The sequence below is a fragment of the Paludibacter sp. 221 genome (assembly GCF_010501035.1).
GTDB lineage: Bacteria > Bacteroidota > Bacteroidia > Bacteroidales > Paludibacteraceae > QVMH01.
This window is the reverse complement of the sequence record NZ_QVMH01000011.1, coordinates 1-57,671: the sequence shown is the minus strand read 5'-3', so window position 1 is coordinate 57,671 and position 57,671 is coordinate 1. Positions and strand designations below refer to the sequence as shown.

Annotated in this window: 52 protein-coding genes, 2 tRNA genes and 1 pseudogene (1 of these 55 running past the window's edge); 28 read left to right on the top strand and 27 right to left on the bottom strand. The window is 38.0% G+C overall.

Translation table 11 applies throughout. The annotated features are described in order from the left end of the window. The 6 genes from D0T49_RS04195 to D0T49_RS04170 all read right to left on the bottom strand — a co-directional run. Nucleotides 1-341 carry the 5' portion of an HK97 family phage prohead protease gene (locus D0T49_RS04195; protein ID WP_163629337.1) on the bottom strand. Its footprint begins 352 nt before the window's first position, so the window shows 341 of its 693 coding nt (coding positions 1-341); the start codon lies at nucleotides 339-341; its stop codon lies off the left edge, out of view. Nucleotides 342-344: 3 nt separating this feature from the next. Then, nucleotides 345-1,559, bottom strand: a complete 1,215-nt coding sequence (locus tag D0T49_RS04190) for a phage portal protein (protein ID WP_163629336.1) — start codon at nucleotides 1,557-1,559, stop codon at nucleotides 345-347. Nucleotides 1,560-1,664: 105 nt separating this feature from the next. After that, nucleotides 1,665-3,122, bottom strand: a complete 1,458-nt coding sequence (locus D0T49_RS04185) for a hypothetical protein (protein WP_163629335.1) — start codon at nucleotides 3,120-3,122, stop codon at nucleotides 1,665-1,667. Nucleotides 3,123-3,152: 30 nt separating this feature from the next. Beyond that, entirely contained in the window at nucleotides 3,153-3,506 is a 354-nt protein-coding gene (locus D0T49_RS04180; protein ID WP_163629334.1) for a RusA family crossover junction endodeoxyribonuclease, read from the bottom strand. After that, nucleotides 3,484-3,930: a hypothetical protein gene (locus D0T49_RS04175; RefSeq protein ID WP_163629333.1), complete on the bottom strand. Its 447-nt coding sequence runs from the start codon at nucleotides 3,928-3,930 to the stop codon at nucleotides 3,484-3,486. The genes D0T49_RS04180 and D0T49_RS04175 overlap by 23 nt, the downstream gene beginning before the upstream one ends. A gap of 831 nt (nucleotides 3,931-4,761) precedes the next feature. Further along, entirely contained in the window at nucleotides 4,762-5,238 is a 477-nt protein-coding gene (locus tag D0T49_RS04170) for a terminase small subunit (RefSeq protein WP_163629332.1), read from the bottom strand. A 368-nt stretch (nucleotides 5,239-5,606) separates the two neighbouring features. Here D0T49_RS04170 and D0T49_RS04165 point away from each other — a divergent pair, with 368 nt between their 5' ends. The 4 genes from D0T49_RS04165 to D0T49_RS04150 all read left to right on the top strand — a co-directional run bounded on the left by D0T49_RS04165 (nucleotide 5,607) and on the right by D0T49_RS04150 (nucleotide 7,491). Then, the gene (locus D0T49_RS04165; protein WP_163629331.1) at nucleotides 5,607-6,146 is read left to right on the top strand and encodes an antirestriction protein ArdA; all 540 of its coding nucleotides are present in this window, start codon (nucleotides 5,607-5,609) and stop codon (nucleotides 6,144-6,146) included. A gap of 310 nt (nucleotides 6,147-6,456) precedes the next feature. Continuing rightward, a complete protein-coding gene (locus D0T49_RS04160; RefSeq protein ID WP_163629330.1) occupies nucleotides 6,457-6,894 on the top strand; it encodes a hypothetical protein in 438 nt (145 codons plus the stop codon). Further along, nucleotides 6,891-7,106, top strand: a complete 216-nt coding sequence (locus D0T49_RS04155) for a hypothetical protein (RefSeq protein ID WP_163629329.1) — start codon at nucleotides 6,891-6,893, stop codon at nucleotides 7,104-7,106. Before D0T49_RS04160 ends, D0T49_RS04155 begins: the two co-directional genes overlap by 4 nt. Nucleotides 7,107-7,311: 205 nt before the next feature. Beyond that, nucleotides 7,312-7,491: a hypothetical protein gene (locus tag D0T49_RS04150; RefSeq protein WP_163629328.1), complete on the top strand. Its 180-nt coding sequence runs from the start codon at nucleotides 7,312-7,314 to the stop codon at nucleotides 7,489-7,491. On the opposite strand, the gene D0T49_RS04145 is transcribed toward D0T49_RS04150, so the two are convergent. The 3 genes from D0T49_RS04145 to D0T49_RS04135 form a co-directional block, all read right to left on the bottom strand. After that, on the bottom strand, nucleotides 7,492-8,106 hold the full coding sequence (locus tag D0T49_RS04145) for a LexA family transcriptional regulator (protein WP_163629327.1): 615 nt from the start codon (nucleotides 8,104-8,106) through the stop codon (nucleotides 7,492-7,494). Beyond that, nucleotides 8,103-9,311, bottom strand: a complete 1,209-nt coding sequence (locus tag D0T49_RS04140) for a phage integrase SAM-like domain-containing protein (protein ID WP_163629326.1) — start codon at nucleotides 9,309-9,311, stop codon at nucleotides 8,103-8,105. The genes D0T49_RS04145 and D0T49_RS04140 overlap by 4 nt, the downstream gene beginning before the upstream one ends. A 151-nt stretch (nucleotides 9,312-9,462) precedes the next feature. Beyond that, nucleotides 9,463-9,536: transfer RNA gene (locus D0T49_RS04135), tRNA-Arg, on the bottom strand. 184 nt (nucleotides 9,537-9,720) lie between these two features. Between D0T49_RS04135 and D0T49_RS04130 the strand changes: the two genes are divergently transcribed. Then, entirely contained in the window at nucleotides 9,721-10,164 is a 444-nt protein-coding gene (locus D0T49_RS04130) for a GNAT family N-acetyltransferase (protein WP_163629325.1), read from the top strand. A 4-nt stretch (nucleotides 10,165-10,168) separates the two neighbouring features. On the opposite strand, the gene D0T49_RS04125 is transcribed toward D0T49_RS04130, so the two are convergent. The 4 genes from D0T49_RS04125 to D0T49_RS04110 form a co-directional block, all read right to left on the bottom strand. Continuing rightward, complete coding sequence (locus tag D0T49_RS04125; protein ID WP_163629324.1) at nucleotides 10,169-10,852, bottom strand: zinc metallopeptidase; 684 nt, start codon at nucleotides 10,850-10,852, stop codon at nucleotides 10,169-10,171. Nucleotides 10,853-11,033: 181 nt separating this feature from the next. Then, nucleotides 11,034-12,296 carry an adenylosuccinate synthase gene (locus D0T49_RS04120; protein WP_163629323.1) on the bottom strand — a complete coding sequence of 421 codons (1,263 nt, stop codon included), beginning with the start codon at nucleotides 12,294-12,296 and terminating at the stop codon, nucleotides 11,034-11,036. A gap of 229 nt (nucleotides 12,297-12,525) precedes the next feature. Then, nucleotides 12,526-12,996 carry a Fur family transcriptional regulator gene (locus tag D0T49_RS04115; protein ID WP_163629322.1) on the bottom strand — a complete coding sequence of 157 codons (471 nt, stop codon included), beginning with the start codon at nucleotides 12,994-12,996 and terminating at the stop codon, nucleotides 12,526-12,528. Nucleotides 12,997-13,119: 123 nt separating this feature from the next. Continuing rightward, a complete protein-coding gene (locus D0T49_RS04110; RefSeq protein ID WP_163629321.1) occupies nucleotides 13,120-13,809 on the bottom strand; it encodes a DNA alkylation repair protein in 690 nt (229 codons plus the stop codon). A gap of 325 nt (nucleotides 13,810-14,134) precedes the next feature. Here D0T49_RS04110 and D0T49_RS04105 point away from each other — a divergent pair, with 325 nt between their 5' ends. The 3 genes from D0T49_RS04105 (at nucleotide 14,135) to D0T49_RS04095 (ending at nucleotide 15,835) form a co-directional block, all read left to right on the top strand. Then, a complete protein-coding gene (locus tag D0T49_RS04105) occupies nucleotides 14,135-14,821 on the top strand; it encodes a hypothetical protein (protein WP_163629320.1) in 687 nt (228 codons plus the stop codon). A 9-nt stretch (nucleotides 14,822-14,830) separates the two neighbouring features. Further along, the gene (locus tag D0T49_RS04100; protein WP_163629319.1) at nucleotides 14,831-15,688 is read left to right on the top strand and encodes a metallophosphoesterase; all 858 of its coding nucleotides are present in this window, start codon (nucleotides 14,831-14,833) and stop codon (nucleotides 15,686-15,688) included. 70 nt (nucleotides 15,689-15,758) lie between these two features. Further along, a tRNA-His gene (locus D0T49_RS04095) sits at nucleotides 15,759-15,835 on the top strand. 46 nt (nucleotides 15,836-15,881) lie between these two features. Here D0T49_RS04095 and priA read toward each other — a convergent pair. The 7 genes from priA to hpt all read right to left on the bottom strand — a co-directional run bounded on the left by priA (nucleotide 15,882) and on the right by hpt (nucleotide 25,359). Continuing rightward, entirely contained in the window at nucleotides 15,882-18,383 is a 2,502-nt protein-coding gene (gene priA / locus D0T49_RS04090) for a primosomal protein N' (protein WP_163629318.1), read from the bottom strand. A 173-nt stretch (nucleotides 18,384-18,556) separates the two neighbouring features. Then, nucleotides 18,557-19,864: a Na+/H+ antiporter NhaA gene (gene nhaA, locus D0T49_RS04085; RefSeq protein WP_239057002.1), complete on the bottom strand. Its 1,308-nt coding sequence runs from the start codon at nucleotides 19,862-19,864 to the stop codon at nucleotides 18,557-18,559. A 261-nt stretch (nucleotides 19,865-20,125) separates the two neighbouring features. Then, a complete protein-coding gene (gene lepA / locus D0T49_RS04080; protein WP_163629316.1) occupies nucleotides 20,126-21,913 on the bottom strand; it encodes a translation elongation factor 4 in 1,788 nt (595 codons plus the stop codon). 91 nt (nucleotides 21,914-22,004) lie between these two features. After that, on the bottom strand, nucleotides 22,005-22,784 hold the full coding sequence (pgeF, locus tag D0T49_RS04075; protein ID WP_163629315.1) for a peptidoglycan editing factor PgeF: 780 nt from the start codon (nucleotides 22,782-22,784) through the stop codon (nucleotides 22,005-22,007). 32 nt (nucleotides 22,785-22,816) lie between these two features. Further along, on the bottom strand, nucleotides 22,817-23,989 hold the full coding sequence (obgE, locus tag D0T49_RS04070) for a GTPase ObgE (RefSeq protein WP_163629314.1): 1,173 nt from the start codon (nucleotides 23,987-23,989) through the stop codon (nucleotides 22,817-22,819). A gap of 152 nt (nucleotides 23,990-24,141) precedes the next feature. Next, entirely contained in the window at nucleotides 24,142-24,744 is a 603-nt protein-coding gene (locus tag D0T49_RS04065) for an adenylate kinase (protein ID WP_163629313.1), read from the bottom strand. 75 nt (nucleotides 24,745-24,819) lie between these two features. Next, nucleotides 24,820-25,359, bottom strand: a complete 540-nt coding sequence (hpt, locus tag D0T49_RS04060) for a hypoxanthine phosphoribosyltransferase (RefSeq protein ID WP_163629312.1) — start codon at nucleotides 25,357-25,359, stop codon at nucleotides 24,820-24,822. A gap of 272 nt (nucleotides 25,360-25,631) precedes the next feature. Here hpt and D0T49_RS04055 point away from each other — a divergent pair, with 272 nt between their 5' ends. Together D0T49_RS04055 and D0T49_RS04050 are read left to right on the top strand one after the other, a co-directional pair. Beyond that, nucleotides 25,632-26,045 carry a PaaI family thioesterase gene (locus D0T49_RS04055; RefSeq protein WP_163629311.1) on the top strand — a complete coding sequence of 138 codons (414 nt, stop codon included), beginning with the start codon at nucleotides 25,632-25,634 and terminating at the stop codon, nucleotides 26,043-26,045. 273 nt (nucleotides 26,046-26,318) lie between these two features. Further along, entirely contained in the window at nucleotides 26,319-27,518 is a 1,200-nt protein-coding gene (locus tag D0T49_RS04050; RefSeq protein WP_163629310.1) for an aminopeptidase C, read from the top strand. Between the two features lie 106 nt (nucleotides 27,519-27,624). Here D0T49_RS04050 and tdh read toward each other — a convergent pair whose 3' ends face one another. Continuing rightward, on the bottom strand, nucleotides 27,625-28,650 hold the full coding sequence (gene tdh / locus D0T49_RS04045) for an L-threonine 3-dehydrogenase (RefSeq protein WP_163629309.1): 1,026 nt from the start codon (nucleotides 28,648-28,650) through the stop codon (nucleotides 27,625-27,627). A 400-nt stretch (nucleotides 28,651-29,050) separates the two neighbouring features. Then, nucleotides 29,051-30,628, bottom strand: a complete 1,578-nt coding sequence (locus D0T49_RS04040) for a peptide chain release factor 3 (RefSeq protein ID WP_163629308.1) — start codon at nucleotides 30,626-30,628, stop codon at nucleotides 29,051-29,053. A gap of 522 nt (nucleotides 30,629-31,150) precedes the next feature. Between D0T49_RS04040 and mce the strand changes: the two genes are divergently transcribed. The 5 genes from mce (at nucleotide 31,151) to D0T49_RS04015 (ending at nucleotide 35,379) form a co-directional block, all read left to right on the top strand. Further along, on the top strand, nucleotides 31,151-31,561 hold the full coding sequence (gene mce / locus D0T49_RS04035) for a methylmalonyl-CoA epimerase (RefSeq protein WP_163629307.1): 411 nt from the start codon (nucleotides 31,151-31,153) through the stop codon (nucleotides 31,559-31,561). A 55-nt stretch (nucleotides 31,562-31,616) separates the two neighbouring features. After that, nucleotides 31,617-33,176, top strand: a complete 1,560-nt coding sequence (locus D0T49_RS04030; RefSeq protein ID WP_163629306.1) for an acyl-CoA carboxylase subunit beta — start codon at nucleotides 31,617-31,619, stop codon at nucleotides 33,174-33,176. A 10-nt stretch (nucleotides 33,177-33,186) separates the two neighbouring features. Further along, complete coding sequence (locus D0T49_RS04025; RefSeq protein WP_163629305.1) at nucleotides 33,187-33,540, top strand: OadG family protein; 354 nt, start codon at nucleotides 33,187-33,189, stop codon at nucleotides 33,538-33,540. Nucleotides 33,541-33,635: 95 nt separating this feature from the next. Continuing rightward, nucleotides 33,636-34,082, top strand: coding sequence for a biotin/lipoyl-containing protein (locus D0T49_RS04020; RefSeq protein WP_163629304.1), 447 nt, complete (start codon nucleotides 33,636-33,638; stop codon nucleotides 34,080-34,082). 124 nt (nucleotides 34,083-34,206) lie between these two features. Continuing rightward, nucleotides 34,207-35,379 (top strand): sodium ion-translocating decarboxylase subunit beta, encoded by a 1,173-nt coding sequence (locus D0T49_RS04015; RefSeq protein ID WP_370519596.1) that lies wholly within the window; start codon nucleotides 34,207-34,209, stop codon nucleotides 35,377-35,379. Nucleotides 35,380-35,477: 98 nt separating this feature from the next. On the opposite strand, the gene D0T49_RS04010 is transcribed toward D0T49_RS04015, so the two are convergent. The 5 genes from D0T49_RS04010 to D0T49_RS03990 form a co-directional block, all read right to left on the bottom strand. After that, a complete protein-coding gene (locus tag D0T49_RS04010; protein ID WP_163629303.1) occupies nucleotides 35,478-36,944 on the bottom strand; it encodes an aminoacyl-histidine dipeptidase in 1,467 nt (488 codons plus the stop codon). Between the two features lie 251 nt (nucleotides 36,945-37,195). Then, nucleotides 37,196-38,485 carry a pseudouridine synthase gene (locus D0T49_RS04005; protein WP_163629302.1) on the bottom strand — a complete coding sequence of 430 codons (1,290 nt, stop codon included), beginning with the start codon at nucleotides 38,483-38,485 and terminating at the stop codon, nucleotides 37,196-37,198. A 164-nt stretch (nucleotides 38,486-38,649) separates the two neighbouring features. Further along, on the bottom strand, nucleotides 38,650-39,291 hold the full coding sequence (locus tag D0T49_RS04000; protein ID WP_370519589.1) for a hypothetical protein: 642 nt from the start codon (nucleotides 39,289-39,291) through the stop codon (nucleotides 38,650-38,652). Between the two features lie 109 nt (nucleotides 39,292-39,400). Further along, a complete protein-coding gene (locus tag D0T49_RS03995; protein WP_163629300.1) occupies nucleotides 39,401-40,372 on the bottom strand; it encodes a polyprenyl synthetase family protein in 972 nt (323 codons plus the stop codon). A 39-nt stretch (nucleotides 40,373-40,411) separates the two neighbouring features. Continuing rightward, nucleotides 40,412-41,389 (bottom strand): D-alanine--D-alanine ligase, encoded by a 978-nt coding sequence (locus D0T49_RS03990; protein ID WP_163629299.1) that lies wholly within the window; start codon nucleotides 41,387-41,389, stop codon nucleotides 40,412-40,414. 680 nt (nucleotides 41,390-42,069) lie between these two features. Here D0T49_RS03990 and D0T49_RS03985 point away from each other — a divergent pair. From D0T49_RS03985 to D0T49_RS03925, 13 genes and pseudogenes are all read left to right on the top strand, one after another. Beyond that, complete coding sequence (locus D0T49_RS03985; RefSeq protein WP_163629298.1) at nucleotides 42,070-43,401, top strand: rRNA cytosine-C5-methyltransferase; 1,332 nt, start codon at nucleotides 42,070-42,072, stop codon at nucleotides 43,399-43,401. Between the two features lie 149 nt (nucleotides 43,402-43,550). Beyond that, nucleotides 43,551-44,300, top strand: a complete 750-nt coding sequence (locus tag D0T49_RS03980; protein WP_163629297.1) for an MBL fold metallo-hydrolase — start codon at nucleotides 43,551-43,553, stop codon at nucleotides 44,298-44,300. An 11-nt stretch (nucleotides 44,301-44,311) separates the two neighbouring features. Continuing rightward, nucleotides 44,312-45,364 carry a DUF6340 family protein gene (locus D0T49_RS03975; protein ID WP_163629296.1) on the top strand — a complete coding sequence of 351 codons (1,053 nt, stop codon included), beginning with the start codon at nucleotides 44,312-44,314 and terminating at the stop codon, nucleotides 45,362-45,364. 144 nt (nucleotides 45,365-45,508) lie between these two features. Then, complete coding sequence (locus D0T49_RS03970; protein ID WP_163629295.1) at nucleotides 45,509-46,309, top strand: polysaccharide biosynthesis/export family protein; 801 nt, start codon at nucleotides 45,509-45,511, stop codon at nucleotides 46,307-46,309. A 110-nt stretch (nucleotides 46,310-46,419) separates the two neighbouring features. Then, nucleotides 46,420-47,094 (top strand): polysaccharide biosynthesis/export family protein, encoded by a 675-nt coding sequence (locus D0T49_RS03965; protein ID WP_163629294.1) that lies wholly within the window; start codon nucleotides 46,420-46,422, stop codon nucleotides 47,092-47,094. A gap of 20 nt (nucleotides 47,095-47,114) precedes the next feature. Next, the gene (locus tag D0T49_RS03960; RefSeq protein WP_163629293.1) at nucleotides 47,115-49,526 is read left to right on the top strand and encodes a polysaccharide biosynthesis tyrosine autokinase; all 2,412 of its coding nucleotides are present in this window, start codon (nucleotides 47,115-47,117) and stop codon (nucleotides 49,524-49,526) included. A gap of 53 nt (nucleotides 49,527-49,579) precedes the next feature. After that, the gene (locus D0T49_RS03955; RefSeq protein WP_163629292.1) at nucleotides 49,580-50,914 is read left to right on the top strand and encodes a UDP-glucose/GDP-mannose dehydrogenase family protein; all 1,335 of its coding nucleotides are present in this window, start codon (nucleotides 49,580-49,582) and stop codon (nucleotides 50,912-50,914) included. A 340-nt stretch (nucleotides 50,915-51,254) separates the two neighbouring features. Further along, a complete protein-coding gene (gmd, locus tag D0T49_RS03950; RefSeq protein WP_163629291.1) occupies nucleotides 51,255-52,409 on the top strand; it encodes a GDP-mannose 4,6-dehydratase in 1,155 nt (384 codons plus the stop codon). A gap of 64 nt (nucleotides 52,410-52,473) precedes the next feature. Then, complete coding sequence (locus D0T49_RS03945; RefSeq protein WP_163629290.1) at nucleotides 52,474-53,529, top strand: GDP-L-fucose synthase; 1,056 nt, start codon at nucleotides 52,474-52,476, stop codon at nucleotides 53,527-53,529. Between the two features lie 199 nt (nucleotides 53,530-53,728). Beyond that, entirely contained in the window at nucleotides 53,729-54,574 is an 846-nt protein-coding gene (locus D0T49_RS03940; protein WP_163629289.1) for an ABC transporter permease, read from the top strand. A gap of 11 nt (nucleotides 54,575-54,585) precedes the next feature. Continuing rightward, nucleotides 54,586-55,158 (top strand): annotated as a pseudogene (locus D0T49_RS03935) (DegT/DnrJ/EryC1/StrS family aminotransferase); the annotation flags it as partial. Then, the gene (locus D0T49_RS03930; protein WP_163629288.1) at nucleotides 55,155-56,624 is read left to right on the top strand and encodes a DUF6056 family protein; all 1,470 of its coding nucleotides are present in this window, start codon (nucleotides 55,155-55,157) and stop codon (nucleotides 56,622-56,624) included. The pseudogene D0T49_RS03935 and the gene D0T49_RS03930, both read left to right, overlap by 4 nt. Before the next feature lie 103 nt (nucleotides 56,625-56,727). Next, nucleotides 56,728-57,666: an IS1595 family transposase gene (locus tag D0T49_RS03925; RefSeq protein ID WP_163629287.1), complete on the top strand. Its 939-nt coding sequence runs from the start codon at nucleotides 56,728-56,730 to the stop codon at nucleotides 57,664-57,666. Nucleotides 57,667-57,671: the final 5 nt, after the last annotated feature.

Here is a 57,671-nt window from a genome sequence, read left to right as displayed (position 1 = left end):
TTAGTTTTAAGCTCCTCTTCTGCGTTCGATATTTTTATTTCACAAAAAAGCCCATAATCATCTTCATTGGCCTCTATCAATTTCCCAACAAGATTGTGTAGATTATGGTTAAGGCAAATCTTTATTTTATCTTTCCTTTCGGATATAGTTTTCCTAAATGCGCCTTTCTCTACAATATCAGAAGCTATGACCCAGCGATTCACGTTTGGGCACCATGTCTCCTGACTGATATCAGGGGTGTTAAAGACCGACGCGTATCCCTTGATTGTCAAATCTTTTGATTCGGCGTTAAAATCAACGCTTTTTATTTCGAACCTTCTGTTTTCTATTTCTTTGCTCATATCTTATATGATTGAATCAACAAGTATTTCGGCTTGCTCTTTAGAGATAAACCCGCTTTGAAGCCCAATAGAGCAAGCTTGCGCAACTTGTTGTAAAGCGACTCCCTGTTGTTGTTTTGATGCTTGGTAGAAATCCATATGCGAACAGTCGGGTTCTATTCTAAACGAAATTTTATTTTTACCTATCATTGATAAATAATCGTCAATGATAAATTTCGCGCTTGGCACTACCGATTGATTGTAAAATTCTTGTCTCGCCTCTGTCGTAGCCTTGTACCTGCTTGCTTCGATTCCAAGAAGAACAACAGGCATAACATACTGGCTGCATAATTCTATAATTCCATTTCTGATGGTATCTGTAAGCCCTAATTCTTTGATAGAGGATGTTAGCGGGTGTACTTCCGCCTTAGCTTTTGTTACTAAATTCTTATATTGCTTTCTCCTGAATCCGTATTGTTTTAATACAGATTGTACCGTTTCGCGCTCCTGTTTCATGAAAGGGCTTGTAAACAAGTTAACATCATCCGCACCCAGAGATATAATATTTTTAGCCCCTCCGTCGCCATAAAGCTCAGTGCTTACTTCCCAAAGAACCGTGAGAGTAGAAATTACTTCTGACAGCGATTCTAATCTGCTCCCTCCAAGTACGTGGTTGTCATTTTTGCTTATTCTCCTGTCGTAAAAAACAAAAATATCTTCCGGGTTGATTCTTTTTGTTGTTGTACCATTGTTCAACTCCCAATAATCTATCTTTCGATTGAAATACAAATCATATGAATCTGAATATACGGGCGTAATAAGATTATTGGGAACAACATAATAATCAGACTCATTAAAAAAATTGCTTTTAACCCTTCTCACATACGCCTTGCCTTCTTTTTTGAGAAAGGTTTCCAATTTCATACTGAACGTGCTGAAATTCTCCTTTGGATTAGGGTGTTTTAATTCATTTAAAATATTTTGAGCCTCTTTTGTTTTTATGACCTTTCCGTCCTCATCCAAAGCCCATACATTCAAATTTGCTATAGATTCAGCACACCGTCCTATGACGGAGGATACAAGACCACATTTTTTATACGCTAAATCACGCCCTGACATCGTGCCACAATTGATGAAGTAGTTTTCCGACGACATCCTATCAAGAAATAGGTCTGTAAGTTCCTTGCTTCCCCTTTTCCATTCCCTGTCTGTAGAAAGTATATCTTTTATCCAACTCATTACAATGCCTATAATTACTACAAAAATATAGATAAAATCTATATCATGGGAATAAATTTAGAAAAAGAGGAAAGAATTAGTAAAATATGTTGTAAATATGATTAATTATTGCTTATCTGCGTTCATAGCTTCTACTATATAGGCAAATCTATGCCATACAGCGTATCCAAAACTATCAATACCGTGATTATGCCTGCCTATTGGTATGTTTGTTTTTCTCCCTTCAATTACCTGATATACGTAGTTATTAAACTCATTTTCAGCCTTTTTGTTTTTAACCACATGGAGCCTGAATCGTTTACAAAGGCTGATTCTTGATACAATAGAGGGTTTCTTTATCTTTACAAATCCCCAGCCTTCATAACCCTTTACACAGATGGATGAGTTCATGGAAACTATATAATTTTCGTCTCTATATCTATCATTGCTTTCAGAGCTGATAATTATATCCTCAATCTCCCCATTCAGAGTATACTTCTTTAGCCTTTCCTGCTCGGCAAGAATGATGGGCTCAATCAGGTCAAACAGAATATCAGCCGACGGGCAGGGTTGGTATGTCAGATACTCGATATACAAGTCCATCCCTTTGCGCCCTACGCGAGTTAACACGCTTGGGTCTACGGTAAATCCCAAATCAAGCCCGTATGCGGTTTCATCCATAGCTTCGTCCGGGTATTTGTCTATCCACTCGTAAGCCTCTAATACCGACCCTTCTTCCGGATGCCTCTCGCCCTCTCCATAGACCATCCACTCGTGTTCGTCGGCTGTTTTGGTTTGTATGTTGTATATGTTAGGTGCTCTGTATTCATCTAATTCTTTCTGTGTCCACTTTCCGATATTATCCAATTTGTATTTTTCTCTATCGGGGTTTTTGGGCTTTTTCCATGTTTTCGAATCGAAATCAAAATCGTCAAAACTCCACGGGCATTTAGCCAGAAGTCCTGCTTTTACCTTTTGCTTCAAAAACCTGTTATTCAAAAACGTGGTTTTTGTGAACAGCGTATTGAATTGACCTTCTCTGTCGAAAAGAAAGTGTTCGGTGTATTTGGGGTTCCAGTCGAATATAGCAGCCACCTCGCATCGCATGAGCATCCTGTTGATGAGTTTTTCATCGTCGTTATCCAAAGCCTCATTGAAAAACAATATATCACTTCGCCCCAGCTCTTCATCGTTATCAAGTCCGATAAATTTAACTTTACTTCCAAAAAGATTAAATTCGGGCGATGTTCTTTCTCCGAAGGCATATTCTCTTGAATAAGTTCCTATGTTTTTTGCATGCCCGACAAAATCTTCATGGTATGAACGCTCTCGGCAAGATTTTAAGGTTTTTCGTATAACATAGATACTTAGTGGTTTTTCTCTATGTTCTTGTTTGTCGCATAAATAAGTGATAAAATCGAAAGCAGAAAATGTTTTTCCCGAGCGAGAACTTCCCTCGTTAAATATCTTTATTATTTCTTTTTCTCCTGTAACGGGGTTAACTCTGTCTTTATTTTCCTCATAAAACAGAATCATTTCCTCCGTTAACTCATTTACCTCAAATTTCTTAATAACCTGCCCCATAGGGTATTTCTAAGTATTCAACACGCTTTTTTATATCGCTTTTAATTCAAATTCAATTCGCGGATTATTCTTGTCGAGGAATTTCCGAGCTACTATTTTTACTACTTTATTGTCATTGGCTATGGCTTTGCATTTTTGAAGGCAATCAAGGACTATCTTTAAGCTGTTATCCAAATCGCTTCGCTGGCTTGGATAAAACACGTCAATGTAAAGCTCTACATATCCGGTTATATTTACATTCCGATATAAGTTGCATTGGATATAAAAATTATCCTCGTATTTCTTTAAGGCACTTGTTTTGGCTAAAGAGCCATGTCCGCCTATGGTTACTATTTTATAGCAATTTGACTTACTCGGACAGTTACCAAGAATTGTTTGAACCATATATTTTTTTCTTTAATTCGTTAAACTTTTCTATCTTTCCTTTTAGCTCCTTGCTTGAGCCTTTGAAGAATGTCGTAGGGTTGATAACAAAATCATATTTTCCCATCCTTACTACAGCCTCTTTCCTGATGATTCCTGATATTGCCTTACTGAGCGTCGGGCTACTTATTTTTATTTTCCGAAGAACAAAATCTCTTTTTATAGGAGTGAGCTGCACCGCTCCTGATTCGTCAGACCAAATATGAAACAGTACAAGGATTTTAATTTCTATCTCGGTCAAATTTAAAAGCCACTCAATACCTTCTGTCGTTCTAAACATCCCGAACTGCTCCAAAGTAGAGTTCACGTATGTATTTCTACATTCTAAAATCACACCCGTTGCAGCATCTACAATAGTTGATTGAAAGACCTTTTTTCGCCCCATTTTAACACTTTAAATTAAGCTGGCTTAATCGTACGAGAAAGTTTTCTTTCTCGTACGATTAAATATATTTAATCCTAAGTTTTCGTAATAGTCTATGAATCATACAATTAAATGTTTTTTCCTATCTTATCTTATCATACCCTGTTTTTCCTTTGTTTTTCCTGCCTCTAAACAGAGAGTAAAAAGGGATAATTGCGAATACTAAAATCGCCCTCCATATAAACACAAAGGGAAATAAGAATATGGAACTAATCTGCAATAAGAGTTTTTTCATAATTAGTATTTTCTAACATTATTTTTTTTCGCGATACGAACAAGCATCTTGAAAATTTTTGCCTCCTCTTTAAAGTGTTTGTTTAAGTGGAGTTCTTTTGCGCATTCTGTTAAAATGGACGTTGCGTTTCTTAATGGTGGCATAGTATGTAAATTATTAAATGTTAAAAAAACGGATTCTCAAAAATTGGGTAAAATTTAAATGGAGGAGTCATAGGAGCCTGCCTCGTTTCTTGCGTAAAACGGCGGGGGGGGTGCTGTGCACCGTAATACCCCCTATACTCCGAATTACACACTTATTTACCACTATACTGCGATATAAACACCTATACATCATTAAATACTATTTAGAGCTATTTTAAGACACTTTTATTCTCTTTCGATAAAAGGTACTGTTGTTGAAAAATAGTCCGTTACGCCTCAAGTAAATGCTGTTTTAGCTAAATAGACACGTGATAATCAACTCAAAAAACAGCTTTCTATTTTACATAATACAGATTATAAGATAATAGAGTATAAACAATTGATTATCAAGTGAGTACGCTTGTTTTGTGTGTGCTATTTTTTGTCGATTCCTATTTTTTTACCTAAATTCAATTGAATTTGCTGCGTTCCTTCGGTTGATACGTTCACATTGTCACCTAAGCCTAATTTACGCACTACAATAGAAGGGTTGTAAACGCCAACCGTCGCCCCGTCTAACTGGTCTGCCTCTATAGTCTCCCTGATACGCGCGGCGACTTGCAAATACTCTTTCTGTCTTTCGTAGTCTAAAAACGTATTTCTCATAATATCAGCAAATACACAAAACGACTCCAAACTCAAAGATTTATTAATAGGTATCTGTATTATCTCTCCAGCTCTATCACCTGACTTTATGGCCTCGTTCCTGTATCTTACTTCTTTTGCTCTTTCTTCTAAGTATAACTCAAACACTTCATTTAGTGTCTCCGGCGTATATGCTTTTGGCTTCCATGCCTTTTTGGGCTGCCCGTTATTGTTGTACTTTAGTTCCTCTACCTTTTTATTTTTCATATCAATTAATTTATAGATTTATACTTATTACAAAAATAGAACAAAAAACAATTCTATTTAAATATATTTTGAAAAAAACAAATTCAGGTGATTTGTAAGCGGTGTTTGAGTGGATAAAAAATATTGCAATATTTACGAAAATATGTGTGTAAATATTTGCACACAATAAATATTTGTTGTATCTTTGATATGTAATCAAAAGGGAAATAATAAGGATTTAAGCGGTTTTTATTCTATTCTCGGAGGGTTTACAAGGAAACAAAAAAAACGGCTCTAAGAGGCTGACACCTCAAAGAACCGTAAAAATTAAATTTTTAATCACTCAAATACGGGAAACATTAAGCCCCTGCCGTATTCAGGGCAAAGATATGACAAATTTTTCTACTTTACAAGATGCACGAATTTATGTAGGTACATACGCTAAGTACAATAACGGTTCAATTTTCGGTAAGTGGTTAGACCTTTCGGATTATTCCGATAAAGAAGAGTTTGAAGAGGCTTGCTGCGAGTTACACAAGGATGAGGAAGACCCGGAATTAATGTTTCAGGATTGGGAAAACATACCAAGCGAGCTAATAAGCGAAAGCTGGTTATCTGATGATTTTTTCGAAATTCGTGATGCGGTGGATGATTTGAGCGAAATAGAAAAAGAAGCCTTTCAAGTGTTTTTAAAAATCTATTCTTTTTCGTGGAGTGATGCTGTTTATTTAATTGGCAAGTTTATAAATTCTTTTCAAGGCTCGTATAACAGCAAAGAGGATTTTGCACAGGAATTATTTGATGAGTGTTATTTGCACGAAGTACCGGAGAAAATTAGATACTATATTGATTATGAAGCATTTGCTCGCGATTTATTCTTAGATGGATATTCGTATGGTAGCGGGTTTGTATTTAATGATAATTTTTAAAGTAGAAAATTATGAAAACATATAATATACAATAAATAGATACCTCAAGTGCTGTTTTAGACGAAAAACAATACCAATTTGCGAACATAAAACAAGCCAGAGAGCACGCTCAAAAACTATTTTCAGAGTGTATGATAAACGATTGTGCTAAAATGAAAGTCAGGAGGGTGTACTAATACCCCTCCGAGAAAAAAATAACTTTATTATATTAAAAAGTATAATACATAAATGTATAAAAATTTAATTTTGATTACTTTTGCTCAAAAAGTAATTATTAATAGTTGGAAATATTAAATAACTGTCAAGAAAAATGAGCAAATATTATTATATTAACGGACTTAAAACAAGGGTATCAGACCACGAGCCAAACGAAAAACTAAGGGGGGCAAGCGATATAGAGTTATATGTTAAAAGTGCAGACAACAGGCTTCTTTCTATCGAAAATCAAATAGAATATATCTGCGAAAAAAGAGGATATAACATTGCTGATTTTGAAGTAATCATAAACGACTGGAAAGACGGAAGCTACGACAAAGATGTATTTGTATGCAAGCAAGAGGAAGAGAATAGCGAGAGTGCGGCAGATGTTTCTTTGAATGAGCTTAGAGCAAATATCAATAAATCGAATGATGAAAAACTTCAAGGGCATACCCTTTCAAGATTTGCTAAACATCCTGAAATAAAAGCATTGTCAGAACTTACAGGTGTTTCGCAAAGCTATATCAAAAAATATTTTAATATCGTATGATGGAAAAATTTAAAACATACACCGAAAACGGCAAGTCTTTCATCGAAAGGCTTGTTTTTCCTCGCTTCAAGGCAGAGATAACTTTTAACCCGGATGGAGTGTCTGACCTCGAAAATGTAGAGATGATAGACGAATGTACAGATATATCCGAATTGTCAAAAGCAATGCAAAAAGCAGGAGAGTATTTAACAAAAGGACATTTAAAAAAATGACATCTATACAAGATGCAACCTATTTGACATGGATAGTAATATCGGAAATACCCCTCCCAGATAAAAAATTATTATAAAATAAACAATTTAATATCTTTGCATTATGCAAAAAAATATCAATCAAAGCAAGTACACCCCCGAGCAAAAAAATGCGCTTAGAAATTTTCTTTTGCGGCATCAATCTCTTTTTTTAAAGTTTACACCGTTGTCAAAAAAGACCTGTATTAATGAGGCTCGTATAACCAGATTTGTCAATTATACCGCTAATGGGATAGGCAAATTGTATCAGCGCGATTTGTCAGACGAAGAAATAGACAAGTTGCTGAATGAAATCAAAACCTTCACCCTTTCGGCGAAAACGTTATTTACCATAATGGACAAGTAATTACAGGTGCTTTATTGATATTGCGGTTATTACGTGCGCAATACTATAAATATCCGACTTGTTTATTGTATGTGGCTTATAGTCGCTATTGAGGGGGGTGCAGATAAAAAAATCATTATCCCCCTCGGTGATTTTCCTAACAAAAATACCCTCCTTTGTATCTAAGAGATATATTTCTCCATGTCGTATATTCTCTACAATTCGGCAGCAAAGCATATCTTTGTCAGATATGCTTTTGTCACTTAATTTATCTTTCATGCTATCCCCCCGGGCAAAAAAACAAAAATCTATATTCTCGCTATATGGAAGGCATATTTTTTCAGATTCCTTTTTCTTTGATATTTTAAAGCTATTAGTTTTACCAAAATACGTACCGGAAAAAACAGGATAAATATTTATTAAATCTATATCTGCTTCTTCTCCTATTAGTATTTCTTTTGTAATTCCGAAGCGTCGTTTGATTGCTTTTTCGAGCTTGTCAGATAGTGTTTTTACTTTTCCTCTTTCCACATCCGATAAACTTCCTTGTTGAATATCAAGTATGCGGGCAAATTCAGCTTGTGTGAAATTATTTCTTTCTCTTAATTTCTTTATGTTGCGTCCTAATTCAGTCATTTTAAAGCTTTATTTTCTTCGTTAAACACATATTCGATGACTTTTTCATTTAACCTGTCAATAGGCGTAAAATCTGTCTTTATATAACCTCTGGTGATTCTGTGTTCAGAGGAATGATTTAGTGCAAATGCGACATCGGACTCAGAAGCCCTGCAGTCATTTCTTGCTATAGTAGCCCATGAATGACGGAATGTGTAAGAAGTGGTCTTTTCTATTTCTGCCAATGCAGACAACTCCTGTAATCCCTCGTTTAGATATTTATTGAAATTAGATTCGGTATTGTACATCTCCGAAAAGGAAAACAACCTATGTTCTCCTTTGTATTTGTTGAGTAATGGATGTATTATTTCAGGCACTTTTATCTCGATATACGCTCCATCAGAACGCCTGTCTTTTGTTTTTCTTCGGCGATAACAAAGTTTACCGTCTATCAGCTCGTGCTTTTCTGCATGGTAGAGGTCAACCGTGTTTATGCCCGCTAAACAAAATATGAGCAAAGCTACATCTTTTGCCATTGGAGTAGTTACTCTGTTTTTCGCTTTTGAAATATCCACATCGAACAGTTTTGTCAAATCATCCTTATCAATAGCCTTCTTTTCCGATGGTGTCTGTTTGGGAATCTTCACGAGCATAAAAGGCTGATTTTTTATTCTAATAATACCTCTGTCATAATCATTATATTCCATTAGGCCTGCCTTAAAAACGGCTTCTATACAACTTGGATACATGCTTTTTGCTCTTTTTTTGTTTTTTAACTCTGTATTTATCCAAGAGTTGATAACCTTTGATGTTATATCAGAAAAATATAAATTTTCTTTTCCAGTATATTTTTTTAGGCTATTTATTGCCGACTTGTAATTTGCAGCGGGTCTTATCCTGTCGTCCTTAATCATCGAAAGTACGTACTTGTCATAGAAGTCGATAAATGATATTTCCTCTGTATCACTTGTTAATCGTTCTATTATTTCTGAAACTGTTAATTTTTTTATATCAAAGGAATTAACCTTGTCGGAATATTCGCCAATAAGAAGATAGATTTTTGCTATAACGCTATAATCTGTAATCTCCGTTCTATTATGCTGCTTTGGGCTAACGATATATTGGGTCTTTATATAACCTATTTCTCTTTTTTTAACCACACGGATATAAACAGCGGCATAACCATCGGTTTTTATTCTTCTTATTGCTGGTTTAAAACTTATCATTTTTTTTAAATTATGTGTAAACTATGTGTAAACATTATACTTTCCATGTCCTCTACAAAGCTCAGAGATGGGGTTGCTTTGTTTACTAAAATGATTAATAGCGATTGAAAAGTAATTTTTCAATCGCTATAACAGTCTGATAATCAGCTTGTGACCCCGGCGGGATTCTAACCCACGACTTTCAGAACCGGAATCTGACGTTCTATACAGCTGAACTACGGAGCCTTTTAGTGAGTGCAAAAGTAGAAAAATAATGCGAATAAAAAAACAGGCCTAAAAATATTCGTAAAAATCAAAACAGTTTCTAAACTATGGGGAAGTTTACTCGGTAGTTTCAAACGGTTTGCCGGATAAAATAATATACGCTAAATTTGTTTGCGTACTTTAAAAGTGAAATAACATGTCAGATATGAAAATTATAGAGGTAAGAGAATTTTCCATTGATTATTACCACGCTGTGGAAAAACTCATTGCTAAACTAACAAACAGTCCGGCCTCATTCTCCGAATCTTTTTTCAAAGAAATCGTTTCTTCTCCCAATAGCTATTTCTTTTTGTTGCTGGACGAAGGCTCTGTTGCCGGTATGCTTACCATCGGAACGTACAAAAGCCCCACAGGAGTGAAAGGATGGATAGAAGATGTTGTGGTTGATGAGCAATACCGTGGAAAAGGCTTGGGAAAAAAGATAATGGAACACGCTCTCTCTTTTACCAAGTCTTTAGGTGTCGACACACTTATGCTTACCTCGAATCCGTCGAGAATTGCTGCTAACAAGCTATATCACTCTTTGGGTTTCGAGCAAAAAGAAACAAATGTATATAAGATGGTTTTCGGAAAAATAACTATAGACTAAATTTTTAGTTTCGCCTTCCTCCGAGAAATATTGTAACGTAATATATTAACGTGGCAAGTGACCCCAGTGCGGCTATAACGTAGGTATATGCAGCCATTTTCAGGGCATCCTTTGCTTTGTCGTGTGTTTCGTAATTAGTGATTCCGGCAGAATCGAGCCATGCTAAAGCGCGTTTGCTGGCATTGATTTCGACAGGTAATGTAATGAACGAAAATAACGTAGTCATAGCAAATAATATAATCCCGAACAGCATTAATTGAGGGAATACATTTATAGTAAGAATACCGGCCAGAAGTACCCAGCTCATCCATTGCGAAGCAAAACTTACAACCGGAACAAGCGCCGAGCGCATTTTTAGAGGTGCATAAGCCTCAGCATGTTGCACGGCGTGTCCGCACTCATGAGCAGCTACCGTGGCTGCTGCTACGCTGTTTGATGCGTAAACACCTTCACTCAGGTTTACAGTCTTATTTTTAGGGTTGAAATTATCTGTTAGCTGCCCGCGCGTTGCAGTGATTGATACATCTGTTATTCCATTGTCGCGGAGCATTTTTTGCGCAACATCCCTGCCTGTCATTCCGTTAGGAATAGGAATCTGTGAATAACGTTTGAATTTTGATTGTAGCCTGTTTTGTACAATCCAGCTTGCAAGAGCAATGGCAACGAAAATAATAAAAGCGTATGACATATCCTTTGTTTTTTTAAGTTTCTTCCTTTGGTTTTATCAAAATCCCTGCCATTTGACAATCTGGCAGATCTTTTTATAAATCAGTAAGCTATATTCCGAAATGTTTAATCTTCATATAAAAAGCAGAGGCTTTCTTATAGTAAGAAAGCCTCTGCTTTATATCTCTGTTTTAAAACAAATATCAGCGTAAAATAGTTTGCGCCCTGTCAGGGCCAACTGAAACTATTTTGATTGGAACTTGCAGCTCTTTTTCTAAAAACTGAATGTATGCATTGAAGTTTTCAGGAAATTCGGCTTCACTTTGCATTTTTGTCATGTCGGTTTTCCATCCCGGTAGCTCGGCATACACAGGCTCTACGCTCTCCGCAATGTCAAACGGGAACTCAGTAAGCTCTTTGCCATCTATTTTATATGCCACACATGCCTTAATCGTTTCAAAACTGTCTAATACGTCGCTTTTCATCATGATAAGCTGCGTTACACCGTTGAGCATGATTGCATATTTTAATGCAACAAGGTCGATCCAGCCACAGCGGCGCGGACGTCCGGTAACCGAGCCGAATTCAAAACCTATTTTACGCATTTGTTCGCCTGTTTCATCAAATAGTTCGGTAGGGAAAGGGCCGCTACCTACACGGGTACAATATGCTTTGAATATACCGAATACTTCGCCTATGCTTCGTGGAGCTATTCCCAGTCCGGTACATGCTCCGGCGCAAATGGTATTTGACGAGGTTACAAAAGGGTATGAGCCGAAATCAATATCAAGCATAGTGCCCTGTGCACCTTCGGCTAATACTTTTTTCTCTGATTTCAGCGAGTTGTTTATGAAATGCTCGCTGTCAATCAGTTCAAATCTTTTGAGGCATTCGATTCCTTCGAACCATTCTTTTTCTATTTCGGGCAAACTGCTACAGTCAAAGCTATATTGTTTCAGAATTTCTTTATGACGGTCGGTTGCTGCTTTATATTTTTCATCAAAATTGTGTAGTATATCACCTACACGTAGCCCGTTACGGCTTATCTTGTCAGTATATGTGGGGCCGATGCCTTTTCCGGTAGTACCGATTTTAGAAGTACCTTTTGCCGATTCGTAAGCAGCATCGAGCAAGCGGTGTGTAGGCAAAATGAGATGTGCCTTTTTCGATATTTTCAGGCGTTCGGTAAGCGGATGCCCTGATTTTTCCAAAGCCTCTACTTCGGCCTTGAATAAAGCTGCGTCGAGTACAACTCCGTTTCCGATGATGTTAACTTTGCCGCCTTGGAATATTCCCGATGGGATTGAGCGTAAAACAAACTTTTTGCCTTCGAATTCTAATGTGTGGCCTGCGTTCGGGCCTCCCTGAAAACGTGTTACCAAGTCGTAGTTAGGAGTAAGTACGTCTACGATTTTTCCTTTACCTTCGTCGCCCCATTGGAGACCTAACAAAACATCTGCTTTCATTTTTTTTATTGTATAATTTTTTGTGTGATAAGTTCAATGTTTATTATAAAGAAACTGTTTTTAATTTTACGAATATTTTTAGTTTAGTTTTTTTATGATATTCTTTCATGTTCATTTTCGCCCTTTTTCGTGTCTTTTCATTTAAATTTTTCTCAAGCAGCCCGCTACTATACGAAAAACTTAAATTAAAACCCTTCGAAAAATAACTGAAAATAACCTATGAAAAAATTCAAACCAATTTCTTCGTTTTTTGCCTGTTTTTTTGTTTACACTTACTGCAAAGCCCATATATGTACAGCGAATAGTGGCTTGTTTCGAAATAGGCAAAGCGTTTTGTCTGAATCACGGTGCGGATGTGCTTGTCCGAAAACTCTTTTACCTTACCGCAGATTGTACAAACCAGATGATGGTGTATTTTATCACCAAAAGCCTTTTCGTATTGTGCTTCCTGCTGCCCAAACTGATGCTTAATGATAAGATGGCTGTTCAGAAGAAGCTCCAGAGTATTGTATACTGTAGCCAGGCTTACCCTGTAATCGGCCTGCATTTCCTTGTAAAGCGATTCGGCATTGAAATGCCCATCGTATTTATATACTCTTTCTAAAATAGCATAGCGTTCGGGAGTTTTACGATGGTGGTTTTTTACAAGAAACTCAGTGAAAGCCTCTTTTACTTTTTCGTATGAATTTTCTTCCTTCATTTAAAACCTCAGTGGTTTAGCACATCTATTTTTATCCGGTATGCTTTGTTAATGGATGAAATTCCGTATTCGTAACAAAACAAACCGAACCGAACAAAGGTACAATATTTTACTGAAAACATTCTATAAAATATTCAAAAAGAGAGCTTCTTCTTTTACTTCGTGGCAGATGTATTTTTGGCTGTTTATATTTGACGAAGATATTGGCTCTATTTCTTTTAATATATATTTTGCGGCGTCTTCCCCCGCACGTAATAAGCGGCTCAGGCTTAATGCAATGGACTTGTATAAGAATAAATTGTCAGTGTCCGAGTTTTTTATGCCCTCTGATACGATAGTTTTTATTGTGTCTTGGCTTAACTGCTGATATATTCGGGCCGAGAGGGTAAAACCTGTAATTTGCTTCCATATATCCTGACCGGATTGGATAAACCTGAAACAAAGCATTTCGGCAAAGGACGCTTTGCTGAACAGGTTCATACAAATTTGCTCCACAAGTTCTATTTGGTTTACATCTTTCATCCATTGTTCGGCCAATTGGATAGTGGCTTTCTCTTCCGGTTCGAGCAAAGTGGCAAGTATCATCGTCTCGCGGATATGGAGTGCCCAGAGGCGTTGTGCGAGGTCGTGGTTTTTAGCATATAGCGATGCTATTTCGCGCAGGCGGGGAATTGAAACACCATAGTTTTGTTTGTACACAATGCCGTTGCGCTCCATTTGTTCCGATACCACACCGTTCATCGAAAGTTTGATTTTCCTCCGTATTTCTGTGATTTGCTGTTCAAGTTCCGGATTTAAAACGTAAAAATCCATATTGGGGGTTGTTGAATGAAATTTTAACTAAGAAGATTTATTTTGCCATATTTTTTGACAAAAAGGAAACAACAAACAAAAGTATCAAATTTTAGCGGGATTTAAAAAAAGCTATATTCCTATTTGAAAGATTTCCCATCACAAGTTATATGCCTTAAAAGCACTATCTGCAAATACGTTTACTTTTTTGTTAATATGAAAAAAAGTTTTACTTTTGTTTACGTTGGTTAACATAAAAAAGTACCTGCCTTGATAAAAATCTGCTTTGGGAAAGCGGATGGATATAAAAGTTGTGTGTTTGAAGTCCTCTTTTCTACTGAAGCTAATGAAATATAAGTTTTATCTTTTTTTGCTATTTGCTTTTCATTTAGGCACAATCTCTGCGCAATGGAGCATGCGTCCTTACCTCGAATATAAATCGTCGGCTATACATGATAACATTGGAGCTGCTTGTATAGCGGGTTATGCTTTTGAGGACATTTATTCTGTCCATGCCGGAGGCAAGATTCAGTCGGCCGGACTGGGGTCGTTTTTTGCTCAGGGCGATTTTATGTGGACGGTATCGGAAGAAAAAAGGATAGATGCAGGTTTTTACAATAAGTATATCTATTGCAATTATTTTTTGTACGACATACAGGAGTTTACCGTTGCTGTAGCCGGAGTGCTGAAAACACGGTATGTAGATGTGACCTTGGGCTTTTCAAACAGGTTGTACTGGAATGTAAGGTATGATGAAAAGGCTATTTACGAACGTGCGAATTTTTTGTACGAAATAAAGGGACGCGTATTTGAGGAGGAGCATAAGTACAACTTGATTTTTTCCATTTCAAATATCGACGATTTTTACATCGAACGCGTTCAGTTTCTTCATCTTAAGGCCGGCGGCAGGTATAAGCTTAATGGGAATGTAAGCCTGTTTCTTGATGCCGGATTTATTCCTGCCGGATTTTTTCATTTAGTATCAAATTACTATGCCGGATTTTTCAAAAGCGGTGTTGAATTAAGCTTTTAAAAAAACACTATGAGCAAGATATATTCTATTTTATTGTTGTCGGCATTGCTTCTCTCTTCGTGCGAACTTATATACGTCAGAGGGGCATTGGGCATTGGTATCGACAATGTTAATTCGAGATATGAATTCAGCAATTCGCAGAATTTCAATTGCGGGTTTAGCTCGCTCGCAGTAGGTGCCGACGAGTATCGGGTTTATGCCGCTGCCGACTTTCATACCGGCAAGGGTGGTCTGTCTTCTAACCAAGCTACGTTTTTACAAGCTGTAAATGACGATGCCGGAGCTGTATGTTGCTTATCCATCGGTGATATGGTGTCGGGCGAGAAGCAGGCTTATGAGAATTATAGTGCTGTATTACGGAATTTTCCTGAGGTGAACCATGCCGCCTGTGTGGGAAATCACGAATTGTATTTCGAGGGTTGGCCGTATTATAAAGAAATGTTTGGTAGTTCCATTTATTATTTTGAAGTGGCGACACCCAACTATAAGGATATTTTTATCTGTCTCGATTCGGGCAGTGGTACGCTTGGCACAAGCCAGACTGTATGGCTCAAAGATTTGCTTGAACGCGAGAGACGCAATTACCGGAATTGTATTGTTTTTACTCACACCAATTTCACTTGCAAAGACCTCTCGCAGGGAACTACAGGGAGTTTTGTGTTAGAAGAAACGTATGCTCTTTTCCGGCTTTTTTCGACATACAATGTATCAATGGTGCTTTCCGGGCACGACCATTATTTTGAAGATTCTACCGTACAGGGAGTTCGTTATATAACGTTGGATGCGGCAAAGGATAATGTAAAAAACGCCTCTTTTCTTAAGATAAACTGCTCTGACTCTATCTCGTACGAAATAGTAAAATTGTAAAGCAATAATTTTACCGAAAAAGTTTGCACAAAACCGAATACTATATTATCTTTGCACACGCAAAAACATGGTGGTTATAGCTCAGTTGGTTAGAGCGTCGGATTGTGGTTCCGAAGGTCGCGGGTTCGAGCCCCGTTTTCCACCCCAGCACACAGAGAGAAGCAAGCAATTGTTTCTCTCTTTTTGTTTCTTCTCACATAGGGTCGATGTCTAAGTTAATCCAAAGCGATTTGAATTTAGGCTCGGTTTGTAGCTGATTAGTCAGTTGGCGTAGTATCTGCTTTGCCTGTTCGGCCGAGGCGTTCAGTTCTATTTTCAGTAAAATCTGCTTGATAAACATATTCTGAATACGCGCGATGAGAGGGTCGTTAGGCCCCAAAACACGGTTGCCGAACACAGTCCGCATAGCTGATGCCAGTTGGCTTGCTGCAGCTTTAACTGTTCCTGCATCTCGGTGGCGCAACGATACTTGTATCAGACGGCAATACGGAGGGTAGTTAAACAATTGCCGTTCGGCGCATTGCGTATCATACATGGCATCGTAATCGTTTTGTATTACCTGATTTATAACCGGATGTTCGGGCGACGATGTTTGCAGAATTACCGTTCCCTGTTTGGTTTTTCGCCCTGCGCGCCCGCTTACCTGAGCCATTAGTTGAAAAGCCCGTTCGTGTGCACGGAAGTCAGGAAAATTCAGTAAGTTATCAGCATTGAGTACCCCTACAAGGCTTACTCCTCCAAAATCCAAGCCTTTCGAAATCATCTGCGTACCTACCAGAATGTCAATTTTATGCTCTTCGAAATCGTGAATAATTTTTTCATATCCTTTTTTAGAGCGGGTAGTATCCAAATCCATCCGGGCAATGTGTGCTTCGGGAAATACTTCTTTTATCTCGTCTTCAATCTTCTCTGTGCCAAAGCCTTTGGTGTTCAAATTGGGTGTTTGGCAAACAGGGCAGAGTGCCGGAATAGGCTCGGTATACCCACAGTAATGGCACGATAGTGTATTGAATGATTTGTGAACGGTAAGGCTTACATCACAATTCTTGCACTTGGGTACATACGAGCATGCTTTACACTCGATATAAGGTGCATAGCCTCGCCGGTTCTGAAACAGTATTACCTGCTCGTGGTTGTCGAGTGCTTTGCGGATATTTTTTAACAGGGTAGGGGTGAAATGGCTTTCCATTTGCTTTTTCCGGTAAGCCTCTTTCAGGTCGGCCGTAATGATTTCGGGCATAGCTATTTCCTCGTGCCGTTGTTTCAGTTCCACCAGTCCGTATTTCCCTGTTTTTGCATTGAAGTATGTTTCTATTGCAGGGGTGGCAGTGCCAAGCAGCGTTTTAGCTCCGTGCATACCCGCAAGTACTATAGCCGCATTGCGGGCATGGTAACGTGGCGCGGGGTCAAATTGCTTGTAGCTTGTTTCGTGCTCTTCGTCAACGATGATAAGCCCCAGTTTACGGAAGGGAAGAAAAACGGACGAGCGTACCCCTATTACTATATCGTAACTTTTGTCGGTCAGTACATTGTTCCATATTTCGACGCGCTCGGCATCCGAAAATTTGGAGTGATAAACGCCGAGCCTGTTGCCGAATACCCGTTTCAGCCGGGAGGTCAACTGGGTTGTCAATGCTATTTCGGGCACAAGGTAAAGCACTTGTTTGCCTTCGGACAATGCTTTTTGGATAAGGTGTATGTATATCTCGGTTTTTCCGCTCGATGTTACCCCATGCAGTAATACAACAGGTTTTTCAAGAAAAGTTTTTTCTATCTCCGAAAATGCTTTTTGTTGAAACTCGTTCAGTGCATATTGTTCCGCTGTTTGTATTTCGGAAACATCAAGCCTTCCGGTTTCTTTCTGATAAAGCTCAAGTATGTTTTTTTCTACTAAATTGCTTAAAATAGCAGTAGATGCTCCGGTTTGTTCAAGTAAGTCTTTTTTGCTTACTTCCCGTTTTTTGTTTGTAAGGCAGCGCGATAACTCAATGTATTTCATCAACACTTCCAGTTGCTTCTTAGCACGGCTAAGTTCGTCGAAAACTTTTCTTAAATTATCTTCTTGCGTAGCAGAGTTGCTTAGCCGGACGTATGCCTCGGTTTTAGGACGGAATTTTTCAGTCAGTTCCTCGCTTATTTCTATAGCTCCCAGCTCCAAAAGCGATTTGATAGGTGGCATTACATCACGTATTCCGGTGGTTTTGTTTAGTTCCGATATTCGTATTGTTTTTCCGTCCGAAAGTGCATCCAGTATTTTTACTTCCTGAGGTTTCATTGCCTCAGTGGCTTCAAAGTCGGGGTTTATCCTTATCTGGGTTTCGCTTTCGAGCTTCAGCCCTGCGGGTACTGCCGCCTGATATACATCGCCCAGATATGCCTGATAGTAAGACGAAATCCACTCCCAAAATTTAATTTGCGGATGGCGCAATACGGGCTGCTCATCCAAAACATGGATTATCTCTTTTGCTTCGTAAATTTCGGGCGCTTTGGAGTGGATGAGATATACAATAGCTGTGTACATCTTTTTTTTTCCGAAGGGTACTACCACACGCATGCCGATACGTATTTTATCAGCCCATTGCGGAGGTACGGAGTATGTAAATGTACCACCCAAAGGCAGAGGGACAATTACATCAACATACTTCACGTTTGGTGAATCTTGTTGACTTACACTATTTTCGGGATTTTTACTCATCAATACTTCTTCGTAGAAATACAAAAATACGACAAAAAGTTAGAATCTGTTTTATGTTTTTCACCTCCGTTTTTTCATTTAACACAATGGGCAAATGGATTTATATGAAACAGGCTTACCTGTTGTTGTTTCCGGTAAGCCTGTTATATATGCTAATAATCTTTTCGTTTTTTTTATTTTACCTCTTTCCCCGACTTGGGCAGTACCTTGTTTAAGAAGAGGTAGCCGAGTACTCCCGATATGAACGAGCCTAATAATATACCTAATTTTGCCTGATTGAGGAAGTCGGTGCCTTTGGGGTAGGAGAGTGTGGCTAAGAATAAGGCTACAGTAAATCCTATACCTCCGAGCAGGCTCATACCGAACAGGTTTTTCCAATTCATTCCGGCAGGCATGCGGCAAATTTTTAATTTGATAGCCAGCCATGAGAATGAGAAGATGCCGCACGATTTGCCAACGATTAACCCCAGCATAATAGATAGTGTTATGCCTGATAATGCGCTTAATCCTCCCGAAAGGTCGAATACAACACCTGCATTTGCAAATGCGAAAAGGGGCATGATGAAAAAGTTTACAATTCCTCCCAAAGAATCTTCTAAATCCTGAAGGGGGCTTATCGCCCTGTCCGATGCACGTTCTACACGTGATAAATAGCGGATTTGAAGGTTTGATAGCATGATACTGTTTTCGTCGGCGCGCGAATGCCTTATTGTTGATTTTAAGAGGTCTACATCGCGTTGCAACCCGGATGTGTATCTTTTTATGTTGAGGTACGGGCGTGCCGGAACGGTAAATGCTACCAAAACGCCTGCTATTGTAGGATGGATTCCGGCTTGGAGGAACATATACCAAATCAGTATTCCGAAAATCGTATAGAATCCTTTACTGTTGATTCTAAGCCTATTACCCAGTATTAAAAACGTAAATCCAACAAGCGACAATCCTAAGTATATGAGTGATTGGGTTGATAATGAACTGTAAAATATTGCGATAACAATGATACCTCCAATGTCATCGACAATAGCAAGGGCGAGCAGAAATACTTTTAACGAAACGGGTACCCGCTTGCTGAACAGGCTTAAAACCCCAAGCGAAAAGGCAATATCGGTAGCCATTGGGATGGCCATACCTCTAAGCTCTTCGGGTGAGAACGATTGTATTTTTCCTGTTATGAAAAATATGAGTACAGGAACAAGCATTCCACCGCATGCTGCAATGAAAGGCAGCAATACCTGACGGAAAGATGATAACTCGCCTACAAGCATTTCACGCTTTATCTCCAAGCCTACCGAGAAAAAGAAGATAGCCATCAGGGCATCATTTACGAAGCCGAGAAGTGTCATCGGGTGTCCACCATGACTGAAAAAGTTGAAGGTAGATGTTCCGAATGTGATTTCGACGTTCCACAATGCTTCGTACCATACACGTAGGGGCGAGTTTGCAATAATCATTGTAACCAACGCAACTATTAGCAACACCATGCCTACATTCACACGTTTTCCATACTTGTTTATCAAACGGTAGAACCGTTTGAAATGCTGGTTTCGGTATATTAATTCCATTTTGCTTTTGTTTTTTTATATATTTATGAAAGAAATGAAAATAGAAATGCAAAGTAACAACGAATTATTCTTTATAATGTAGAAAATATGTTCAATTTAGTAGGACTTTTTACCTAATCTTGCGAAAAATTAAAGGCTTCATGCGGTATGAAGCCTTCGGAATCCTATATGGGTTTTGATTTAGTCGAGTTTAAGAACAGCTAAGAAGGCTTTCTGTGGAACTTCGACCGAACCGATTTGCTTCATACGTTTTTTTCCTTTTTTCTGTTTTTCCAATAGTTTTCTTTTACGGCTTATATCACCTCCGTAACATTTGGCGGTAACGTCTTTACGTACGGCCTTAATCGTTTCGCGGGCAATGATTTTTGCTCCTATTGCAGCCTGAATGGCAATATCGAATTGCTGGCGTGGAATCAATTCTTTCAGCTTTTCGCACATACGGCGTCCTAACGATACTGCATTGTCGACATGAATCAATGACGAAAGAGCATCTACAGGCTCGGCATTCAGTAAAATATCGAGTTTTATCAGTTTCGAAGGGCGGTAACCATTCATGTGGTAATCGAACGAGGCGTATCCTTTCGATATACTTTTCAGCTTATCATAAAAGTCGAACACTATTTCGCCCAACGGCATGTCGAATATCAACTCCATCCGGTTGCCCGAAATATATTCTTGCTTGATGAGTTCACCTCTTTTGCCTAAACACAAAGTCATAATCTGACCTATATAGTCGGTCTTGGTAATGATAGATGCCCTGATATACGGTTCTTCAATGCGGTCGATGGCCATAATATCGGGCAATCCCGAAGGGTTGTGCACTTCGAGCAATTCGTCTTTTTTAGTATATACTTTGTATGAAACGTTTGGTACGGTTGTGATTACGTTCATGTCGAACTCACGGTCGAGCCGTTCCTGTACTATTTCCATGTGAAGCATACCGAGGAATCCGCAACGGAATCCGAATCCTAATGCTACCGACGATTCAGGCTCGAAAGTAAGCGAAGCATCATTCAACTGCAGTTTTTCTATTGCAGCCCGTAAGTCTTCAAAATCTTCCGTGTCGATAGGGTAAACTCCTGCAAATACCATAGGTTTCACCTCCTCGAATCCGTCTATAGCTTCCGTGGCAGGGCGTTTCACGTGGGTGATAGTGTCGCCTACCTTTACTTCCTTCGATGTTTTAATGCCTGATATGATGTACCCAACATTCCCTGCACTAAGGCATTGTTTAGGAACCATGTCGAGCTTTAGTATCCCTAATTCGTCGGCATCATACTCCTTGCCGGTAGCGATAAACTTTACTAAATCGCCCTTGCACATAGTGCCGTTTACTATTTTAAAGTAAGCGATAATCCCCCTGAAGGGGTTGAATACCGAGTCGAAAATCAGGCATTGAAGCGGAGCATCCGGGTCGCCTTTAGGCGCAGGGATGCGTTCTACAATAGCGTGAAGTATTTCTTCCACGCCCATGCCTGTTTTTCCGCTTGCACGGATAATGTCGGCAGGTTTGCAGCCCAATAAGTCGATAATCTGATCTTCTACTTCTTCGGGCATCGCATTGTCCATGTCCATCTTGTTCATCACAGGGATGATTTCAAGGTCGTGCTCAATAGCCATATACAGGTTGGATATGGTTTGTGCCTGAATGCCTTGCGTAGCATCTATTATGAGCAATGCACCTTCGCAGGCAGCAATAGAGCGCGATACTTCGTATGAAAAGTCAACGTGTCCCGGAGTGTCAATCAGGTTTAATGTATATTCTTCTCCATGCAGATTGTAATTCATCTGTATAGCATGGCTTTTAATAGTTATTCCCCGTTCGCGCTCCAAATCCATGTTGTCAAGTACCTGTGCTTGAATATCTTTTTCCGCTAAGGTTTTGGTGTATTCCAAAAGCCTGTCGGCCAAAGTACTTTTACCGTGGTCAATGTGTGCTATGATACAAAAATTGCGGATATTCTTCATCGTTTTTACTTAGCTCTTTTTCAGGAGTGCAAAGGTACTAAATTATTAAAAGCTATAATAATAAATATGTTTTTATTTTACTTGCGAGCCCTTATTTTTTCATCATGATGCCGGTAAGCATTCGTCCCGACCGGATTCCTAAGCGGCGGGCAGAGAAAAAATCCTTATGGTTGGTATAGGTGCATATTCCAGCGGTTTCAATTTGAGCCTCAGGGATATCGTTTTCTGTGAGTAGCCATTTGTTGGCTTTCCAGAGGTCTAAATGATATTTGTTCTCTGTTTTCCTGAAAATTTTGGATACGGGAAATCCGGCTTGTTCAAAGTTGGAGGTTAGTTCTTCGCCAACTTCATAGGCATCGGCTGAGATAGAAGGGGCGATGGTTACGTAAATATCGTGGGGATTGGAGTTGTATTTTTCCCGAAAGGTGTTGATAACCTTTTCGGCAATGCGCAAGCATGTTCCACGCCATCCGGCATGGACAGCCGCTACAACGTGTTTATGCTTGTCGTAAAACAGCAGGGGAACACAGTCGGCTGTGGTAACTCCTATGCAGATATTTTTTTCGTTTGTAAAGAGTGCGTCAACACCATACAGGTAATCCGTTTTTGCACTTTCATCCATTTGAAAAAAGGATTCGTTTATCTCGCGTATTTCATTGCCGTGTGTCTGAAATGGAATGATTAAGCGTTCGGGGCTGATGCCGGCTCTTTCGCAAAGTATATTTTTGTTTTCCGTATAATGCGCCGGATTGTCTCCCGTATATGGACTCAGATTGAAAGAGCGGTAATCGCCCGTGCTTGCTCCACCCGCACGGGTAGTGCTGAGATGTATCAATTCGGGAAAACCATTTAATAACTCGGACGAATACATGCGTTAAGCCTCAGGGGTTTTTTATGCCGGATTTAAAGCGGGTCGTCCCAGCCTATACCTTTGTAGCGGCTGATATCCTCGTCATCGTCGTCCTCCTCTTCTTCATCAAATTCAATATCTTCACCATTGATAAAATAATCATCATCGTCCATTATTTCCTCTTTTGTTTCTACCTGCATTGGGCGGTGGGTGATGTCAATTACCTTGTTCGATTCCTTGTTCAGTTCGTCCCATATCAGGTCTTTCAAATCCACGATTCCAAGCCCTGTTACCGACGAAATAAATACGGTTTGTATGTCCTGTGGAATTTCTTTTTTCATCTCGGCTATCAGTTCATCATCCAGCATATCGCACTTGCTTATAGCCAGTATGCGCTGTTTCTCCACCAGTTCGGGATTGTACTTTTTAAGTTCATTCAGCAATATGCTGTACTCCTCGTATATGTTATCGCTATCGGCAGGAATCATAAATAGCAGAATGGCATTGCGCTCGATATGCCGCAGAAAACGAAGCCCCAATCCACGCCCTTCGGCTGCACCTTCTATAATTCCCGGTATGTCGGCCATTACGAACGACTTATTGTCGCGATAGGATACGATACCAAGATTAGGTACAAGGGTGGTAAAAGGGTAATCTGCTATTTCGGGCTTTGCAGCCGAAACTACCGAAAGCAGGGTCGATTTTCCGGCATTTGGGAAACCTACCAGTCCTACGTCGGCAAGTATCTTGAGCTGTAAAACAATGGTTTTCTCGGTGCGTGGTTCGCCCGGTTGTGCAAACCGTGGAGTCTGGTTTGTAGCCGTGCGGAAATGCCAGTTGCCTTGTCCGCCCCGCCCGCCTTTCAGCAGTATTTCTTCTTGTCCGTCTTCGGTTATGTCGCAAATAAAATCACCTGTTTCGGCATCGTAAGCCACAGTTCCGCATGGTACGTCTATTATTTCGTCTTTTCCGTTTTTCCCAAAGCTACGGCTTGCCCCTCCCGATTCTCCGTCTCCGGCATAAATATGGCGTGTGTAGCGTAGGTGAATCAGCGTCCAGTAATTTTTGTTTCCTCGCAGGATGATGCTTCCGCCTTTACCGCCGTCGCCCCCGTCGGGGCCTCCTTTGGGTACATATTTTTCCCTGTGAAGGTGGGTAGAGCCTGCTCCTCCCTTGCCCGAACGGCAATATATCTTTACGTAGTCAACGAAATTAGAACCAGCCATGTGTTGTGTTTTATTATTTTAGAGTTGAATATCTTCCTTTTTAAACAAAACAAGCAAGACAAAAGGTTTTATCTGTCTTGCCTTGTTTTATCTCGGTAATAATATACTCTTGTTTTGAATGTTTCCTCCTTTTTTTAAAAAAAAGCTTGCTGTCAGGAAGCGACGTTTTCGTCTTCGTTTATAATGTCGATTACCTTACATACCCTGTCGAATATATTGTCGATGTTTCCTGAACCATCGATTACTGTATATTTGTTTTGTTTTTTGTAATAATCGTTCACAGGTTTTGTTTTTTCGTGATAAACCTCAAGTCGTTTTTTTATTGTTTCCAAATTATCATCGCAGCGTCCTGATGTTTTTCCACGATTAACCAATCGTTCAACCAGCTCATTTTCTTCAACCATCAGGTCGAGCAGAATGGTTATATCCCTGTTGCGTTTTTTTATCAATAGTTCCAACGCTTCGGCCTGAGCTACTGTACGTGGAAAGCCATCTAAAATAATACCGTTGTATTTTCCGTTTTTTTCTTTTTCTTCGATGGCATTGTCCAGAATTTCAATAATCATTTCGTCGGGCACAAGTTGCCCTTTTGATATGTAGCTGTCGGCTATTTTACCCAACTCGCTGCCCGAGGCTATCTCAGCGCGTAGCAAATCACCTGTCGACAGGTGTAGGAGATTATATTTTTCTTTAATCAAGTCGCTCTGTGTGCCTTTTCCGCTTCCGGGTGCACCAAAAATAATGATGTTCAGCATTTTTCTACTTTCAAAATAATACCTATGTTTGTTTACAAGCTGTGAAATTAAAGTCAATTTCTCAGATAGTTGGCTTTATTCTTGCACAACTGTATATATATCTTTCAAATTACGTCCATATCCGTTGTAATCCAATCCGTACCCTACAATGAAATCGTTTGGTATTTTCATGGCTACATAGTCTATTGTAATGTCGCGCTGCAAAGCATCGGGCTTTTGCAAAAAGGTGGCTATCTTTATTTCCTTTGCTCCTTTGGCAGTAAGCGAAGCTATTATTTTCTCCATCGTAACGCCTGTGTCTACAATATCCTCGACTACTACAATGTTGCGTCCCACTATGTTTTCATTCAGTCCTATTACTTCTTTTACCTTTCCGGTGGTGTACAAACCCTCATATGAAGATAGTTTGACGAATGTGATTTCGCAGGGGATATTTATTTGTTTCATCAGGTCGCCTGCAAACATAAAAGCACCGTTAAGCACGCATATAAACAAAGGGTCTTTATCAATCAGGTCTTGGTTGATTTGGTCAGCAACCCTTTTTACGGATTCCTGAATGTCAGTTTCCGGTATTGATAAAGAAAATTTTTTGTCATGTATGTCAATTATACTCATATGCGAACGCTTTTGCGTAAAAGATAAACTTTACTTGTCTTGTTAAAAATAATAAATAGCGCAAATTGTTGCAAAAATACAAAATATCATTTAATAAAACGAGTTATTTGATGTTTTTCTTTTTGTTAATATTTGGAGTTAAAAAAATGTTTTTTGTAATAAAATAGATGTTTCGGATGGATATTTGTTTGATTTTGTGCTGTTTCTGTATGGTTTGGCATGTTGGTGATTTAATTAGTACCTTTGTAAACTTAATATAGAAATGGAAGAAAATGGATGAACAGGTAAAACAAAAACTGATAGACAGGGTGAACGGAAATCCCTATGTGAAGCATCTGGATATAAGGTTTGAAAAAGTAGAGGAAGGATTTGTAGAGGCAAGAATGCCCTTGTATGATGAACAACGCCAGTATAGTGGGGTGATTCACGGCGGAATTTTAGCTGCTGTGGCCGATACGGTAGCCGGCTTTGCTGCTTATACAATGACTCCGGTTGACAAGGATGTGCTGACGGCCGAACTTAAAGTGTCGTTTCTGCGTGCAGCGTGGGGAAACGAGCTTGTGGCTAAAGGTACGGTAGTGAAAGCCGGGCGTAATATACACTTCAGCGAGTGCGAAATTTATTGTGACGGGAAACTGGTAAGTAAGGCATCAGGCACGTTTTGTGTAGTGCATAAGCAAGTGTGAGTTTAAGCCTGATTTTAAACACTTTTTTCTGTTTGTGACTCCTTAGTATTTAGAAACTGTTTAAATTTACCATAAACAATATAATTATCTTTGAATCCCCTTTTTCGCAATAAATTATGCCCTTTTTTGTAAAATTCCGTCTTCTGTTTTACTCATTTAGCCCGCTAAAATCGCAAAACGAATCCGAAATTTTTCCAAAAAATCATCATAATTTATTTTGCGAGCTAAATTTAAACAATTTCTTAACCTTGAATAATTTTTAAAGTATATATAATGAAAAAAATAGTTTTATTTACGTTTTTATTTATTTGTAGTTTTTCTCTTATAAATGCACAGGAAAAGAAAGATACTGCGCCTGTTGACACTTTCCGCTTTACGGTTGTAAAAGAACTGCCTATTACTCCGGTGAAAAATCAGTCGAGTTCCGGCACATGCTGGAGTTTTTCGGGCTTAGGGCTTTTCGAGGCTGAATTACTACGTCTGGGTAAGCCCGAAGTTGATTTATCCGAAATGTTTGTTGTGTATCACTCATATTCCGACCAAGCTGAAAAGTACGTACGTATGCACGGTGCTCTTAATTTTTCGGCAGGAGGCTCGTTTCACGATGTATTATATGTGTTGAAAAATTACGGGATTGTGCCCGAATCACTTATGCCGGGTTTGAATTATGGAGAGAATATGCATAAACATGGCGAACTGGATGCCGTCACCTCAGCTTATGTAAAAGCGGTTATTCAAAATAAGAACAAAAAACTTTCTACAGCCTGGAAAAAAGGATTCGATGGAGTTTTGGATGCTTATCTGGGTGAATTACCTACTGAATTTGCATTGAATGGCAAGAAATATACACCACAATCATATGCTCAATCGCTGGGGCTGAATTTTGACGATTATGTGTCATTGACATCATACACTCATCATCCTTTTTATGGAAAATTTGCGTTGGAGATACCTGACAACTGGCGTTGGGGCGAATCTTATAACTTGCCTTTGGATGAATTTATGCAAGTATTCGACAATGCAATTAATAATGGTTACGCGCTTGCATGGGGTTCGGACGTGAGCGAGAGGGGGTTTAGCCGGAATGGTATCGCGGTAAATCCTGAAACCCGTATAGATAACCTGCCCGGCAGCGACCAAGCGCGCTGGTTGAATATCTCTGAAAAACAGATGTTGGATTCTATTTATAAATTAAATACTCCTCAGCCTGAAATAAAGGTAACTCAGGAACTTCGTCAACAGGGTTTTGATAACTACGAAACTACCGACGACCACGGCATGCTGATATATGGTATTGCGAAAGACCAGAACGGAACAAAGTATTATATGGTAAAAAACTCGTGGGGTACTGATAGCAAATACAAAGGAATATGGTACGCAAGCGAGTCGTTCGTACAACAAAAAACGATGAATATAATGGTGCATAAGGATGCGATACCAAAAGATGTTAAGAAAAAGCTGGGAATAAAATAATAAAAAAACCAGAGGCTGAACACGTTCAGCCTCTGGTTTTTTTATTAATATTTTGACTAATTAAAACCTGTAACGAATTTTTAGGATTAGTCAATTTTGAAACTTATTATTCCCAGTCTAAAATTACCTTGCCACATTCGCCCGATTCCATCACGTCAAAGCCTTTTTGGAAATCGTCTACTTTAAAACGGTGTGTAATGATAGGCGAAAGGTCAATACCGGTGATAAGCATTTGCTCCATCTGATACCATGTTTCCCACATTTCACGTCCGTAGATGCCCTTCAGAGTCAGCGACTTAAATATAATCTTATTCCAATCTACAGTGGTGTTGCTTGGTAATATACCTAATAACGAAATCTTAGAGCCGTTATACATGTTTTCTACCATTTCTCTGAAAGCAACAGGTGAGCCTGACATTTCCAGCCCGACATCAAAACCATGCATATTCAGTTTTTTGATGGCACCAGCTACGGTTTCGCCCTTAGTAGGGTTGATAGTCAGAGTTGCCCCCATCTTTTTAGCAATGTCCAAACGGTAATCGCTCAAATCGCTGACAACGATATTGCGTGCACCTGCAAACCGACAAATAGCCGTAGCCATACTGCCAATAAGCCCTGCACCTGTAATCAGCACATCCTCGCCCAACAATGGGAACGAAAGTGCTGTGTGAGTAGCATTTCCAAACGGGTCCATGATTGAAGCCATTTCGTCAGGAATTCTGTCATCCAGACGAACAACATTTTCGGCAGGAAGCGACAGATACTCAGCAAAAGCCCCATCACGGTCGACTCCTACACCTGTTGTGTTTTCGCAAACGTGTAGTTTGCCACGGCGGCAGTTACGACAATGACCACATGCAATATGCCCCTCGCCGGTTACTCTGTCGCCTATTTCAAGGTTTTTTACCCCCGAACCCTTATCGACAATTACGCCCACATACTCGTGTCCGATAGTCATAGGCGTTTTAATAGTAGCCTGCGACCAATCGTCCCATTTGTAAATGTGAAGGTCGGTACCGCAAATAGCAGTCTTTTTTATTTTTATCAATACATCGTTCACGCCTATTTCGGGCACCGGAACATCTTGCATCCAGATACCTTTTTCCGGACGAAGTTTTACTAAAGCTTTCATAATAATAGAATTTATTTTTTTACTTAGAGGTTGTTTAAATTTTCCACAAAGAAGCTATTATAGTTTTGAATATATCTTTTTCGCAATAAATTATGTCCTTTTTTGTAAAATTTCACCTCTCATTTTACTNTTACTCATTTAGCCCGCTAAAATCGTAAAATGAAGTCAAAATTTCCCTAAAAAATCATCAAAATTTATCTTGCGAGTAAAATTTAAACAACCTCTTACACTTTTTATCTTTCAATTTAAAATACCTGATAACGAAGTACAAAATTCGTACAAATATTTATAGTATCCGGACTTGTTTTGTGTAAATATTTACTGAGTTAATTCAAAGGCGAAATTACAATAATTTTGATGAATTTAATTACCAATAATCAGGTAATTTAATAACATTTTATTAAAATTCGGATGTGAAGTGGAAGCGTATGTTTTTAAAGTCGTTTTGCGCCATTTGCAGCACGTACGAAGAATCTGCCAAAAAGACATCCCGCCCTTCCTTGTCTATTGCCATATACTGGGCTTTACGTTTTTTAAAGTTCTCCAGTTCGGCTTCGTCATCACTCTCAATCCAGCATGCTTTGAATAACGAAACGGATTCCCAGCGACATTGCGCTCCATACTCGTGCAGCAAGCGGTATTGTATTACCTCAAATTGGAGTTGTCCTACAGTACCTATAATTTTTCGGTTGTTATACTGGTTGATGAATAATTGTGCAACACCTTCGTCCATCAATTGTGCAATGCCTTTTTCCAGTTGCTTTGTCTTCATCGGGTCGGCATTTTCAATGTATTTGAACATTTCAGGAGAGAAGCTCGGCAAGCCTTTAAAATGCAATTGTTCGCCCGAAGTAAGCGTATCACCTATTTTGAATGTACCCGTATCCGGCAAGCCTACAATATCGCCTGCATACGCTTCATCTACAGTCTCTTTCTTCTGTGCCATAAATGCTGTAGGGCTCGAAAAACGCATCATCTTGCCATGCCGTACGTGCTTGTAATTCACATTACGCTCAAATTTACCCGAACATATTTTTACAAACGCAATACAACTCCTGTGGTTAGGGTCCATATTGGCGTGTATTTTAAATATAAATCCGGTGAAAGCGTCTTCGTAAGGACTAATCTCGCGCTCGATAGCCTGCACAGGAAGCGGCGACGGAGCTACTTCTACAAAACAATCAAGCAATTCTTTTACCCCAAAATTATTCAGCGCGCTGCCATAAAACACAGGTGCAAGCTCACCTGCCAAGTATTTTTCCGAATCAAACTCAGGATAAACCCCGTTTACAATTTCAAGGTCTTCGCGCAGTTTTATTGCGTTCATTTCACCGATATGGTTTTCGAGTTCGGGATTATTTATATCCGAAAAAGAAATAGCCTCGCTGATGGCTTGCTTGTTGGGTGTGTAAAGGTGCAGGTTTTGTTCGTAGATATTATAAACCCCTTTGAATGAAGCTCCCATACTGATAGGCCAGCTAAGCGGGCATACCTGAATACCCAACTCAGCCTCCAATTCGTCAAGCAAGTCGAATGAATCACGCCCTTCGCGGTCGAGTTTATTTACAAATATAATGACCGGAGTATTACGCATCCGGCACACATTCATCAATTTACGTGTTTGCGCTTCCACGCCCTTTGCCACGTCTACCACAATAATAACACTATCTACAGCGGTAAGCGTGCGGTAAGTATCTTCGGCAAAGTCTTGGTGACCGGGAGTATCCAATATATTTATTTTATAATCGCGATACTCAAAACCCATAACCGAAGTAGCTACAGAGATACCACGCTGTTTTTCTATCTCCATCCAGTCGGAGGTAGCGGTCTTTTTTATTTTGTTGGATTTTACTGCACCCGCCACATGAATAGCTCCTCCGAAAAGGAGTAATTTCTCGGTCAGGGTTGTTTTTCCCGCGTCGGGGTGACTAATGATGGCAAAAGTTCTACGGCGTTTTATTTCTGATTCAAAACTCATCTATATGCTGATATTCAAAAGATTACAAACTAAAGCAAAAATCGTTTTTTACGACGTGCAAAGGTACGCTTTTTACTTGATTTACAAAAGGGGGAAAAGATTGGCTCCTGTAAATTTTCGGCTACGAAATTCGGTATAGATGCTTGATAGTATTATCCGTCAATTTTTGATTCGGTTGCTTTGATTTTTAAATTTCTTTTGAAGTTTAATTCTTCGGAATGTAAAAGATATTTCAGGTTTGCTGAAATTAGCGAATTATTTTGCTCATGGCGATTGGAAACAAACATTCGCAGGAATTTGTAAATGCTGTATTGATTTGAAAATCAACGGCTAATAAAATAATGAAAAAATGTATATTATTTGGTTGATTATGAGAAATTTTTGCTGTACATTTGTGGTTTTTAGTGAAATACGGAAAAAATTCTTTAATTGTTTTTTGTCGTTTTCTTTATAAGTGATTTTATTTATTTGTTTGCCAAGGATTTAGGAATTTATTAATTTTTCAATTATTATACATTTTATATGAAACTTACACATATTGAGCATTTAGGAATTGCTGTAAAAAGCCTTGATGATGCGATTCCGTTTTATGAAAACGTTTTAGGGTTAAAGTGCTACGCTATCGAAGAAGTGGCAGAACAAAAAGTAAGAACTGCTTTTTTTAAGGTAGGAAGTACTAAAATAGAATTGCTGGAATCTACCGACCCTGAAGGGCCTATTGGTAAATTTATCGAGAAAAAAGGCGAAGGTATCCAGCACGTGGCGTTTGCTGTAGAAGGATTGCAGGAAAATCTGGATGAACTTGCCGAAAAAGGAGTTTTGCTGATAGACAAACAACCCCGTAAAGGTGCCGAAGGTTTGAATATCGCATTTTTACATCCTAAATCTACATTTGGTGTGTTGACCGAGCTTTGTGAAAATCCGAATAAATAAATTATCAATCGTATATATATCATAAAAACACGATAAAAAAATCCAAATTGTAGAGATGGAAAATAAAGAAAAGATTAAAAAACTCATTGATTTACGCGCAGAGGCTAAATTAGGAGGTGGCGAGAAACGTATCGCATCCCAACATGCAAAAGGAAAGTATACAGCACGCGAACGTATCGACATGCTTTTGGATGAAGGTAGTTTTGAAGAACTTGATATGTTTGTGACGCATCGTTGCCACAACTTCGGTATGGAAAACGAAAAATACCTTGGTGATGGTGTTGTTACAGGGCATGGTACTATTGACGGGCGTATTGTATATGTGTATGCGCAAGATTTTACCGTATTCGGAGGGTCGTTGTCGGAAACAATGGCAATGAAAATATGCAAGGTGATGGACATGGCAATGAAGATGGGTGCGCCTATAATTGGAATCAACGATTCGGGAGGTGCTCGTATTCAGGAAGGTGTGAACGCATTGGCAGGATATGCAGAGATTTTCCAACGTAACATTCTGGCATCGGGCGTTGTACCTCAGATTTCGGCTATTTATGGCCCATGTGCAGGTGGTGCAGTTTACTCTCCGGCTTTGACCGACTTTATTTTGATGACTGAAAACAACAGTTACATGTTTGTAACCGGCCCTAAAGTTGTAAAATCGGTTACAAATGAGGATATTACTACCGAAGACTTGGGAGGTGCCGACGTACATACTAAAAAATCGGGAGTTGCCCAGTTCAAAGTGCAGACAGAAGAAGAGGGGATGATGATGATTCGTAAATTGCTTTCTTACATTCCTCAAAACAATTTGGAAGAGGCTCCTTTATTCAATACCAACGACCCGATTGACCGCTTGGAAGACTCGCTTAATGAAATCATACCTGATAATCCAAATCAACCATATGATGTAAAAGATGTTATCCATGCTATTGTAGATAATGAAGAGTTTTTGGAAGTGCATCGCATGTATGCAAAGAATATCGTAGTTGGTTTTGCCCGTTTCAACGGACAGTCGACCGGTATCATTGCAAACCAGCCTAATTTCTTGGCAGGTGTGCTTGATTGCGATGCCTCGCGCAAGGCAGCTCGTTTTGTTCGTTTCTGCGATGCCTTTAATATTCCTATTCTTACCTTGGTAGATGTTCCCGGATTCTTACCCGGCTCATCGCAAGAATATCAGGGTATCATTACTCACGGTGCAAAGCTGATGTTTGCTTATGGCGAAGCTACTGTGCCTAAAGTAACGGTTACGCTTCGTAAGTCGTACGGAGGAGCGCACTGCGTGATGAGCAGCAAGCAGCTTCGCGGCGACTTTAATTACGCATGGCCAACTGCCGAAATTGCAGTTATGGGTGCTTCGGGTGCTATCGAAGTGTTGGAAGGACGCGCTATTGCTAAAATGGAAGATGCCGGAGAAAAAGCAAAATATATTGCAGAAAAAACAGAAGCATATAATACTGCTTTCGCCAATCCGTATAATGCAGCATCGTATGCTTATATCGACGATGTTATCGAGCCGCGCAATACCCGTTTCCGTGTAATTCGTGCGTTTCAAGCATTGCAAACCAAAAAGCTGGCTAATCCGTTGAAAAAACATAGTAATATCCCATTATAATTTATAAGTTATGATTATACTTAATGCAACAATGGAATGGGGCGATATATTGATAGCTTCGCTTACGAGTGTTCTTATTGTGTTTTCATCACTGGCAGTATTGTCTTTGGCTTTTAAACTCACAGGCAATTTGAGTGTGAAAAGTTCGAAAAAACGTATAGAGAAGCGAGTAGATATACCTAACGATGCGATAGCTCCGTCAGATATCCCTGCTTCGGAAATAGCAGCCATTGCTATGGCACTGCACCTGTTTTTGGACGATGTGCATGATAAGGAAAGTAATGTAATTACTATCAAGCGCATTGAAAGACGCTATTCTCCTTGGAATTCGAAAATATATGGACTTACAAATTTGAATAGATAAAAAACAAAAATTGAAAAATGAAGAATGAAAAATGAACATTATAAATTCAAAGTGTCATTTTCAGGTTTCAATTTTCGGTTTTCAATTATAACAAGATGAAAAAATTTAGCTTTGAGATAAACGGCTCAAAATACGAAGTTAACGTAAAAAAAGTCGAAGGTGAAAATGCCAAGTTAGAAGTAAACGGCACACCTTATTCCGTGAAAATACATCAGGAAATTAAAACATCCAAAACTCCGATTTTAGTTCGCAGCGAAGTATCTAATGCAGATGCGCCTAAAGTTGCCGGCGAAAAAATGACTCCGGTAGAGGAAACAAAAAAACCAAGTTCAAAAACAATTAAGTCACCGCTTCCCGGAAGCGTGTTCAAGGTGGTGGTAAAACCCGGCGACACATTTAAAGAAGGTGATTTGTTGATGGTATTGGAGTCGATGAAAATGGAGAACAATATACTTGCCGAAACTAACGGTACTATTGTAAAAATAAATGCACCTGAGGGTAAAGCAGTATTGCAGGATGAAGTGTTGTTTGAAATCGAATAAAATAAGCCTTATGATGAAACAACATAATAAATTAAACAGAACGACCATTATCATTTTTCTGATACTGATGGTGTTTCCTATCCAAATGATGGCGCAAGGAAGTACCGGAGGAGGTCACTCGATAATGGGTAGCTTGGGGAAATTCTGGGCTACTACCGGATTTGCAAACTTTCATTATAAAAGCCTCATTATGATAATTATCGGGGTGGTTTTTATAGTCTTAGGTATTGTGAAAAAATGGGAACCTTTGTTGCTTGTACCCATAGGTTTTGGTATGATAGTGGGAAATATCCCCTTTACCGAAGGTTATGAAGTGGGTATATACGAAGAGGGGTCTGTATTCAATATACTGTATGGTGGAGTAAGAATGGGTTGGTATCCTCCTTTGATTTTCTTGGGAATTGGTGCCATGACCGACTTTTCTTCATTAATCTCGAATCCCAAATTAATGTTACTGGGAGCTTCGGCACAAGTAGGTATTTTTATAACTTTCATCGGTGCTTATGCTTTAGGATTTACTCCTGAAGAATCAGGTGCAATCGGTATTATCGGTGGTGCCGACGGGCCTACAGCTATTTTCCTTACATCAAAACTTGCTCCGCACTTAATTGGTGCTATTGCTATTACAGCTTATTCGTATATGGCACTTGTACCACTTATCCAACCGCCTATCATGAGGTTGTTGATACCAAAAAAAGAGCGTCTTATACGGATGAAAGCTCCTCGCCAAGTATCGAAAGCCGAAAAAATTATCTTTCCTATTGTAGGTTTGATATTAACCACATTCATTGTACCAAGTGCTTTGCCCTTGTTGGGAATGTTGTTTTTCGGTAACTTGCTGAAAGAGTCGGGAGTGACTGAGCGTTTGGCTGATACAGCCCGTAATGCTTTGATGAATGTAGTTACTATTTTGTTAGGTTTTACGGTAGGAGCCTCTACACAGGCTGTACGTATGATTGAAGACCCGATAACCGGCGAATTGGTAAACAAAGGATTCTTGACCGATTATTCTTTGAAAATATTTATACTGGGTGCGGTTTCTTTTGCAATAGCAACAGCCAGTGGAGTTTTGTTTGCACGCCTTATGAACTTGTTCTTAAAAGGGGATAACAAAATCAACCCGTTGATTGGGTCAGCAGGTGTTTCGGCCGTACCGGCAGCAGCGCGTGTTTCTCAGGAACAGGGACTGAAAGCGGACAAAGGCAACCACTTGCTTATGCATGCTATGGCGCCTAACGTGTCGGGTGTTATCGGTTCGGCGGTAGCGGCCGGTATATTATTAAGTATGCTAACTTGATAAAACTGTCCTACTTAGATATAAAAAATCCCGATTTCGTCAGAAATCGGGATTTTGCTTTATATGTGATTGTCGTATACGGGTCTGTTAAACCGGTTTTATTCTTTTACGGGAATATTAGCCAATGTTGCCAGCAGGTATTCCCAGAATTTTTCGACAGTAGGTATGTTCACTTTTTCGTCGGGCGAGTGTGGGTGGCGTATCGTAGGCCCGAACGAAATCATATCCATTTTGGGGTAATGGGTGCTTAATATACCACACTCCAGTCCGGCATGGATAATCATTACCTTTGGCTCTTTTCCGAATTTATCCTGATAAACTTTCTTCATCGTTTGCAGGATTGGCGATTGCATATTTGGCTCCCAACCGGGATAGCCTCCCGAAAATTCCACTTTAGCTCCCGCTAATGCGAACGCGCTTTCAATCATCGAAGCCAGTTCTTCTTTCCGTGATTCGACAGAGCTGCGTATCAGCGATTTCAGTTCTACTTTTTCGCCGTCGGATTTTATAATTGCCAGATTGTTCGACGTTTCTACCACGCCGGGTACCTCATCTATAAATCGGAATACACCGTTAGGGCAGGCTGTAACTCCGTTAATCAGGTCGTCTTGTATCTCTTCGGGCATCAAGCCCTTTGGCATGGTGGTTTCTTCCACATCGAAAACGATACCGTCTTCTTTCGACTTGTATTCTTCGATAAATAGTTCGCGACATTCTTTTACCAAATCCACAATATCGTCCACCCCATCAGCAGGTACAGTAATTACTGCAAATGCTTCGCGCGGTATTGCGTTGCGCAGACTTCCACCGTCGATAGAAGCAAGGCGGGCTTCACATTCGGCTACGGCTTTTTTCAGAAAGCGGAACATCAGTTTGTTTGCATTTGCACGCTGTAGGATAATGTCTATTCCGGAATGTCCTCCTTTAAGCCCTGTAAGCGATATTTTTAGAGCCACGTCTCCTTCGGGCACAGCTTCTTCTTTGTAACGGAAGGTGATGTTTGCATCCAATCCGCCTGCGCATCCTACGTACAATTCTCCTTCGTCTTCCGAGTCCAGATTCATTAGTATTTCACCTTTCAAGAAGTTAGGCTGCAAGGCAAATGCTCCGAACATACCCGTTTCTTCATCCACAGTAATGAACATTTCCAAGTCAGGGTGTGGTATATCTTTCGATTGCAAAATAGCCATAGCGGCGGCAAGCCCAATTCCATTATCAGCTCCAAGTGTGGTGTCGTGAGCTTTCACCCAGTCGCCGTCGATATAAGCGTCGATAGGGTCTTTCTCAAAATCGTGCTTCACATTGTTGTTTTTCTGTGGCACCATATCCATGTGGGCTTGCAGAATTACCGGCTTGCGGTTTTCCATACCCTGAGTGGCCGGCTTGCGTATCAATACGTTTCCTATCTCGTCTTGTATGGTTTCCAAGCCCAACGATTTGCCAAAATTTACTAAAAATGCACCTATTTCATCTTTTTTTCCCGATGGGTGGGGTACCTGAGTGATGTCATAAAAGTTTTTCCAGAGCATCTCCGGTTTCAGGTTGCGGATATCTGTTGTACTCATAAATCTTTATTTTATATTGTTTTCATATTATTTTTACTGCTATCCTTACAAATATCCGTATTTTTTTCGGGAAAAGCTATTTTGAAAACATTTTTTTCCTTTTAGTATTAATTCTTAGTTTTTAAGAAACTCCCGAAATATAAGCGGGATGAATATATGAACTTATAACAGAAAAAGAGACTGAACCCCACATGGGAACAGTCTCCTTGATATTTTTTATTTTGTTTGGATTAATGCGAGCTTGCTTGTTTTTATTTGTAAGCTCCCATTTTTAGCATGCTGATTTCCTTACCTGTAAGGAAGCGGTATTTGCCACGAGGCAGGTTCTTTTTGGTCAGCCCTGCAAAGTAAACTCGGTCAAGTCCCTTTACTTTATATCCCAGACTGTCGAATAACCTTCTGATTACACGGTTCTTTCCTGAGTGTATTTCTATCCCCACTTGGTTTTTGCTGTCTTCTTTGATGTATGCTAAATCGTCGGCTTTGATAATGCCGTCTTCCAGTTCTACACCTTCGTTCAGCAGCTTCTCGAAATCTTCGTTTTCAAAGTCGCGGTCTAATGTGACGTGGTAGATTTTCTTTTTCTCGAATTTAGGATGGGTCAACTGCGAAGCCAAATCGCCGTCGTTTGTCAGCAGCAGCACTCCTGTTGTATTCCTGTCCAGACGCCCTACCGGATATATACGTTCGCTACATGCGTTTTTAACCATATCCATCACGGTTTTACGTTCTTGTGTATCTTCTACCGTAGTAACGCAATCTTTCGGTTTGTTTAGTAATAGATATATTTTGCGCTCGCTTCTGACGGTTTCGTTATGGAACATTACCTTGTCTGTCGGTAGTATTTTAGTTCCCAGTTCGGTTACAATTTCACCATTAACGGATATTACTCCGGCTTGTATATATTCGTCGGCTTCGCGGCGTGAGCATGTGCCTGAGTTTGCAAGGAACTTGTTTAAACGTACCGGTTTAGTTAAGTCAACTTCTTCGCGGTATGCAACAAAACTTTTTCTTTCCGTACCGTCCGATATGTTTTTACGTTTGCGGAATACTATTTTTTTATTGTTGTCATCGTACCTTACAGTTTCGCCTTGATTGTCTTGCCCGTAATTGTTGCTGCGAGGGCGGTATCCCTGATTGTCTCCATAGCGTCTTTGTCCGTCGTTTGTCCGGTTTGAGTTATAAGGGCGGTTTTCACCTCTATTGCCATATGGCCTTTTTTCGTAGCTGTTGAATGGTTTTCTGTCTCCGCCTCCGTACGGTTTTCTTTCGCTGTTTCCATCGTATGGCCTTCTTTCACCATCTCCTCTGCCGTATGGTTTTCTATCATTGTTGTATGGTCTTCTGTCGTTGTTTCCTCCATATGGCTTTCGGTCGTTGTTGCCATAAGGTTTTCTGTCGCCGTAGTTTGAAGAGGTATAGCTTTTTCTTTCGAAATTGCCATCGGCATCTTTTTTTCTTAATTGCAATGGTTTGTTTGATGGACGCTCACCATCCTGTTCTTGTTTTCTGAAATTTGGTCTAGATTCTGACTTTTCCATTTTTGAGTTTTTTTAGTTGTTTAAACCTCACGGCCGTACACAACAATTAATAATTTAAGCAAATAATATATTTAAAATGATTTTATAATTTTGGAGGTTGCAAATATCGGAAAAAAACTTGATAATAAATAATGGCTCAAATTTATTTCGATAAATTTAAACTCTTAGTTTTCTGTTGTTTTCTCTTCTCCTTTGCGGTAATAATATATGAGTCCGAATTCCTGACATTTTTTCAGACGTAGATGAGGCGGCTCGTTTTTAAATTTTTCTTCAACTTGGTTCCAAGCATCTAATATGAGCTTATCGCATTTTTCGCGAAGTGCAACAAGTTCTTGCCTGTTGCGGGTAGTGGTGTTTTGATATAATTTGTGGTTTGTATTATATTCTTTGAAAATTTCGTAGTGTACTTTTACTTTGGTAATGGTTGGGTTGTAAATTTGCACACCGCCATTGCGTACCCGTTCGTTTTCGCCGTCGATAATACATTTGCCCCAATGCAGCAACGCTGTATCAGAGTTTAGGTCGGGTACATTATGTACCTCAGGGTCTAACTGATAAAGCAGTTTCTGTTCCGGTTTAATATCGCCCCTTATAACTGCCAGATTGAATACTTGTATGAAGTGCGAAATGTACATACGCGCATTTTGCACTATTTGCTGGTATTGCTTGTTGGCTGTTACTTGGTTTTCGAGGGTTTTTTGATATTGAATAACCTGACTGTCGAAAAGGCGGAAAGTATTTTTAAGTTCAAAAACAGTGTTGAAAGAAATCACTTCATTACCAAACGTTTGATTTTCTGACTGCATTATCGCTGCTTTCAATGCTCTCAAGCGGGCTTTGTCTGTATTTGGCAATCGGCGGTAAGGCATGCTTAATTAGTGAATAAAGTGAAATATACTCTACAAAGATAAAATATTATTCGTTACGCGACATCAATTTTTTTGCTAAATTTCTCAATTCTTGCTTTTTGGCTTCCGGCGTATTTACTTGTTCGAGGCATTTTATAGCTCGTTCGTAAAAATATTCCATCTTTTCTTCGCATACTTTCTTTACCCCCAACCTGTTGTATATGGCTGTAACTGCGTCGATTTTTTCTTTTGGCGAATCGTTGCTTTCGAGCCACGTGCTCAGTTCTTTAGCATCTTCTCCTTGTGCCAGCAGGGTAGCCTGTATCAGCATATATGTTTTTTTGTTGCAAAGTATATCCCCGCCTATTTTTTTGCCGAATGTTTCCTCGTTGCCATACACATCCAGCCAGTCGTCTTTTAGCTGAAAAGCAAGCCCTATATTAATGCCAAAATCGTATAATAGTTGCGCATCCGTGTCGTTTCCGCCACCCAGCCAAGCTCCTATTTTCAGCGCGGTTCCTAATAGTACAGCCGTTTTCAACCGAATCATATTCAGGTATTCTTCCGGCTTTACGTCCTGCCTTTTTTCGAAATCCATATCGTATTGCTGGCCTTCGCAAATTTCGGTAGCCATTTGCGAGAATGCGTCCAATACACGCTTCAGCTCTTTTTCGGGCACATTGCATGTGTACTGGTAAGCAATGATTTGCATAACGTCGCCCGACAGTATAGCCGTGTTTTCGTCCCATTTTTTATGAACGGTAGGTTTGCCGCGGCGTACGTCGGCTTTGTCCATTATATCATCGTGCAACAGGGTGAAGTTGTGAAAAATCTCGATTCCCAAAGCCGGATTTATGGCAGGTACGATGTCTTCCGAGAAAAGGTTGCAGGCAAGCAATGCCAATGCCGGACGGATGCGTTTACCACCAAGCGAGAGGATATATTTGATAGGGGCGTAAACTCCTTGCGGTTCTTTGGCAAGGTCTATTTTTTCTATTTCGTCGGCTAAAATAGCTTGGATTTCTGATAATGTTTTCATTGTTTTATGCTTGTAACTGGTGACTATTAACTCGTAACTTTATTTTAATTCGTTTTCTATAATTTCAGTCAGAACGTTGGTCATGCTTAGTCCTGCTGCGTTTACTTGTTGCGGAATGAAACTGGTTGTAGTCATTCCGGGTGTTGTGTTCACTTCGAGCAGGTTGATAACCTCGCCTTCTGTTATAATATAATCAATGCGTACAATTCCTTTGCAGCCTAATATGTCATAAATGGCTGATGTTAATTGCTGAATGCGGTGGGTTAGTCCCTCGCTTATTCTGGCAGGGGTAATTTCTTCTACCTGACCATTGTACTTGGCATCAAAGTCGAAAAAATCGTTGTGGCTTACAACTTCCGTAATAGGAAATACTACGCTGTTTTTAGCTGTTTTGTACGCTCCGCAGGTTACTTCGGTACCTTTCATAAATGCTTCGATAAGCACTTCCTCGCCTTCGGCAAAGGCTTTTTGTATGGCAGGTTGTATTTCTTCTTTCGACTTTACTTTGGTAGTGCCAAAACTGCTTCCGCCTACGTTGGGTTTGATAAAGCAGGGGATGCCGATTTTCGTTACTACTCCCTCGTCCGAAACGCTTTGGCCTTTGCGCAAAAGTATGGATTCGGAAATTTTTACACCGAATCCTTTCAGGTATTGGTTGCACGCAAATTTGTTGAATGTAAGTGCCGAAACCAATACATTGCAGGTGGAATAGGGTAGCCCTATCAGTTCGAAATAGCCTTGAAGTATACCGTTTTCGCCCGGTGTGCCGTGAATGGTGATGTAGGCAAAGTCAAAATTTATTTTTTCATTATGGTGGACGAAACTGAAATCGTTCTTGTCGATAGGTGTTTTTTCGGTTTCTGATATCTCCACTTCCCATTTTTCTTTTGTGAGAATTACGGTGTAAACATTGTAGCGGTTTTTATCGAGAAACGAATAAATACCCGCTGCGCTTTTTAGAGAAACTACTATTTCGGAGGAATCGCCTCCCGCAATGATGGCTATGTTTTTTTTCATTACTTCGGAAAATCATTTATACGGAATGCAAAGATATTACAAAATGTTTAGAGCTTGTATAAATTTCCACAAAGAAACTATTATAGTTTCGCATATGTCTTTTCCGCAATAAATTATAAGGGCACCCGTATCAAAATATGCAGAATTGCTATTTTATTCTTTCGTAGTCGTAGCTAACCTTTCCGCCTCAGCTGGTGAGCGTTAAGAAATTCAGCGTAACGTAGCGTTAAACAGGATTTGCTGTTTGACGAGCAAAGCNTTAGCGAAGCAGGTGTAGCGGTGGCTTTTTTGCTTCCTTTTTCAGCTATAGGAAAAAGGAAGAGCCTGTCCGGCTCGAGGACAAAGTAATAAAGGTATGAGAATATCAGCACTCTCCCTAAATCCCTCTCTCAAAGAGAGGGACTTTGAGAGCGAGAAACGAAAGAACGATATCTGATGAATTTGGTGCATAGAATGTAATTTTGATGCGGTTACCCTAATAAATTATGTTCTTTTTTGTGACACGAAGTTGGGTGTGGCTAAATTTCACCTCTCATTTTACTTACTTAGCCTGCTAAAATCGTAAAATGAAGTCAAAATTTCCCTAAAAAATTACCAAAATTTACTTTGCGAGTAAAATTTAGACAAGCTCTTAATGATTTAATTTTATCTTTGTATCGCTATAGAAACAAATAGAATCAATGAATTTACCCGAAGCATTTATACAAAGGACGAAAGAAATTTTAGGAGATGAATACTCCTTTTTTGAGAAAGCGTTGGATTCTCCTGCAGTTGTAAGTGTGAGGGTGAATAATAAAATGCATTATGCGCCATCTGCCGACCATGTGCCTTGGTGCGCAGATGGTTATTACTTGAACGAACGCCCTGTTTTTACTGCCGACCCTCTGTTTCATTGTGGGGTTTATTATGTGCAGGAGGCGAGCTCCATGTTTTTGACGCAGGTTGTAAAGCAGTATTTTGCAAATGCTGATAGGGTGTTGGATTTATGTGCCGCTCCGGGTGGAAAATCCACTCTTTTGTCGCAAGCCTTGCCCGAAAATGCGTTACTGGTGTCTAATGAAATTATCCGCTCGCGTGCCAATATACTGGCTGAAAATGTTATAAAGTGGGGTAATGCTAATGTTGTTGTAACGAATAATAAGCCGGGCGACTTTGTTGGCATCGGTGGGTACTTTGATGCAATAGTGGTTGATGCTCCCTGTTCGGGCGAGGGTATGTTTCGGAAAGACCCGAATGCAATTGGAGAATGGTCGGAGCAAAATGTTAAACTTTGCGCCGAGCGTCAGAAAAATATAATAACCGACGTATGGTCATCGTTAAAGGATGATGGCATTCTCGTTTACAGTACTTGTACGTATAACAGGGAGGAAAACGAGGAAAATGTGAAGTGGATATGTGAAAACTTAGGGGCGGAGCTTCTGAGGGTGGATTTAGCGGGACTAAACCAGATAACCCAAACGGATTGCGGGTATCGGTTTTATCCTCATAAGACGCGAGGCGAGGGGTTTTTTATTTCGGTATTAAGAAAAAAGGATTTTACTCCGGATTTTAAATTTTCGAGAAAAACGGGGAAAAACGGAATAAAGCAGATGCCATATAATGGGATTTTACCTTTTGAGTTGTTGAAAACAGAGGATTTTACTGTGTACGTTGAAGAAGATAAGGTAAAGGCTTGTTATACGAACAGGGTGGATGATTATTCTTTTATCGCAAATCGTTTGAAGGTTTTGCACTCGGGAATAACGTTGGGGAATATTAAAGGTAAAGATTTTATTCCGGATATAAGCGTAGCCCTGTCTAAATTTTTGAACTTGGATTCTGTAAGCGGGTGCGAGATAGATTATAAGACTGCTATAGCTTATCTGAAAAGAGAAAATGTGGTTTTGCCGGATGCTAACAGAGGCTATGTGCTGTTGACATATAAAAATCAACCGTTAGGCTGGGTTAAGAATTTAGGAAACAGGTGCAACAATCTTTATCCTCAGGAATGGAGAATCAGAATGAATCTCTGATTTTTTATGTGGAGTTTGTTTTATGGTGTTGATTATTAGGAGTTTATGGTTGTGTTGTTTTTTAATGTATTGATAGTCAGATATATGTGTATGTGTGTATTGTCATTTTATGTATACCTTTTGTCACTATCTGAAAAATTAAAGGTTTGATGGAATTGTTGTTTTTAGGAACAGGTACTTCTACCGGAGTACCTCAGATAGGGTGTAAGTGTAAAGTTTGTTCTTCTCTTAATGCTAAGGATAAGCGTTTGCGTTCGTCTGTATTGTTGAAAGAAAACAATAGTTCGGTGCTGATAGATTGTGGACCTGATTTGCGCCAGCAGTTGTTGGTACATAATGTGGATTCGATATCGGCGATATTGCTTACACACGAGCATTACGACCATGTGGGTGGATTGGATGATGTACGTCCGTTGGGTAATATGGATGTTTATGGGGAGCAGCGTGTTTTGAACTCGATTCGGCATATGATGCCATATTGCTTTGGAGATAACGTGTATCCGGGTGCCCCTAAGATACATTTGAACCGGATTGAAGAAGAGGATTTCCGGGTTGGAGGTTTTGATGTAAAACCGATTCGTGTTATGCACGCTAATTTGCCTATTTTGGGTTTTCGTATTAATGATATGGCGTATATTACAGATGCTAAAACCATAAGCGAGGGGACTTTTGATGAATTACAGGGGTTGGATATATTGATATTAAATGCTCTGCGACAGGGTAGCCATATATCTCACCTGAGTTTGAATGAGGCTATAGATATTGCCAAAAAGGTAAATGCGAAAAGAACCTATTTCACGCACATGAGCCATGAGATGGGTTTGCATGATGAAGTTAGTGGTCTGTTGCCGGAGAATATGTTTCTGGCTTACGATGGACTTGAGTTGTTAATAGATTGATGAAGTGTACAATGAAGTTGAACTTTAAGATAATACTGTTTCTGGTTTGTAGTATTGTAGCTTTCAGCTCGTGCCAAACGGCAATGCTCTATACTACCTTAGATATTCTGCATCCTGCAAAAGTAACTTTTAGTCCGGATGCAGAAAGGATTCTTATTATGAATAATTCAGTTGTTCAGCCTGCGGATGTCGGGCATACGATTCGCTCGTTTTATTCTTCGCCTCAGAATGTACGTGTTGCTACTGATAGCGTCTCCTTGTTTTGCCTGAGTGTCCTTGCTGACGAAATGAAAGATACCGGTTTTTTCTCTTCGGTCGATTTAATTCTTACTTCGCTTAATTCAGACAGGGATTTTAATTCGATAACTCCTTTGCAACCGTTTACAGTGAAACGTTTGTGTGATGAATATGATGTGGATGCCGTTTTAGCGCTTGACCGTATTGTTGTTAATGATGAAATTGCAGAGTATTATTATAAAGAGTGGGAGCATCATGAATGTATATTAGGGGTGAAATATGAGACGTTCTGGAGTATTCACTATCCGGATAAACTGGGGGCATTGGCTGTTCATTTTAAAGATTCATTGCTTTGGGAGTCTGAATCTTCTATATACCGGAAAGCTTTTGACGGGCTGCCGGACAGGCAAGATGCTATTATTGATGGTGCATTGTATGTAGGGCAAAATTCGGTGAAACGTTTTGTGCCATATTGGGAACAATCGGACCGATACTTTTATGCTCCCAACAATAAATTGATGAAGCAGGGGATGGATTCTGTTTATATTAAAGATTGGAATGGTGCTATAGATTCGTGGAAAAAGGTTTTTTACCAAACCGGTAATCCGAAGTTGAAAGCTCAGGCTGGTAATAATATTGCTATAGCCTGTGAGATTTTAGGAGATTATAATGAAGCGTTGAAATATGCAAAATCGGCATATGATATTCTTTCGTCACAATTACTGATGGATGCGGAAGCGCAAAATCGATTGATCCAATATATGATGGATTTATTGCAGAGAGCAAAAGATGTTGAACTGTTAAAAGAGCAATTAGGAGAAGAATAGGTGATTCGTATTCGTAAATAATGTTGATATATAGTTGTTTATGATACTTTGATGAAAAAGAATACTTTCCTTTGTTTTTTTTATTTATTCGTTATTTTTATCTATCTTTGCACATTCATATTGTTTTAGGAAAACATTTATTAAATGAAAAGAACATTTTTTTGGGTAGTATTATCTATTTCTCTCATAGGTTTGCTATCTTCTTCTTGTATTACACCCCGTAAGGTTAATTATATGCAACCTCCAGGTATGGGTGTTCCCGCATATCATGATTCTGTTTCTTATGAAGATTATCGTATAAAACCGGATGACAGGCTTTATCTACGGGTTTATTCTATTGATGATAGGATGAACTATGTATTTAATGGGAGTTCGCGAAGTACAGATTATGTTTTAAGAGGTGGAGGTAGTGCTTATCAGGAGCTTTATACTTATTTGGTGGAAGAGGATGGAAGTTTAATTTTGCCACACCTTGGGAATGTATTTGTGGGGGGAAAAACGTTGCGTGAGGCCGAAAGTTATCTTGAAGAAAAATTAAAGCCTTATTTTAAATTAAATGAAGTTGATATTGATTTGCGTATTGTGGGTCGTTATTATAGTATCATTGGGCAATCTGCTTCGGGACGTTTTGAACTTCCTCGTGAAAAAATAAATATTTTTCAGGCATTAGCTCAGGCTGGTGATATTGGAATATATGGAGATAGAAGTAGAATCAGGATTTTGAGAGAAACCCCAGAGGGGCCTGTTGTTAAGGTGTTTGATATAAGAAGTGCGGATATTATCCATTCGGAGTTTTATTATGTAGAGCCAAGCGATGTTATCTATATACAAAATATGTATGAACAAGTGTTTGGAATCACATCATTAGCGTCATTATTGGGTATCTTGGTTTCTACATTCTCTTTGGTGTCTACCATCTATATACTTATAAATTTAAATAAATAATGCTATATCGCTTTAAAGCAATAAACATGTCGCGAATAAATAATATAATAATTCTTGTTCTTATAATATTTGTGTTTCCTTCTTGTTACACATATCGGAGTGTCGGTTTAATGCAGGAAAAAAATACATTATTACCTAAATATGAAAACGTGGAATATGAGGATTACCGGATACAAGTGGACGATGAGTTGGTGTATCGTTTGATAACATCGGATGAAACAATATCTTCTGTGATTACTCCTTCCGAAACTTCATATAATAATATGATTTCATATAGAGTAAGTTCGGATGGAACTGTTAGTCTTCCTTTTATTAAAAATATTTCGGTAGAAGGGTTGACTGTGAAAGGAGCTGCTATTATAATAGAAAAACGATTTCGGGAAATAATACCGGATGCTACAATCAAATTAACGCTTCAAAATAGGACTTTTACAGTTACAGGAGAGCTGGGTGCTGGCGTATATCCTATTTATAAAGAAAAGCTAACTATATATCAGGCCTTAGCATTGACCGGTGATATCAATAATGCAGGTGATAGAAAGCATGTACGTATTCTTAGAGAACAGGGTGCCGGTAAAGCACCGTTGATATTAGAATTTGATATCCGACCAGAGAGTATTATTGATTCGGAGTATTATTATATATATCCTAATGATGTTATATACGTACAACGGTCGGGTAAAAGTTTTTTTAATGTAACTAATTATAGTACATTCGTTAGTTTAATAACTTCATCAGTAAATGTTATTTTGACAGCCTTAACTTATTCCAAAGTATTTAAATAATTAAATAATCTTTCATTTTTATGAGTACTGAAGATTTTAACAAAAAAGATAATTTATTTTTAGCAGAAGAAGAGTCATCATTCGATATAAAAGAGTGGTTGTTTCATTTTTTAAGTTATTGGTATGTTTTTGTTTTTGGGATATTTATAGCTTTGGGAGCTAGCTATTTGAAAAACAGGACTTGGATGGCTCAATATGAAACTTCAGGAACAATGGTTATTGAGGAGAATACCTCCAGAGGCTTTGGAGCGCAACAAGCTATTATGCAGGGTTTTGGTGTGCAATCCGGCTATCGGAATATAAATAATCAGGTGATTATGCTCCAATCATATGACTTGCTTACTCGGGTGGTTGATAGTTTGTCCTTTATGAAAGTAGAGTATATTACTCAAGGCCGCTTTAAAACACGTAATATTTATAAAAATACTCCTATATACATAGAGCCTCAGTTCTTATCGCCAGAGGCATATGAGTTTATGTATAAAATAAATTTGAAATCGGATGGAACGTATGTGATTTCAATTGAAGATGATAAGCAATACAGTAATTATAAAATAGAAGGTGCTTTTGGTGAGTTATTGCAAAGTGAATTGTTTAATGTTACTATTCATGATTTGAGGATAATGGCTTCTAATAATACAGAGATGTATTTTAAGTTCAGGTCAAGAGAAGATTTGGTAAATGAGTTTTTTTACCGGTTGAGATTTGCTTATGTAATGGAGGGCTCTTCTATACTAAGGGTGTCTTTAAATGGAGAAACTCCTGACAGGGATGTTGATTTTATAAACAAATTGTGCGAGCTTTTTATTGAAGATAATTTGATGTTGAAAAATGATGCTGCGACAAAAACTATAAAGTTTATAGATGAGCAACTTGCGATTTTATCGCATTCTTTGACATTGTCTGAAGACAAAATGACAAAATTTCGTCAGGAAAATCAAATTGTTGATGTATCGAGTTATGTGTCAGAGATTTTAAGAAAGGCAACTTTGTATGATAATAAGAAAAAAGAACTTGAATTGCGAGAGTATTACTTGGATTATTTGACAGATTATCTGCAAACGAATTTAGAGGCTGGTACGGTTGTCGCTCCTTCTGCTTTTGGGTTGAATGAGCCAATGTTAATGCAGCTAGTTCAACAAATAAATGAACTATACATTGAGCGTAGCGAATTGAGCGATAAAAACTTTTATTATAGTCGGGTGACTAAAGAAATAGAGTCTTTAAAGACTGTTGTTTTTGAAGTTGTTTCAAATATGCGATTAGCTTTAAATATAGAAAAGAAAGAAGTTGAGCAGAATTTGGAAGGGATTGAGGAAGAAATAAAGGTTTTGCCTAATAAAGAACTGGAGATGATAGCTATTGAAAGAAATTATCGCGTAGATGATAATTACTATACTTTCTTTCTTCAAAAAAGAGCAGAGTCTCAAATACAAAAGGAATCAAATAGTCCTGATAATTCAGTACTTGATAAGGCTCGTGTAATGGCCATTACAAATGGCAGTGCAAAATCAAGGACGGTTATAATTTATTTACTTTTAGGTCTGTTAATACCGGGTGTTTTTGTAATGTTAATAAAGCTACTAAATAATAAGATTAACTCGGAAAAGGATATTGAAAAGTTGACTTCTTTTCCTGTAATTGGTTCAATCCGCAGAACAAGAAGTAAAGATCCAATGCTGTCGATAAAAAAGCCCCGCTCATCTTTTGCTGAGATGTTCCGGCTAATTCGTACTCGTATAGAGTTTATAGTACAGCGTAAGTCTAATATTTTGATAACTATTACTTCTGCAGAATCAGGTGATGGCAAAACATATTTTTCTGCAAATCTGGCTGCTGTATACTCCATGACGGAAAGAAAAACATTGTTGATAGACATGGACGTTCGTAAGCCCAATATATATGAATTGTTTGATATTCCGAATGAACCCGGATTAACAAATTATCTTATAGGAGAAGAGAAACTAAGTGATATTATTCAAAAAACAGATAATGAATATTATGATATTTTGACGGTGGGACCGGTTCCGCCAAATCCGGGAGAAATTGTTCGATCAGAGAAATTGAAAGCCTTGTTTGAAGAACTTAAAAAACACTATGATTATATCATTGTAGATACTAGCCCTATTGGTTTGGTTGCAGATGCATATTCTATCATGTTATTATCGGATGTTAGCTTGTTTGTTACCCGTTTGGAAAAAACAAATAAGCATAATGTTAAAAGAATTACAACTCAACTGAAAGAAGATAATGTTCCAAATATATACATTGTGCTGAATGATATATCAACCGACAAAAATAGATATACTAAGTATTACTCATATGGTGGATATGGTGGGTATGGCTATGGTTCAAAATATTACCATTCGAAGAAACAACGTAAGGCATTAGAGAATTACAGTAAATACTATACGGATGATAAGGATATCTGATATGGTAATTTAAAGTGATATTGTGATCTATATATGAACAAGCTCGCTTTGTAATGAAAATAGCAATAGTTGGTACAGGATATGTAGGATTAGTTACTGGGACTTGTTTTGCAGAAATGGGTTTGGATGTAACTTGTATTGATGTTGATTTGCAAAAAATAGAAAATTTGCGACAAGGCATTATTCCTATATATGAGCCTGGGTTAGACGATATGGTGTTGCGCAATGTGAAAGCGGAACGTTTACATTTTTCTGATTCGTTAATTGAGGTTCTGCCAACTGTTGATGTTGTATTTAATGCTGTAGGAACTCCTCCCGATAAAGATGGGGGTGCTGATTTACGTTATGTTTTGGATGTTGCCCGTGTAATAGGACAAAATATACAGAAATATATTTTAATAGTAACAAAAAGCACTGTTCCTGTTGGTACGGCTAATGAAGTAAGAAAAACAATTCAGAATGAATTAAATAGGCGGAGTCTCGTTATTGATTTTGATGTTGCTTCTAATCCTGAATTTTTAAAAGAGGGAGATGCTATTAAAGATTTTATGAGTCCTGATCGTGTTGTAGTAGGTGTGGACTCAGAAAAAGCTAAAGAGATTTTAACGAAGTTATATCGTCCTTTTTTATTGAATAATTTCAGGGTTATTTTCATGGATATTCTTTCTGCGGAAATGACTAAGTATGCAGCTAATGCTATGCTTGCTACACGTATAAGTTTCATGAATGATATTGCTAACCTGTGCGAGTTGGTTGGTGCAGATGTGAATATGGTTCGGAAAGGAATAGGAACTGATTCTCGAATAGGAACTAAATTTTTGTATCCGGGTATAGGGTATGGTGGTTCTTGCTTTCCAAAAGATATCAAAGCTTTAATTCATACAGGAAAAGAAAATGGATATGGACTTAAAGTTCTTCAGGCTGTTGAAGAGGTTAATGAAAAACAAAAAGAAGTCTTATTCTCTAAGTTAAATAATCAGTTTGATAGCCATCTTAAAGGAAAAGTATTTGCTATTTGGGGACTGGCTTTCAAGCCAAATACAGATGATGTTCGTGATGCTCCTGCATTTCCATTAATAGAAAAATTAATTGAGGCGGGTGCTAAAGTTAGGCTTTTTGATCCGGTTGCAATGGAAGAAGCCAAGAAGTTTTTGCATTTGAAAAATTTGATGAATGAAGAACAAATTTATTTTACAGAAAATATATATGACACAGTATTAAATGCTGATGCTTTATTACTTATAACGGAGTGGAAAGAATTTCGCATGCCAAACTGGAAACTGATTAAAGATAATATGAGGGGCAGGTTGATTTTGGATGGGAGAAATATATATGATAAAAGAGAACTAAGCGAGCATGGATTTGAATATTATGGGATAGGTGTTTGATTTTAGTGCATTAAATATGAAAGGTGTCAAGGTTTATGATGCTGAGAGTAGCTTTGGGATAACACAAGTAGAATAAAGTACATGCTAGAGAAAACAATAAAAGATAAATATTTTTTTTTATAAGTAGCTTCTGATATATAATTGGAAGAATGGTCGGTTGTTTTATGGGAATAGTTTGTTGTGAATAGAGTTTTCGAAATAGGTAAAAATAGATAATTCTCATCCTGTTTTTAATAACTATTGGGTGAATAGTTTTGAAACGAGGAATAATTATAAAGTCTCTATTCGAGATGATTGAAGTAAATAATCGGATAAAAGATAAACTTAAATATAAGTTTTTATGGATAAAAATAAGATAGCTTTTATAACAGGAATTACAGGACAAGATGGTGCCTATTTAACAGAGTTGCTATTAAAGAGAGGGTATATTGTACATGGACTGAAGCGTCGTTCTTCATTATTCAATACGGATAGGATAGATCATTTGTATCAAGACCCGCATATTGAGAACCGTAATTTGATACTTCATTATGGAGATATGACGGATTCAATGAACTTGACTCGTATAATACAAGATGTTCAACCTGATGAAATATATAATTTGGCAGCTATGAGTCATGTTAAAGTTAGTTTTGATACTCCAGAATATACTGCTAATGCTGATGGTATTGGAACATTACGAATTTTAGAAGCAGTTCGTTTGTTGGGATTAACTGAAAAAACTCGAGTATATCAAGCTTCTACTTCCGAGTTGTATGGTTTGGTACAAGAAGTGCCTCAAAAGGAAACTACACCTTTTTATCCACGTTCGCCGTATGCTGTAGCTAAGATGTATGCTTATTGGATAACTGTGAATTACCGAGAGGCTTATGGAATGCATGCGAGTAACGGTATCCTTTTTAATCATGAATCTCCGCTTCGAGGAGAAACTTTTGTGACAAGAAAGATAACAAGAGCTGTTTCTCGTATAGCTTTAGGCTTACAAGATAAATTGTATTTAGGAAATCTTTCAGCGAAGCGAGACTGGGGACATGCGAAAGATTATGTAAAAGCCATGTACTTGATTCTACAACAAGATAAACCTGATGATTATGTTATTGCAACAGGAGTAACAACAGAGGTTCGTGAATTTGTCCGTTTGGCTTTTGCGGAATTGGGAGTTGAAATTGCCTTTAAAGGTACTGGAATTGATGAAAAAGGTTACATAAACCACATAGATAAAAATGTTTTTGTTGAACAGGTAGGAGAAAAGTACTATGACAAGATAAAACAACAGAAAGAAGCTGTAGTTGAGGTTGATGCGAGTTATTTCAGACCAACAGAGGTTGAATTGTTAATTGGTGATGCAACAAAGTCGCGGACAAAATTGAATTGGGTGCCGGAATATAACTTAGTTACTTTAATTCAAGATATGATATTGTCAGATATAAATTTGATGAAAAAAGAAACATACCTTGAGGAAGGAGGGTATCAGACTTTGAATTATTTTGAATAAATAATCCAAGCTTCTTTCTTGAATTAAATTTAGTTATTTAAAATATATCAAACCTTTGTTATTCATGGATAAAAAGTCAAAAATATATATTGCTGGACATAAAGGAATGGTAGGTTCTGCTATTAAGCGTAATTTAGAACAAAAAGGTTTTGTTAATATAGTTACTCGTACGCATTCGGAACTTGACTTATTAAAGGAACAAGATGTTGTTCGTTTTTTTGAAAATGAGAAACCCGAATATGTTGTTTTAGCGGCAGCAAAGGTTGGAGGTATTGTGGCCAATAATACTTATCGCGCACAATTTATATACGAGAATTTGATGATTCAAAACCATATTATTCATCAAAGTTATTTGAATGGAGTAAAAAAGCTTTTGTTCTTAGGTTCTTCTTGTATCTATCCTCGTATGGCAAGGCAGCCTATTGCTGAGGATGAACTGTTGACAGGTTTTTTAGAGCCCACAAATGAGCCTTATGCTATCGCTAAAATTGCAGGTATTAAAATGTGTGAAGCTTATCATGCTCAATATGGTTGCAATTTTATTTCCATAATGCCTACTAATTTGTACGGCCCAAATGATAATTATGATTTAGAAAAATCACACGTTCTTCCGGCCTTGATACGAAAAATGTATTTAGGAAAATGTTTGATGGAAGGTGCATGGGATAAGATAGTTGTAGACTTGAATGAGAGACCAGTGGAAGGCATTTCGGGAAGAAGTACTAGAAATGAAATTATCGTTATATTAAGTAAATATGGAATTTTTTCAAATGCTATTGAGCTATGGGGAACAGGCTCTCCGATGCGCGAATTTTTACATGTAGATGATATGGCTGATGCGTCTGTCTTTTTATTACAAAATTATGATGCGCCAAATACTATTCCTTCGCAGGTAAATGCCGGATGTGGAGAAGATACCTCTATTTATGATTTAGCATATTTGGTTAAACGAATTGTAGATTATCAGGGAGAAATAAAGTGGGATAAAACAAAGCCAGATGGCACTCCTCGCAAATTATTGAATGTTTCAACATTAAAATCTTTGGGTTGGATGCCTTCTATTTCTTTGGAAAAAGGAATAAATCATGTGGTGGATTTATATAGGGGATTGGTATTGTAATTTTTGTATGATGTATACTTAATTATTAATTCCTATAAAGTGTAATGATGAATTTGGAGTTAGTTTGTCTTGAAATTAGCTGAAAAAATAAGTGTAACTTTATTTATGCTTTTAAACTATTTGCCATTGTGTTAACTTCGTGAGACAAGTTGTTACTTGTATAGTTGAATAACTGAAAATTATATTTTGAATTAAATAAATGGAACAATATACTACTGTAATAAAACCCAAAGGAAAACTTTGGCAAGTTGATTTTAAAGAGATATGGGAATATCGTGACTTGTTATCTATGTTTGTAAAGCGTGATATTATCACGCAATATAAACAAACTGTTCTTGGTCCGTTGTGGTTTTTAATACAACCTATTTTGACTACTCTTATGCAGTTTGTGGTGTTCGGTACAATTGCAGATTTGAGTACTGATAGCTTGCCGAAACCACTGTTTTATTTGGCAGGGAATGTAATGTGGTTGTATTTCGCCGATTGTTTAAATAAAACGTCTACCACATTTAATACTAATCAAGCTATTTTTGGAAAAGTTTATTTTCCACGTTTAATTGTTCCTTTGGCAACTGTTATCTCCAATCTCGTTCGTTTTGGAATTCAGTTATTATTGTTTGTGGTATTTTATTTATATTACGTTTTTATAGGCGGTTATGAAATACAGCCGAATATTTATATATTATTATTGCCTGTGTTGGTTTTTATGATAGCAGGATTAGCTTTGGGGTTTGGTATATTAGTTTCATCTATGACGACTAAATATCGTGATTTGACTATTCTTTTTACTTTTATTGTACAATTGTGGATGTATGGCACACCAGTTGTATATCCTATGAGTTCGATAACCAACTCTATTTTGAAAACCATTATGTGGTTCAATCCTTTAACTTCTATTTTTGAAGCATTTAAGTACGGAGCGATGGGACAAGGCGAATTTAGCTGGATAATGTTAGGATATAGCTTTTGTTTTATGTTGTTGTTGTTGACTATTAGTATAATAGTATTCAACTCAGTGCAGCGGAGTTTTATGGATACGGTATAATATTGCAATAAAGAGAATTGTTGTCAGGTGAAGGTGGTATGTTGGTAATAAATGATGAACGTTTCATTCATCGTGCTGAAATAATTTGGGAGAAAGGTACCAATAGGGCAGAGTTTTTTCGTGGAGAAGTGAATAAATATGGTTGGGTAGATACTGGTTCATCTTTTTTACCATCTGAAATTATTGCTGCTTTTTTATGGGCTCAGTTAGAAAATTTGGATAAGATACAGGCAAAACGTAAGCAAATTTGGATGGCTTATTATGAAAGATTGAAACCTTTAGCAGAAAAAGGTAATTTTAAATTGCCCAATATCCCTGAATCTGCGACTAATAATGCACACATGTTTTATTTGGTTTGTAATTCTTTGGAGGAACGAACAGAATTGATAAGTAATTTGAAAGCCAATGGTATTTTAGCTGTTTTTCATTATTTAAGTTTACATACTAGTGAGTTTTATAAGGATAAGCATGATGGACGGGACTTGAGAAATTGTGATAGATTTGCTGATTGTTTGGTAAGATTGCCACTCTATTTTGAATTGATGGAAATTAATATTATCGGTATTGTAAATAATTTGAAATGATGAAGACAGTTTTGAGAACTAGGATAAATTACTTTTTATTGTTTGTAGCAGCTTTGTCATCAATTCTATTTCTGTTTTTAATAGAATTTTATAATGATATAACATTAGATGACATTGGTTTTGCTCTTCAATTGCAAGAAAGTAGTATTTGGGATTTCATGAAAACAATGTATTTGACATGGCAAGGACGTTTCATGGGTTTTTTTTTGACAGGACTTCAGATGAAAAGCTATTTTTTATTTAATAGTATGTTACCATTTTCTATGTTGTTATATGCGGTTAATATTTTGTTAATAACGAAGGCACTAATGAATTTTTTTAATCTTAAAATATTTGATAGTGTTTTATATTCTGTAGTGTTATTTCAAATTTATATATTTACGATGTTTGATTTTTCATCTTATTTTTGGATGTGTACAAAAGGTTATACTTTTATAATGACATTGTCAGTATATGCTTTTTCAGAATTAATCGTAAATAAAAAAGGAAAATGGTATAGTTATATAACATTGTTTATTGTATTTGCTTTTATTGGGTGCTCTTATGAGATATTTGCTCCAATTATATTGTTATTGATGGGATGTTGTATCTTATATTTATTTTATAAATCAAATTTTCGACTGAGCTTGTTAATAAGGGAAAATAAATTATTATTATTTACTTTTTTTGTTGGAACTCTTTTTTTTGTATTAATGGTAATAGCACCGGGTAATTGGGTACGTATGGATGTGCATTCAAAAGATTCTACATTAAGCTTGTTTCCATTTTTACAAGTCGTTCTTAATAATAGTATTTATTTGTCAAAAAATGTGTTTTTTACTTTTCCTTACTATTTTGTATTTTTAATCGTAATTGCATATTTATTTTCAAAAAAAAAGGAAGATTTAATTTCATCTAGCAAAAAAACGAAAAAACAAGTTCTGAGGAATATATTAAAATATGCATTTATATCTGTTTCATTAACACTTGTTTCATTGGCACTGAATACTTATGCCGTAGGACAACGTATGGAGTTACGAGCCTTTAATCATGTGAATTTAATCGTATTTGTTTTTCTATACTATACAATAAAAGAGATAATGTCAATATTTTCACTGAAAAAAAATATTGCGATTTTGTATCCAATCGTTCTTTTGTTTGTTATAATTTCTAATATTTATTCTACAATAAAGAGTGTACCAGAGTTAGAAGCGTATGAAGAATCAAAAAATCAACGTGAGCAGTTATTATATGAATTAAAAATATCAGGAAACGAAGAAATTGCATGTTTGCAGACTCTAGATGCACCATTATTTCATTCTGTTTTAGATGATGCTTGGAGGGTTATATTGCCAAAAGTTTCAGATAAACTATTATTGAAACCTAATGAAATATCATTTGATATAAAAAATTATTATAATGTGACTTATAAAGAATACTATCAATTAGATTTTGACGTTATAACAGATTTATCTTACGATTTATAATTCTGTACATAGAAGAACATAAATTGTAGGTGTTAATAAAATAAAATGATTATCCGTTTTTTTGCCTAAAACTTTTATCTTTGTAGAAACTAATCACAAAGTCATGAATTTATTAAATTTTGTATCGCAATATCCAGACGAAGCAAGCTGTAGAACCAAGTTTAAGGAATTCCGAGATAAACAAGGTGTTGTTTGCCCTCGCTGTGGTGGCAAAGAACACTATTGGAAAAAAGATAAAGAGAACTATGAATGCAAACACTGCGGCAAACGTCAAAGTTTACGCGCCAATACTGTTATGCATGGTTCTCAATTACCTTTTCGGTATTGGTTTATCGCTATTCATTTGTTGACCTCGACCAAGAAAAGCTTCTCAGCCGCTGAGCTTCAACGCCAATTAGGACATAAACGCTATGCACCTATTTGGGAGCTGCTTCATAAACTACGCCTTATAATGGGTAAACGCGATGAACTGTACACATTGTCGGATGTAATTGAATTGGACGAAGGTTTCTTTTCAACCGAAATAGATGAGGATGAAAAGGATAAACCACTTAAACGAGGTCGTGGAAGTCAGAAAAAGAGTAAAGTGCTTGTCATGGCAGAAAGCAAACCGGTTGAAGGAAAAATGACCAAAACCGGTAAGCCTCGTCAAGTAGGTCATTTAAAAATGATTGTAATAGATGACTTAAAATCAGACACAATAAATCCATTAGTGGAGAAAAATGTTTCTGATGAAACTACGATTGATTCTGACGACTCAACTTCTTACGTCAAATTAAAAGATATTGTCAAAGAGCACCGTCCGCAGGTAATACCGAAAGAAAAAATCGGAACAATTTTACCTTGGGTTCATATTGCTATCAGCAATGCTAAAAGAATGCTGCTGGATATATTTCACGATATAAAACCGCAATATCTGCAAAATTACTTGAATGAATTTTGCTATAAGTTCAACCGCAGATATTTCGGAGAAAACTTGTTTGACAGACTTATGATAGCAGCTGTCGCTTATAAAAATAATTTTAGGTCAAATAACGGATAATCATA

What these genes read in the sequence shown, in the direction of transcription:
- D0T49_RS04190 (WP_163629336.1), bottom strand. Translation starts at nt 1,559, where the DNA reads ATGAGTTGGATAAAAGATATACTTTCTACAGACAGGGAATGGAAAAGG.
- D0T49_RS04185 (WP_163629335.1), bottom strand. Translation starts at nt 3,122, where the DNA reads ATGGGGCAGGTTATTAAGAAATTTGAGGTAAATGAGTTAACGGAGGAA.
- D0T49_RS04180 (WP_163629334.1), bottom strand. Translation starts at nt 3,506, where the DNA reads ATGGTTCAAACAATTCTTGGTAACTGTCCGAGTAAGTCAAATTGCTAT.
- D0T49_RS04175 (WP_163629333.1), bottom strand. Translation starts at nt 3,930, where the DNA reads ATGGGGCGAAAAAAGGTCTTTCAATCAACTATTGTAGATGCTGCAACG.
- D0T49_RS04170 (WP_163629332.1), bottom strand. Translation starts at nt 5,238, where the DNA reads ATGAAAAATAAAAAGGTAGAGGAACTAAAGTACAACAATAACGGGCAG.
- D0T49_RS04165 (WP_163629331.1), top strand. Translation starts at nt 5,607, where the DNA reads ATGACAAATTTTTCTACTTTACAAGATGCACGAATTTATGTAGGTACA.
- D0T49_RS04160 (WP_163629330.1), top strand. Translation starts at nt 6,457, where the DNA reads ATGAGCAAATATTATTATATTAACGGACTTAAAACAAGGGTATCAGAC.
- D0T49_RS04155 (WP_163629329.1), top strand. Translation starts at nt 6,891, where the DNA reads ATGATGGAAAAATTTAAAACATACACCGAAAACGGCAAGTCTTTCATC.
- D0T49_RS04145 (WP_163629327.1), bottom strand. Translation starts at nt 8,106, where the DNA reads ATGACTGAATTAGGACGCAACATAAAGAAATTAAGAGAAAGAAATAAT.
- D0T49_RS04140 (WP_163629326.1), bottom strand. Translation starts at nt 9,311, where the DNA reads ATGATAAGTTTTAAACCAGCAATAAGAAGAATAAAAACCGATGGTTAT.
- D0T49_RS04130 (WP_163629325.1), top strand. Translation starts at nt 9,721, where the DNA reads ATGAAAATTATAGAGGTAAGAGAATTTTCCATTGATTATTACCACGCT.
- D0T49_RS04125 (WP_163629324.1), bottom strand. Translation starts at nt 10,852, where the DNA reads ATGTCATACGCTTTTATTATTTTCGTTGCCATTGCTCTTGCAAGCTGG.
- D0T49_RS04120 (WP_163629323.1), bottom strand. Translation starts at nt 12,296, where the DNA reads ATGAAAGCAGATGTTTTGTTAGGTCTCCAATGGGGCGACGAAGGTAAA.
- D0T49_RS04115 (WP_163629322.1), bottom strand. Translation starts at nt 12,996, where the DNA reads ATGAAGGAAGAAAATTCATACGAAAAAGTAAAAGAGGCTTTCACTGAG.
- D0T49_RS04110 (WP_163629321.1), bottom strand. Translation starts at nt 13,809, where the DNA reads ATGGATTTTTACGTTTTAAATCCGGAACTTGAACAGCAAATCACAGAA.
- D0T49_RS04105 (WP_163629320.1), top strand. Translation starts at nt 14,135, where the DNA reads ATGAAATATAAGTTTTATCTTTTTTTGCTATTTGCTTTTCATTTAGGC.
- D0T49_RS04100 (WP_163629319.1), top strand. Translation starts at nt 14,831, where the DNA reads ATGAGCAAGATATATTCTATTTTATTGTTGTCGGCATTGCTTCTCTCT.
- priA (WP_163629318.1), bottom strand. Translation starts at nt 18,383, where the DNA reads ATGAGTAAAAATCCCGAAAATAGTGTAAGTCAACAAGATTCACCAAAC.
- nhaA (WP_239057002.1), bottom strand. Translation starts at nt 19,864, where the DNA reads ATGGTGTTGCTAATAGTTGCGTTGGTTACAATGATTATTGCAAACTCG.
- lepA (WP_163629316.1), bottom strand. Translation starts at nt 21,913, where the DNA reads ATGAAGAATATCCGCAATTTTTGTATCATAGCACACATTGACCACGGT.
- pgeF (WP_163629315.1), bottom strand. Translation starts at nt 22,784, where the DNA reads ATGTATTCGTCCGAGTTATTAAATGGTTTTCCCGAATTGATACATCTC.
- obgE (WP_163629314.1), bottom strand. Translation starts at nt 23,989, where the DNA reads ATGGCTGGTTCTAATTTCGTTGACTACGTAAAGATATATTGCCGTTCG.
- D0T49_RS04065 (WP_163629313.1), bottom strand. Translation starts at nt 24,744, where the DNA reads ATGCTGAACATCATTATTTTTGGTGCACCCGGAAGCGGAAAAGGCACA.
- hpt (WP_163629312.1), bottom strand. Translation starts at nt 25,359, where the DNA reads ATGAGTATAATTGACATACATGACAAAAAATTTTCTTTATCAATACCG.
- D0T49_RS04055 (WP_163629311.1), top strand. Translation starts at nt 25,632, where the DNA reads ATGGATGAACAGGTAAAACAAAAACTGATAGACAGGGTGAACGGAAAT.
- D0T49_RS04050 (WP_163629310.1), top strand. Translation starts at nt 26,319, where the DNA reads ATGAAAAAAATAGTTTTATTTACGTTTTTATTTATTTGTAGTTTTTCT.
- tdh (WP_163629309.1), bottom strand. Translation starts at nt 28,650, where the DNA reads ATGAAAGCTTTAGTAAAACTTCGTCCGGAAAAAGGTATCTGGATGCAA.
- D0T49_RS04040 (WP_163629308.1), bottom strand. Translation starts at nt 30,628, where the DNA reads ATGAGTTTTGAATCAGAAATAAAACGCCGTAGAACTTTTGCCATCATT.
- mce (WP_163629307.1), top strand. Translation starts at nt 31,151, where the DNA reads ATGAAACTTACACATATTGAGCATTTAGGAATTGCTGTAAAAAGCCTT.
- D0T49_RS04030 (WP_163629306.1), top strand. Translation starts at nt 31,617, where the DNA reads ATGGAAAATAAAGAAAAGATTAAAAAACTCATTGATTTACGCGCAGAG.
- D0T49_RS04025 (WP_163629305.1), top strand. Translation starts at nt 33,187, where the DNA reads ATGATTATACTTAATGCAACAATGGAATGGGGCGATATATTGATAGCT.
- D0T49_RS04020 (WP_163629304.1), top strand. Translation starts at nt 33,636, where the DNA reads ATGAAAAAATTTAGCTTTGAGATAAACGGCTCAAAATACGAAGTTAAC.
- D0T49_RS04015 (WP_370519596.1), top strand. Translation starts at nt 34,207, where the DNA reads ATGGGTAGCTTGGGGAAATTCTGGGCTACTACCGGATTTGCAAACTTT.
- D0T49_RS04010 (WP_163629303.1), bottom strand. Translation starts at nt 36,944, where the DNA reads ATGAGTACAACAGATATCCGCAACCTGAAACCGGAGATGCTCTGGAAA.
- D0T49_RS04005 (WP_163629302.1), bottom strand. Translation starts at nt 38,485, where the DNA reads ATGGAAAAGTCAGAATCTAGACCAAATTTCAGAAAACAAGAACAGGAT.
- D0T49_RS04000 (WP_370519589.1), bottom strand. Translation starts at nt 39,291, where the DNA reads ATGCAGTCAGAAAATCAAACGTTTGGTAATGAAGTGATTTCTTTCAAC.
- D0T49_RS03995 (WP_163629300.1), bottom strand. Translation starts at nt 40,372, where the DNA reads ATGAAAACATTATCAGAAATCCAAGCTATTTTAGCCGACGAAATAGAA.
- D0T49_RS03990 (WP_163629299.1), bottom strand. Translation starts at nt 41,389, where the DNA reads ATGAAAAAAAACATAGCCATCATTGCGGGAGGCGATTCCTCCGAAATA.
- D0T49_RS03985 (WP_163629298.1), top strand. Translation starts at nt 42,070, where the DNA reads ATGAATTTACCCGAAGCATTTATACAAAGGACGAAAGAAATTTTAGGA.
- D0T49_RS03980 (WP_163629297.1), top strand. Translation starts at nt 43,551, where the DNA reads ATGGAATTGTTGTTTTTAGGAACAGGTACTTCTACCGGAGTACCTCAG.
- D0T49_RS03975 (WP_163629296.1), top strand. Translation starts at nt 44,312, where the DNA reads ATGAAGTTGAACTTTAAGATAATACTGTTTCTGGTTTGTAGTATTGTA.
- D0T49_RS03970 (WP_163629295.1), top strand. Translation starts at nt 45,509, where the DNA reads ATGAAAAGAACATTTTTTTGGGTAGTATTATCTATTTCTCTCATAGGT.
- D0T49_RS03965 (WP_163629294.1), top strand. Translation starts at nt 46,420, where the DNA reads ATGCAGGAAAAAAATACATTATTACCTAAATATGAAAACGTGGAATAT.
- D0T49_RS03960 (WP_163629293.1), top strand. Translation starts at nt 47,115, where the DNA reads ATGAGTACTGAAGATTTTAACAAAAAAGATAATTTATTTTTAGCAGAA.
- D0T49_RS03955 (WP_163629292.1), top strand. Translation starts at nt 49,580, where the DNA reads ATGAAAATAGCAATAGTTGGTACAGGATATGTAGGATTAGTTACTGGG.
- gmd (WP_163629291.1), top strand. Translation starts at nt 51,255, where the DNA reads ATGGATAAAAATAAGATAGCTTTTATAACAGGAATTACAGGACAAGAT.
- D0T49_RS03945 (WP_163629290.1), top strand. Translation starts at nt 52,474, where the DNA reads ATGGATAAAAAGTCAAAAATATATATTGCTGGACATAAAGGAATGGTA.
- D0T49_RS03940 (WP_163629289.1), top strand. Translation starts at nt 53,729, where the DNA reads ATGGAACAATATACTACTGTAATAAAACCCAAAGGAAAACTTTGGCAA.
- D0T49_RS03930 (WP_163629288.1), top strand. Translation starts at nt 55,155, where the DNA reads ATGATGAAGACAGTTTTGAGAACTAGGATAAATTACTTTTTATTGTTT.
- D0T49_RS03925 (WP_163629287.1), top strand. Translation starts at nt 56,728, where the DNA reads ATGAATTTATTAAATTTTGTATCGCAATATCCAGACGAAGCAAGCTGT.